This window comes from Streptomyces sp. TAA040 (assembly GCF_000424845.1).
On sequence record NZ_AUKR01000010.1, the window covers coordinates 114,103 to 170,872 of the forward strand.

Below are 56,770 nucleotides of genomic sequence, written 5' to 3' on the forward strand. Positions count from 1 at the left end.
AGGGCACCCCGGACGACGGCTACCCCACGGCCTCCCTCCCCGAGGACGCCGCGCACGGCGCCTGGCTCTACCGCGACAACGTCCGGGCCCGGCTGGCCCGTCCGCGCACCGACCCGTACGCCCACGCGCCGGTGCTGCTCGTCACCCCGCTGAACGACGCCTTCCTCCTCCCGGCCCTCTCGGAGGGGCTGGAGCAGTGGGTGCCGCGGCTCACCCGGCGCTCGCTGCCCGCCAAACACTGGGTACCGCGCACCCGGCCCACCCTGCTCGCCTCGTGGATCGCCGACTTCGTCCGCGCCCACGAGCCCACCGCGACCGACGGCGAACCGGCGGAACGCGGCGTCCTCGCCACCGGGCCGCGCGCGGAGCGGTTCGGCGGGCGGCTCGTCGTGGTGACCGGCGCGGCCGGTGGCATCGGCCGGGCGGTGGCGCTGGCGTTCGCCGCAGCGGGCGCCCGGGTGGTGGCCGTCGACCGAGATCCGGCCGGCGCCGCCCGGACGGCCGCACTTGCCAGGAGCCGCGGCGCGGCCCGGGCCCGCGCCGAGGCGGTGGACGTCACCGACGCCGGGGCGATGGAGCGTCTCGCCGAGCGGGTCGCCGCCAACGACGGCGTACCGGACGTGCTCGTCAACAACGCCGGTGTCGGCCTCGCCGGCCCCTTCCTGGAGACCACCACCGAGGACTGGCAGCGGGTGCTCGACGTCAACCTCTGGGGGGTGATCCACGGCTGCCGGCTGTTCGGACGGCAGATGGCCGACCGCGGCGAGGGCGGACACGTGGTGAACATCGCTTCCGCCGCCGCGTTCCAGCCCTCGCTCGCGCTTCCGGCCTACAGCACCTCCAAGGCCGCGGTGCTGATGCTGAGCGAGTGCCTGCGCGCCGAGTTCGCCGGTCACCGCGTCGGCGTCTCGGCGGTCTGCCCGGGGCCGGTGAACACCCGGATCACCTCCACCGCGCGGTTCGTCGGCGTCGACGCGGCCACCGAGCAGCGGCAGCGGCACCGGGTGGCGCGGCTCTACCGGCTGCGCAACTCCCGACCGGAGAGGGCGGCGGACTCGGTACTGCGGGCCGTCGTGCAGAACCGGGCCGTGGTGACAGTCACCCCGGAGGCCCGCGCCGTCCGGGTGCTGGGCCGCTGGGCACCCGGCCCCCTGCGGGCGCGCCTCGCCCGGATCAGGCCTCCCCTGGGGCAGGGGGCTGGTCCGGGAACCCGAGGACGGAGGGCACCGTGACGGCCGCGTACCGCATCGAGGACCTGGCACGCCTCAGCGGCACCACCGTCCGCACCATCCGCGCCTACCAGGACCGCGGGCTGCTGCCGAAGCCGACCCGGCGCGGCCGGGCCAACATCTACGACGAGACCCACCTGGTCCGTCTGCGGCAGACTGCCGACCTGCTGGAGCGCGGCTACGGCCTGGCGAGCATCGGGGAACTGCTGGACGCCTGGGACACCGGACGCGGCCTGAGCGGAGTGTTGGGCCTGGTGGCAGAGGTGGACGGACCGTGGACGGACGAGTCGCCGGAGCGGCTGACCCGTGCGGAACTGGACTCCCGCTTCGGCGGCCACCCGGACGACGACGCCGTCACCGAGGCCGTCGCACTGCACATCCTCGTCCCGGTGCCGGAGCACCCGGACACCTACCTGGTTCCGAGCCCGCAGGAACTGGCGGTGGTGGTGGAGTTGTACACCGCCGGCGTCCCGCTGGCGGCCCTCACCGCGCAGTTGCGCGAACTCCGCTCCAGAGTCGAGGAGATAGCGGGCAGCCTGCTGGACTTCACCACAGAGCACGTCTTCGCGCGGTACGGGGTCGACGATCCCTCCGACGCGGACCCGGACGAGGCCGCCGGGATGGTCCGCAAGCTCCGCCCGCTGACCCGGCACACCGTCGACGCCGAACTCGCCCGCGCGATGCGGCCCCTGGTCACCCGGCACCTGCGTCACCGGCTGCACACCACCATACCCGGAGGCCGGGCCCCGCACGGCAGTCCGTCCGCGGAAGCCCCGGCGCCGGGGCGCCACCCCGCGGACCCCGAGGCGGACGGCTCGGGTCGTGCGGGAAGCAGCCCCAGCACCGCCGGCAGGCCCGTACCAGAGCGGGGACCAAGAGCCGCTCCCGCATCGGGAGAGGGCACCGGGACACCGGTGACCCTCCCCGAGGAGACGGTGCGGGCGGTCCGTGGTCTGGTTGGAGCGGAGGCGACAGCCGCCTTCATCGCCGCGGCGGCCGAGCGCGAGGTACGGGCCCGCAGAATGGACCGGCTCACTCCGGAGGCCCGCTGACCGGGCTGACCGGGCCGACCGAGAGGAGAACACATGCCGGAGGAGCAACCCGTGGAAGCGTCCCGAGCCGAGGAGTCCCGATCCGCACCGGAGGGGCGGGCTGCGCAGGCGCCGTCTGCACAGCCGTCGCGAGGGCCCTCGACACCCGCGCAGATCAAGGCCGCCCATGTCGCCGGAGCGCCCCGGCTCAACGGTCGGGTGGAGCTGGCCGAGCCCGACCCCACCTGGCCCGAGTCCTACGCCCGGGAGGCACAGCGGATCGGACGGGCACTCGGGCCGGAACCGTTCGGGATCGAGCACGTGGGATCGACCTCCGTGCCGGGCCTGCCGGCCAAGCCCATCCTCGACATCCTGCTCACCGTGCCGGATCCTGCCGAGGAACCCCGGTACGTCCCCGCGCTGGGGAATGCCGGATACGCGCTCGTCATCCGCGAACCGCACTGGTACGAGCACCGAATGCTGCGCCGTCCCGGTGCCGCCCCGGCCGTGAACCTGCACGTCCTGCCGGCCGGGTCCGCGGAGGTCGCCCGCATGCGCGCGTTCCGCGACCGGCTGCGCTCCGACCCGGCGGACCGGGACCAGTACGCCCGTACCAAGCGCGTGCTGGCCCGGCGGAGATGGGCGTACCTGCAGAACTACGCCGACGCCAAGACCGAAGTCGTCGAGGAGATCCTGGCGCGGGCCGGAAGCCCTCGCCCTGAGGCCGGATCAGAGTAGTCCCGAAGATGCCGCCCGGGCCGCGGGGTGCCGGGCATTCGGGCCGGACAGCGGGTCGGGCGGGATTGCGCGGACGCCCTGCTGCCGTGATCATGGTGCGATGCAGGGCTATCTCGCGCTCCGCGGCGACCAGCGGCTCACCGAGGTCTCCCCGGGCGAAGTACTGGCCCGGATCGACGACCTCCCCGAGGGCTCCCTGGCGTGGCTGCACCTGCACGAACCCACCGCGGAAGAACTCGCGCCGGTGGCGCGAGCGCTGGACCTGCCACCGCTCGCCACTGAGGACGCCCTGCACGCGCACCAGCGGGCGAAGTACGAGCGCTACGGAGAGCTGATCTTCTTCGTGCTGCGCACCCTCCGCTACACCTCCCGCACCCGGGACGTCGAAAGCGGTGAGCTGCTGCTGTTCGTGCAGTCCCGCTGGCTGGTGACGGTGCAGCATGGGCCCAGCGATGCCACCGAGACGGCCTGTGCCCGGATGTCCGAGCAGCCGGGTCTGCTGACGTTCGGCTCCTACGGCCTCGGCTACGCGATCGCCGACGCCGTGGTCGACACCTACGGCCGGATCATCACCCAGGTCTCCGCCGACCTGGAGAAGCTGGAACGCGCCGTCTTCACCCCCGAGCGGGTCGACCACACCCGTGAGATCTACTCCTTCAAGCGGGAGATCCTGGAGTTCCGAAGCGCGGTGCTCCCCCTCGTACCGGTCGCGAAGGAACTGGTCTCCCCCCGGCCGCCCGCCCAGCTCCCCGAGGAGCTCGACGCCTACCTACGGGACGTCGCGGACCACGTGCTCCGCGTGGCCGGCGAGGTGCGCTCGGCCGAGGAGCTGACTGACTCGGTGCTCAACGCCCACAGCACCCAGGCCGGCATCTGGCAGAACGAGGACATGCGGAAGATCTCCGCCTGGGCGGCGATCATCGCCGCTCCCACCATGATCGCCGGGGTCTACGGCATGAACTTCGCTCACATGCCGGAACTGCACTGGACCTTCGGGTACCCGGTGGCCGTCGCGGTGATGGCCCTCGCCTGCCTGCTGCTGTACCGCGCCTTCCGCCGCAACGGCTGGCTCTGACCGCACAAGGAACCGGCGGCAGCGCGGCATCATGTCCGGATGGACGCCCACCGCACCGCCCGGAGTGCCGCGCCGGCCCCCGTGCGGGAACTGGACGAACCGCTGCTCGCCCAGCTGCTCCTGACCGCTGTGCGGGACACCGACCCGGCCGAGGTCATGCCGCCCGTGCCCGGTCCGCCCGGGCTGGACGCCGCAGCACCGGGAGGCGTTCCTGCGCTTCCACCGGGAGCGCTCGCTGTCGGATCGGCCGGTGGAGTGCACCTTCGCGGTGCTGGCGGCGGGCTCGGTGGCGGGAGTGGCACGGCTGGAGCCGCTCGCGAGCGAGGCGGGCACGGTGACGGTCGGGTGTGGCTGGGACGCTCCTTCCGCGGTCGGGGCCTCGGCGCGGAGGTGCTGGCGGCTCTGCTCGCTGCCGCACGGGCCCGGGGGCCCGGTGCTTGCTGGCCTCCACCACGCGCGGCAACCGGGGTGCGTGCCGACTGCTGGACGCGCTCGGCGCGGTGTGGGAGCGGACGGAAGGGGAAGAGGTCACCGCCCGGCTGCCCTCGGCCTCCGCTGACCCCGGTCCGCCACTCCCGCCGCCGGTCTGCCCTCGCCCGGCACGGGGACGGCCCGGCGGGCGCCCACGTACGGAGCGCCGGAGCCCTCGGCCGCCCTGCCCGGCTCAGAGCCGGCCCAGCTCCCGGGAGATCCGGCCGAGCTGGTCGAGCCGCTGCTCCAGGGTGGGGTGCGAGGACAGCAACCGTCCGAGGGAGGCCCGTCCCGAGAACGCGGGGGCGAAGAAGAAGGCGTTGAACGGCTCGGCCTGCCGCAGGTCCCGCGTCGGTATCCGGCCCATCTCGCCGGTGATCTTGGTCAGGGCGGCGGCGAGGTGGGACGGTTTGCCCGTCAGCAGCGCCGCGCCCCGGTCCGCCGAGAGCTCCCGGTAGCGGGAGAGCAAGCGGGTCAGCAGGTAGCTGAGGGCGTAGACGACGATACTGACCAGCGGCACCACGAGCGCGATGATCGCGGTGTTGCTGTTCCGGCCTCCCCCGCGCGTCATGCCGCTCCAGAGCGCCACCCGGGTGACGGTGCCCGCCAGCACTCCCAGGAACGACGCGAAGGTCATCACCGCCATGTCCCGGTGGGCCACGTGCGACAGCTCGTGCGCCAGCACGCCCTCCAGCTCCTTTGGGTCCAGTCGGCGGAGGAGCCCGGTGGTGGCGCAGACCAGCGCCTTCTTCTGGCTGCGCCCGGTGGCGAAGGCGTTGGGCACGTCGGTCTGAGCGACGGCCACCCGGGGTTTCGGCATGTCCGCGAGCGCGCACAGCCGGTCGATCGCGCCGTGGAGTTCGGGCGCCTCCTGCGGCGTGACCTCGCGGGCCCCCATGCTGTAGGCGGCGATGCGGTCGCTGAACCAGAACTGGGCGACGAACAGACCGCCGGTGAGCAGCAGGATGAGCGGCCAGGCACCCTCGAAGAGGGTGATCAGCACACCCATCAACGCGACGTAGAGCAGTCCGATCAGGAACATCGTGGTGACCATGCGACCGGTGAGGCCGCGGTCCGGTGCGTAGCGCGTGCGTGCCATCTCTCTCAGCCTCCTGACGTCCTGCGGGAGGACGGCGTCCTTTCCGTCCGCAGTCTCCGCTGCCGCCGTTCGGCGCGGTGACGCCCTCTGGTCCGGACTGTACGCCTTGTCCCGTTTGAGCGGCGTCAGTACGATCCCCGGATGACCAGCACGGAGTCCGTGGTCACGGCCGTCCGGGCCGTGGCCGCCGAATACGGCCACGAAGCGCGGGTGACGCACGACATCGGCGCCGACCAGGTGTCCCGGCGCACCGCCGCGCCGATGGGTACGGCCGTCGACCCGGACGGTTCCCTGCCACACGAGGCGTTCCTGGAGATCGGGACCGCCCCCCGCCTGGAGCTGACCGTGTACCCGGACGGTGACGCCGCAGCGGTCGTCGAGGGGGTGGAGTTCCCGGACCTGGCGGCCGAGGAGGTGCCCGCCTTCGTCCGGGCCCTCTACGAGGGCGGCGCCCACGTCCGCAGCCGTCGCTTCCCGCCCGGCCGGTGGCTCGTGGTGCCGGTGCCCGGGGGCCGGGAGCACCGCGAGCCGGTGCTCTTCCCGCTGCTGAGTCCCTGGCTGAGCAGCCGGGTCCGTTGAGCGCCGCGTAGGCGGCCCCGCCCGGCGGGCGCGGTGGGCCCGGCGCGGCGCGCACGGAGCCGTGCGCACGGAGGGAGCCGCACGCGGGTCACAGGCCGGGGGCGCCCCAGACGGGGAACCAGCGGCCGAGGTCCTCCTCGACGGGGAGGTCGCCGGCGAGGAGCCCGCGCATCCGCAGTTCCAGCGCAGTGTCCCGCTGCGGCCCGCCCGGGGCACCGGCACCCGGCGCTCCCGCACCCGAGGCGCCCGTCTTCGGCGCGAACGGGTAGAAGGTGCCGCGCTTGTACAGGTACACCAGTGCCAGCGCCTGCCCGCTGCCGTCCCGGAAGCCGACCAGCGAGCAGAGCAGTTGCGGACCGAATCCACCGTGCTTGAGCGAGGTGTTCACCGCGTGCAGGTCGTTCACGAGAGCGGCCAAGTCCTCGGGGGCGTGCCGGCAGACCACCCAGGTGTAGCCGAACGAGTCCTGGCTGAACTCGGCGTCACCCAGGAGCTGCCCGACCTCCTCCCGCAAGCGGTCGAAGGCACCGCCCTCGACGCCAGCGAAGCAGACCGAGCCGAGGCCGGTGGGGGCGAACCCGCCGCCCGCCTGGAGCGTGACGGCGGCGGAGGGCAGCGCGAACAACCGTTCGAGGTCGGGGCGGGCCGGCTTGCGTCGGCCGAACAGGGCGTCCAGGAAGCCCAAGTCAGATCCCCCGCCGCAGTTGCGAGACGCCGTCCGTCGCGATGGCCTCGAAGACCTTCGGATCCGCCTCGAAGGGGGTGCCGGGCAGCGGCCAGTGCAGCACCAGTTCGTCGATGCCGAGCACCTTGTGCGCCCCGGCGAAGTCCACGAAGGCGTCCACCGAGTCCATCAGCCGGTCCGGGGTGAAGCCGGTGAGCATCACCTTGGACAGTTCCGCCGGATCCCGCCCCTCCCGCTCGCAGGTCGCGGCCAGCCGGTCGAGCTGCTCCCGGACCGCGTTCCGGGCCTGCGCCTCGGTGCCCGCGCTGCCCGAGGCGGGGTCACCGATGGTCACCCACGCCTGACCGTGCCGGGCGGCCAGCCGCATCCCGCGCGGACCGGTGGCGGCCACCGCGAACGGCACCCGCGGGCGCTGCACGCAGCCGGGAATGTTGCGCACCTCGTGCGCCGCGTAGTGCGCGCCCTCGTACGTGGTGGCGTCCTCGGTCAGCAGGCGGTCCAGCAGCGGTACGAACTCGCCGAACCGGTCGGCGCGCTCCTTCGGCGTCCAGGGCCGCTCCTGGCTCCCGTGCAGCGCGGTGGCGTCGAACCCGCTGCCGCCTGCCCCGATGCCCAGCGTGACGCGCCCACCGGAGATGTCGTCCAGCGAGATCAGTTCCTTGGCCAGGGTGACCGGATGCCGGAAGTTCGGGGAGGTCACGAGCGTGCCCAAACGCATACTCTGCGTCACCGTCGCGGCGCCTGTGAGCGTCGGGATCGCGCCGAACCATGGCCCGTCGCGGAAGCTCCGCCAGGAGAGATGGTCGTAGGTGTAGGCGGCGTGGAAGCCGAGTTCTTCAGCCCGCCGCCAGATCTTCTGTCCCTCGCTCCACCGGTGGATGGGGAGGATCACGGTGCTCAGACGCATGGCCCCGACGATACGCGGGCTTCCCGCTGCCACGGATATGCCGGCGGCGCAGGTTCGGGAAGCTGTGCCAGTGTCGAGGCGGGGGTCGCTATCCTGACGTCGTGAGCACGTAGGGTAGGACCGATTGTGAGGCCATGATCGAAGAGGCGACGGTAGACGCCTACGGCGAGGACGAGCAGCGGACCGGTCTGTTCACCATGCTTGAGGAGCACCTCGATGTGCCCTTCACCACCGCAGTTCTCGGCGTCGAGGTGACCGTGCGCGGTGTCGGCCTCACGCCCGACGGCACGATCGTCGCCCTGTGCTCGCGTGGCCGTGTCCGGCAGCCGATCGACAACCTGGACCTGCCGTTGCCCAGCCCGGCACCCGAGGGAGCTGAGCGGGTCGAGGCATACCGCCACTGGGCCGGTTGAGGCCGGACACCTTTCACTTCACGCGGAACGGGTTCGTGCGAGAGGGCTGAACGTGGCTGAGGCAGTACAGGGCGCGCGTCAGGGTGCCGCGGAGCCGTCGCTGACCGATCTCACCGAGAGCAGTGCCGAGTTGACGGGTGAGCTGGTCGCCTTCGCTCAGAGTGCCCGCTTCGACCGCTGGTTGACGCCCCTCCTGCTGGAGGCGGCTGTGCCTGAGCGACTGCTGGACGAGGGTGAGGCGATCCGGATCACCGACCACTCCCCTTCACCCTGCAGTACCGCCTACCGGACGGTGATCCGGTCCTTCCATTCGATGGCGGCCGATCTCGTGGTCTGCTCCAACACCATCGTGGAAGTCATGCACGCTCGGGTGAACACGGTCCGGCTGAACTGGGGGTCAAGGTCGAAGCGGTCACCGAGCAAGCGGTCAGAACCGCCGCCGGGCTGCTGACAGAGGTCGGCCTGCACGGCCACAAGTACGCGGTCGATGCCACCGTCGCCGAGCTGGCGCTCCGCCAGCCGGGCCCGGTGGCGATGCTCACCTCGGACGTCGACGACATGGCCAAGCTGTGCGGTGGCCGCGTCCGACTCATCGCGCTCTGATCCGCTTCGGTCGGGACCAAGCGGTCCGATGTACGTGTTCGCAGATCAGGCCGCGATAGGCGAACGAGGCTTGACTGAGGTGACCAGCGTGCCCAGCCGCATCCCGGAGATGGCCGCCGCGGCGGCGGTCAGCGTCGGCACAGCCCCGAACCAGGGCCCCTCGCGGAAGGGGACCCGCCAGGAGAGGTGGTCGTGGGTGTAGCTGGTGTGGAACCCCAGCTCCTCGGCCCGGGTCCACCGCTCCCGGCCCCCGTCGTGCCGACGCTGGACGGGAAGGATCACGGTACTCGGACGCATGGGTCCGGCGATACGCGGCTTCCCCGCGGCCGCCGACCTGCCGCCGCGGCCCGCCCCGTCCGCCCGGAGCCGGGGGTGGCGAGGCCTCCCGGCGGCTCTGCGGGCCGGGGCCGATTGTCAGTGGCGGCTGAGACGGTAAGGGCACCGAGTCGGAACGAGGGGGAGCTGCCATGTCCGGTACGCAGAACTACATCAACCACGTCGCTCTCGTACTGGACGCCAGTTCGTCCATGTCACACCTGAGCCGCAAGGTCGTGGACGTCGCCGACCAGCAGATCGCCCATCTCGCCCGCCGGTCGAGAGAACTGGACCAGGAGACCCGCGTCACGGTGTACGTCTTCGCGGACCGGGTCGAGTGCGCCGTCTACGACAAGGACGTGCTGCGGATGCCCTCGCTGAAGCAGCTCTATCGTGCCGGGGGCATGACCTCTCTGCTGGCGGCCGCGTTGCAGTCCCAGCGGGAGCTGGCGCAGACCGCCCAGCTCTACGGCGACCACAGCTTCCTCACGTTCGTCCTCACCGACGGGCAGGAGAACGCGAGCCACCGCTGCCCGAACGCCCCCTCCACGGATCGGCGTGAGCTGGTCGAGGCCGTGAGCGCGATGTTCGAGACGCAGCAGGACAACTGGACGCTGGCTGTGCTCGTGCCCGACCAGTCGGGCACGAGCGAGGCCATGGTGTGCGGTTTCCCGAAGGACAACATCGCCATCTGGGACGCCACGAGCACCCAGGGCCTGGAGGAGGCCGGGCAGGTCATCCGGGAGGCCACCGAGAAGTTCATGGTGGGCCGCGCCCAGGGCATCCGCGGGTCGCGTGCGGTGTTCTCCGCAGGTGCGGAGGCGGTCAACAAGGACACTGTCAGGGCGGCCGGCCTCGCCTCGGTGAACACCTCGGACTACCAGCTCATACCGGTGGACCGGAACACGGCGATCCGTGAGTGGGTCGTCGCGTGCGGGCACACCTACCGAACCGGCGGCGCGTTCTACCAGCTGAGCAAGTCGGAGAAGATCCAGGCGCGGAAGCGGATCGCGGTACTGGAGAAGAAGACCGACCGGGTGTACACAGGCCCCGAGGCCCGAGCCCTGCTCCGCCTGCCGGACGACGACGTGCGTGTCAAGCCGGACCGGAACGACGAGTTCACGATCTTCGTGCAGAGCACCAGCGTGAACCGGAAGCTCGTCCCGAACACACGACTGCTCCTCATGCACTGATGCCGAGGAACCGCACGCGAGAAACCGAGGACCCCATGCGTACCCTCATCAGCACCGCCTTCCTCTCGCTCGACGGCGTGGTGGAGGCACCAGGCGGCGAGCCCGGATACCGCAACGCCGGATGGACCTTCCAAGACGTCGAGTTCCTCCCCGCGGCGTTCGCCCTCAAGGATCGTGAGCAGCGGGAAGCCACCGCGATGCTGATGGGCCGCACCAGCTACGAGGCCTTCAGCCCGGTGTGGCCCGGCATGGAGGACTTCGCCGGCTACCGGACGATGCCGAAGTACGTCGTCTCGACCACCCTCACCGAGGGCGGACTGGTGTCAAACTGGGGCGAGACGACGATCCTGCGCGCGCTCGACGACGTCGCCGCGCTCAAGGAGACCGAGGGCGGCCCGATCATCATCCACGGCAGTGCCTCACTGAACCGCTCCCTCTCGGACGCCGGCCTGATCGACCGCTACCACCTGCTCGTCTTCCCGCTCCTGCTCGGCGCGGGCAAGCGGCTCTTCAGCACCACGGACAGGGACACCCGGAAGCTGCGCCTCGTCGAGCACGAGGTCTACGCCAACGGCCTGCAGATGAACGTCCTCGACGTCGTCCGCTGACCGGGACGGCGCGTCCGCACCCGCCCGCCGCCACGGCCCGCGGCAAGGTCCCCGCACCGGGATGCCTGCCCGGCGGTTCCGGGCGGCTGCCGCGCTCCGGGTAGCTCATTCGGGCACCCTCCCGCACGCCTGTGCGCGCGGATGCGCAAGGATGGCGTCCGTGACTGACGCCCCCGCCCCCCGCCGCCGTCCGCGACTGATCGCCACCGACCTGGACGGGACGCTCCTCCACGACAACAAGACCGTCTCCGCGCGCACGGTCGCGGCGCTGGCCGCGGCCGAGGCGGCGGGCGTCGAGGTCTTCTTCGTCACCGGCCGCCCCGCGCGCTGGATGGACGTCGTCAGCGTCCACGTGCACGGGCACGGGCTGGCGATCTGCGCCAACGGCGCCGCCGTCGTGGACCTGCACCGCGGCGGTGAGATCGTCCGGGTGCGCGACCTGCCGAGGAGCGCCGCACTGTCCGTCGTCGCCGCCCTGCGGGAGGCGGCGGCAGGCGTCAGCTTCGCCGTGGAACGCACCGGCGGCATCCACTACGAGCCGGACTACCCGCCGTTCTTCGAGGACCCCGGGTCCGTCATCGCCCCGGTCGGCAAGCTGCTGGCCGGGGACTCGATCTTCGCCGACCAGCCGGTGCTCAAGCTGCTCGCCCAGCACGGCGCGCTCGACCCGGACCTCTTCCTCACGATGGCCCGGGAGGCCGCAGGCGACTCGGCCTCCTTCACCCGCTCCAGCCCGACGGCGCTGCTGGAGGTCAGCGGCGCCGGCGTGAGCAAGGCGAGCACCCTGGAGCTCTGCTGCGCCGAACGCGGTATCGCCGCGTCGGAGGTGGTTGCCTTCGGCGACATGCCCAACGACCTGGAGATGCTCACCTGGGCCGGCACCTCGTACGCGATGGCCAACGCCCACCCGGCCGTCCTCGCCGCCACCACCGACCGCACCGTCACCAACAACGAGGACGGGGTCGCGGTCGTCATCGAGCGGCTGCTCGCCGACCGGGACTGAGCCCCGGACGCGTCCGCCCGGCTTGCGACAGCCCCGGTGGGCCCGACCGCGGTGTCGCGCGGTCGGCCTCAGCGACCCCCCTCGGACGGCACAGCCGCGGTGGCGAGCGGGCGGACCTCGGGCGGGGGGAGGGCGCCGCAGGGGTCGGGTGCGGCGGGCCCGGAGGAGTCCAGGGCATCGGCCGCGCGTTCCCGCGCGACCATCTCCCGCAGCGGCCCGTCCTCGGCGGCGAGCCGGTGGAAGGGCCCGCGCTGGACCACCCGCCCCCCGTCCAGCACAAGCACCTCGTCCACCGCTTCCAGTCCGGCCATCCGGTGGGTGATCAGCAGCCCGGCGCGGCCCTCCGTCGCGGCCAGCAGGTCGGCGGTGAGCGCGTCGGCCGTGGCCAGGTCCAGGTGCTCGGCTGGTTCGTCCAGTACGAGCACCGGGAAGTCGGCGAGCAGCGCCCGGGCCAGTGCCAGCCGCTGCCGCTGCCCGCCGGAGAGCCGCGCACCGTGCTCGCCGATCGCGGTGTCCAGCCCTGCGGGCAGGGCCTCCGCCCAGTCCAGCAGTCGGGCGGCGGCCAGGGCGGAGCGCAGTTCCTCCTCGTCGGCCCCGGTCCGGGCGAGGCGCAGGTTCTCCCGCAGGGTGCTGTCGAAGAGGTGCGCGTCCTGGGCGCAAAGGCCCACGCTGCGGCGCACCGTGTCGCCGTCCAGTGCGCACGCGTCGGCGCCACCGAGGGTGTAGCCGCCGGACTCCGGATCGAGGAACCGCAGCAGGGCCAGTGCCAGGGTGGTCTTGCCCGAACCGGAGGGGCCGACGACCGCGACCCGGCGGCCCGCGTCGAGCCGCAGGTCGATCCCGGCGAGCGCGGGACGCCGCTGACCGGAGTGGCGCACCGTCAGCCCGGCGAGCCGGAGCGGAAAGGGGCTCTCCGGCACGGAGGCGGAACGCACCGGCTCCCGGACGGGATCGGGGGCGTCCAGCACCTCGTGGATACGCTCGGCGCTGCGCCCGACCCGCTGCCGGTGCTGCACGGCGAGTGGCAGGCCGAGCACCGACTCGAAAGCGGCCAGCGGGGTGAGCACCACCACGGCGAGCCAGACGCCGGGGAGTTGGCCCTCGTGCACGGCCCGCACCCCGAACAGGGCGGCGGCGGCCACCGTGAGCCCGGTGGCGAGCGCGGTCAGCCCGCCGGCGAGTGCGGTGACGGCCGCGGATCGGGCGGCGATCCCGGTGAGCGCGGAGTCGGCCGTACGCAGGGCGTGCAGTCTGCCGGGCAGCGCACCGGCGACCGTCAGCTCCCCTGTGCCGGTCAGCAGGTCCACCGTCCGCGTCGAGAGGACACCCCGGGCCGGGGCGAGCTGCCGCTCGGTGCGGCGGGAGAGGATCCCGGTGAGGAGGGGCACCCCGGCCCCGGCGGCCAGCAGTCCGAGAGCCAGTGCGGCGCCCGCGGCGGGTACCAGCCAGCCGGTGAAGGCGACCGAGGCGACGGCCACCAGCGCGGCGGAGCTGACTGGGAGCAACCACCGCAGGAAGTGGTCCTGGAGGGTGTCGACGTCTCCGACGAGCCGGGCCAGCAGGTCACCGCGGCGGGCCTGCCGCAGCCCCGCGGGCGTCAGTCGCTCCAGCCGCCGGAACACGGTGACCCGCAGTTCGCCCAGGACCCGCAACACGGCGTCGTGCGAGACCAGCCGCTCGGTGTACCGGAAGACGGCTCGGCCAATGCCGAAGGCCCTGGTGGCGGTGACCGCCACCATCAGATACAGGACCGGGGGCTGTTCGGAGGCCCGGGAAATCAACCAGCCGGAGACCGCGAGCAGTCCGACGGAACTGGCCGTGGCCAGGGCGCCCAGCACCGCGCCCAGCGCGAAGCGGCGGCGCAGCCCGTGCCCTGCGGCCCGGAGGCGGGCGGACGTGCCGCGGTCGACACCCTCCCCGCCGCCGGCCCGGTCCGCGGACACCACCGCGCTCCCGGCGTCCGGTCCGTCGGTTCCGGGCCCTCCGCGGGCGTCGGTACCGGTGTCGGTATCAGGGGCAGGGTCGGTACCGGTACCGGTACCGAAGTCGATGAACAGGTCGGCCCTCGCGGCGGGGCGGCCGTAGGCCGGCGGGGCCTGCGCGTGCGCCACGGAGAGTCCCGCGGCGCGCGGGGCCTGCCCCGGCAGCCCCGGACGGCTGCCGTCGGCAAGGTCGGCGGCGCCAGCGGGAACGGCGAGGTCGGCGAAGGCACCAGCGGGCGCGCTGAGGTGGGCGGGGGCGCCGGTGCGCCCGGGGCCCGGGAGGCGCACCACCCGGTCCGCGACGGCCAGCAGCGCGGGGCGGTGCACGGCCAGCAGGACGGTCCGGCCGCGGACGAGCCGGGCGACGGCCTCGACGACGGCCGCCTCGGTCGCGCCGTCCAGCGAGGCCGTCGGTTCGTCCAGCAGCAGCACCGGACGGTCGGCCAGGAAGGCCCGGGCCAGCGCGACGCGTCGGCGCTGGCCCGCCGACAGGCCGCCGCCGTCCTCGCCGAGCGGGGCCACCGGGTCGATGTCCGCGCCTCCGGCGTCCGCGAGCGCCCGCGCCACTCGGGCGTCGTCGGCGTCCGGACTGGTCAGCCGGACGTTGTCCGCGACAGTGCCGGCGAAGAGGTGCGGATGCTGCGGCACCCAGGCCACCTTCCGGTGCCACTCGTCCGGCGGGAGTGCGGCGAGGTCGGTCCCGTCCACCGTGATCCGGCCGCTCGTGGGCCGGCGGAACCCCAGCAGGGCGGCGAGCAGGGTGGACTTGCCGGCACCGGAGGGGCCGACGAGTGCCACCGTCTCGCCCGGGCTCAGGGCCAGCGTGGTGGAGGGCAGCGAGGGAGCGGTGCGCCCGGGGTGCCGTACGACCAGCTCCTCCACCCGAATCCCGGGCGCCGCGCTGCAGGCACGCTGCGCCCGGCCGTCCGGGGCGTCGCCCGCGGACGCGTCGGCCCGGCTCGCCGGTGGTCCCGCGCCCGGGGCCGCCGGGAGCGGGGTTTCGAGGACGGCGAAGACCTCCTCGGCGGCGGAGAGCCCTTCGGCGGCGGCGTGGTACTGGGCGCCGACCTGGCGGAGCGGGAGGTAGGCCTCGGGGGCCAGGATCAGCACCACCAGGCCGGTGCGGAGGTCGAGTTCGCCGTGTACCAGCCGCATGCCGACACCCACCGCGACCAGGGCCACGGAGATCGTGGCAAGCAGTTCGAGGGCGAACGAGGAGAGGAACGCCAGGCGCAGGGTGCGCAGGGTGGCCCGGCGGTAGTCGCCGGTCACCGCCCTGATGCTCTCGGCCTGCGCCTTGGCCCGTCCGAAGACCTTCAGCGTGGGCAGCCCGGCCACCACGTCCAGGAAATGGTGCGAGAGCCGGGACAGCTGGTGCCACTGCCGGTCCATGTGCGCCTGGGTGGCCAGGCCGATCAGGACCATGAACAGCGGGATGAGCGGCAGGGTGACAACGATCGTCAGTGCGGCGATCCAGTCCGAGAACACGATCCTGGCGAGGACGGCGAGCGGCACCATCGCCGCCAGGCCGAGTTGCGGCAGGTAGCGCGCGAAGTAGTCGTCGAGCGCGTCGATGCCGCGGGTGGCCAGCGCGGTCAGCTCCCCGGTGCGGCGCTCGGACAGCCAGGCCGGCCCGAGTGCCGTGGCGTGCGCCAGCAGGCGGGTGCGCAGCTGGGACTTCACGGCCGCGCTGGAGCGGTGCGCGGCCAGCTCGGTGAGCCAGGCGACGAGAGCCCGTCCCAGCGCGACCGCCACCAGCCACAGCAGTGACGTACGCAGTTCCGCCGCCGACGCGCCCTGCTGGAAGGCGCGCACCACGACCTCGGCGAGGAGCACGGCCTGGCCGATGACCAGGCCCGCCCCGGCGAGTCCGAGCGCGACGGCGGCGAGCAGGAAGAGCCGCGTCGTGCGGGCGTGGCGCAGCAGGCGCGGGTCGACGGGTCGCATACGGGCCTCCCGGAACGGTGGCGGTGGTGGTGGTTCCTGGCGGACTGTCGCGCAGGCGGTGCGGACGCGCGGGTCCGCGGCTCAGATGCCGGCGGAAGCGGGCGGGGCGGGGGCGGCCTCGGCGCCCTGGATGTGCTGGGTACCGATCCGCTTGCGGAAGACCCAGTACGTCCACCCCTGGTAGAGCAGCACCACCGGAGTGGCGAGCGCGGCGCACCAGGTCATGATCGTCAGCGTGTACGGGGTCGAGGCGGCGTTGCTGACCGTCAGGCTCCACTCCTCGTTCAGCGAGGAGGGCATGACGTCCGGGAAGAGCGCCAGGAACAGGGTCGCCACCGTGGCGGCGACGGCGACGCCGGAGTGGAGGAAGGCCCAGCCCTCGCGTCCGCGGGTGTTGGCCGCCAGCGCCACGAGCAGGGAGACCACCGCGACCAGCAGGGACGCCAGGCTCGCGGCGTCCCCTGTGGCGGCCTGGGTCCAGCCGAGGAAGGCCGCGGCGAGCACGGCTGTGAGCAGACCGAGCCGGCCCGCGAGCCGACGGGCCCTGGCCCTGATGTCACCGACCGTCTTCAGCGCGACGAAGACCGCGCCGTGGAAGGTGAACAGCGCCAGGGTGACGAGGCCGCCCAGCAGGGCGTGCGGCGCGAGCAGGTCCAGCAGGTTGCCCGCGTACTCCTTGTCCGGGCCGATTCGCACCCCGTGCACGATGTTGGCGAAGGCCACGCCCCAGAGGAAGGCCGGCAGCAGCGAGCACCAGAAGATGGCCCGCTCCCAGTTGTGCTGCCACTGTTCCTCGGGCCGCTTGGACCGGTACTCGAAGGCGAGTCCGCGCAGGATCAGGCACACGAGGATGAGCAGCAGCGGCAGGTAGAACCCGGAGAAGAGGGTGGCGTACCAGTCGGGGAAGGCGGCGAAGGTCGCACCGCCCGCGGTGAGCAGCCAGACCTCGTTCCCGTCCCAGACCGGGCCGATGGTGTTGACCAGGACCCGGCGCTCGGTGCGGTTCCGGGCGAGCAGTCTGGTCAGGACGCCGACGCCGAAGTCGAAGCCCTCCAGGAAGAAGTAGCCGGTCCACAGGACGCCGATGAGGACGAACCAGGCGGTGTGCAGTTCCATCATGCGCTCCTCAGCTGCTCAGTAGGAGAAGGCCATCGGTCGGTCGGGGTTGCTGCGGTCGCCGCCGACCCTGGTCGGCGGGTTCAGGTCGGCCTCGGTCAGTTCCGGTGGACCGGCCTTGACGTACTTCGCCAGCAGCTTGACCTCGACGACCGCGAGCGCCGCGTAGAGCAGGGTGAACACCGTCATCGAGGTGATGACCTCGAACTGCGAGACGCTCGGGGAGACCGCTGAGGCGGTGGGCAGCACTCCGTAGACGACCCAGGGCTGCCGCCCCATCTCGGTGAAGATCCAGCCCCAGCCGTTGGCGATCAGGGGGAAGGCCAGCGTCAGGACGGACAGTCGCCAGTACCAGCCGGTGAGCAGCGGGCCGAGCAGCCTGCCACGGGTGAGCACGAGGCGGGGGACGGCCCCCTCGTCGGCCGCGGCGGCACGGTGCTCCCCGCTCAGCCACAGCCGGCGCCGGGTGAGCCACAGCCCGACGGCACCGAGGGCGACCGAGGTCATGCCGAAGCCGATCATCCAGCGGAACGCCCAGTAGGTGACCGGGATGTTGGGGCGGTAGTCGTCGAGACCGAAGCGGTCGCCGTAGCGCTCCCGCAACTGCTCCTGGGTGTCGTTGATGCCGGGGACGGGCTCGGTGAAGTTGTCGTGGGCGAGGAAGGACAGCAGGCCGGGCACCTCGATCGCGACCTTGTTGTGCCCCTCGTCCACGTCGCCGTAGGCGAAGAGCGAGAACGGAGCGGGCCCCTCCGTCTCCCAGAGGGCCTCGGCCGCAGCCATCTTCATGGGCTGCTGCTCGTACATGATCTTGGCAAGCCGGTCGCCGCTGACCGCCGTCAGGAGCCCGGCGGTGACGAGGGTGATCAGGCCCAGCCGCAGCGAGCCACGCATGACCGGGACGTGCCGGCCGCGCCTCAGGTGCCAGGCGGAGACGCCGACCACGAAGGCGGCGCCGGTGAGGAAGGCGGCCGTGAGGGTGTGGAAGAACTGGGCGAGCGCAGTGTTCTGGGTGAGCACCTGGACGAAGTCGGTCAGTTCCGCGCGGCCCGCCTCCTCGTTGATGCGGTACCCGACCGGGTGCTGCATCCAGGAGTTGGCCGCCAGGATGAAGTACGCGGAGAGCACGGTGCCGATCGCGACCATCCAGATGCAGGCGAGGTGGATGCGCTGCGGCAGCTTGTCCCAGCCGAAGATCCACAGTCCGATGAAGGTGGATTCGAAGAAGAAGGCGATCAGCGCCTCGAAGGCCAGCGGGGCGCCGAAGACGTCACCGACGAACCGGGAGTAGTCGGACCAGTTCATCCCGAACTGGAACTCCTGGAGGATGCCGGTGACCACGCCCATGGCGATGTTGATCAGGAAGAGCTTGCCCCAGAACTTGGTCGCCCCGAGGTACTTCCGCTTCCCGGTCCGGACCCAGGCGGTCTGCAGGCCGGCGACGAGCGAGGCCAGCGAGATCGTCAGGGGTACGAAGAGGAAGTGGTAGACGGTGGTGATGCCGAACTGCCACCGCGCCAGGGTCTCCGGCGCCAGTGCGAGGTCTACGGAACCCACGTCGCTTCTCTCCTTCAGCTCGCCGTGGTGACTGCCGCGTCCGCCGTGCCCGCCGCCGGCTGACCGGCTGACCGGTCGGCGTTCGGCTCCCCGGACCGGCGGCAGCGACTCGGAGGACGGAAGCCGTCGGACCGTGCACGGCAGACATGCTCGTGATTACTTTCACAAGCTTTTGTGAAAGCGTTCACAAGCGATTCCATTATGCCCCACTCCCCGGCACCGGATACCCGGGGGTCCGATTTCCGGTTTGTCCGTCCGGCGCCGCATGCTTTCAGCCCCGTCCGTGCCGGGCCGCGTTCCGGCCCCTCCTGAACACGACGCGCGCCCCCGGCCCGGGGAGGTCGGGGGCGCGCGGCCGGACGAGTCTGCCGCTCAGAGTTCCTTGCGGAACTCCGCGGCAGTGCGCAGGAACAGGTCGTTGGCCGCGACCTCGCCGATCGTCACCCGGGTCCCCTCCTCGGGGAACGGCCGCACGACGACCCCGGCGCGCTCGGCGGCAGCCGCGAAGTCGCCGGTGCGCTCGCCGAGCCGCAGCCACACGAAGTTGGACTGCGAGACCGGCACCGGCCACCCCTGGGCGACCAGTTCACGCGAGACCCGGGCACGCTCCGCCACCAGCGCCTCCACCCGCTCCAGCAGGGCCTCCTCGCTCCGCAGCGAGGCCACCGCCGCGTCCTGGGCGAGCTGGCTCACCCCGAAGGGGACAGCCGTCTTGCGCAGCGCCGCCGCCACCGGCTCGTGCGCCACCGCGAAGCCCACCCGGAGCCCGGCAAGGCCGTAGGCCTTCGAGAAGGTGCGCAGCACGCAGACGTTCGGCCGGTCCCGGTAGAGATCCAGGCCGTCGGGGACGTCCTCGTCCCGGACGAACTCGCGGTAGGCCTCGTCGAGCACCACCAGGACGTCCCGGGGCACCCGGTCGAGGAAGCGTTCCAGTGCGGCCCGGCCGAGGGCGGCACCCGTCGGGTTGTTCGGATTGCAGACGAAAACGAGTCGGGTCCGCTCGGTGACGGCGTCCGCCATCGCGTCCAGGTCGTGCTCCTCCGACGCGGTGAGCGGCACCTCGACCGCGGTCGCCCCGGAGATGCGGGTGATGATCGGGTAGGCCTCGAACGAGCGCCAGGCGTAGACGACCTCGTCTCCCGGCCCGGCGGTCGCCTGAAGCAGTTGCTGCGCGACGCCCACCGACCCGGTGCCGGTGGCCAGGTGCGCGACCGGCACGCGGAAGCGGTCGGCCAGGGCGGCCACCAGACCGGTGCACGCCATGTCCGGGTACCGGTTGAAGGACGCGGCCGAGCCCACCACGGACTCCAGCACGCCCGGCAGCGGCGGGTAGGGGTTCTCGTTGGAAGACAGCTTGTAGGAGACGGCGCCGCCCTCTGCGGCGGGGCGTCCGGGCCGGTAGGCCGGTACGGCGTCGAGCGCCGCCCGCAGCCTCGGGGTCTCGTCGGTCATCGCTGTCCTCCTCGACAGACATCGGCCGGCACCGCGGCCTCCGCGCGCCGTTCACCCGCTCGGGCCACGGCCGATCAGCATCGCTGCTCACCTTAGAAGGAATCCGCCGCGGAGCGTACTGCCAGAGCCCGGGGGCGCGCGATGGGCTGCCCGCGCTGGTGGCGAACTCCCTGGCGCGCGTCACTCGTGCAGGTGAGTTGAGACCTCTTCGAAACATCAACCGAACCACGGGCGCAACCCGGGGTTCACCCGTAATGATCATGAATTCACCCGTCAACGCCCATGTCATCGAAGGCAATTAACGCTAAATGATCTTGCAGAATCGTGACTTCCGCACCTCTGCGGAACGGTCGTCGCGCCCCCTCCGCTCAGCCCTACTATCGGCTCGCCATGACAGCAGCAGGGAAGCACCAGGTGAGCCGGTCCACCGGCCGCCGGCTGGGACGAGCAGGCATCCGCGATGTCGCCGCCGCCGCCGGCGTCTCGATCACGACCGTGTCCGACGCACTCAATGGCAAGGGGAGGCTGCCGGACGCCACCCGACGCCACGTCCGAGAAGTCGCCGACCGGCTCGGCTACCGCCCCTCGGCAGCCGCCCGGACACTCCGCACCGGCAAATCCGGCCTGATCGGCCTCACCGTCACGACCTACGGCGAAGAACCGTTCACCTTCACCGAGTTCGCCTACTTCGCCGAGATGGTCCGCGCGGCCACCTCCGCCGCGCTCGCCCGCGGATACGCGCTGGTGATCCTGCCCGCCCCGGCCCGGCACAGCACCATCGACGCCTGGTCCAACGTCGCCCTCGACGGCACCGTGGTCATCGACCCGGCCGACCACGACCCCGTCGTCACCGAACTCGTCCGGCAGGGCATCCCCGTCGTCTCGGACGGCCGCCCGGCCGCCAGCCTTCCGGTCACTGCCTGGGTGGACAACGACCACGAGGCAGCGGTCACCGGGCTCCTGGACCACCTCGCCGAGTCCGGCGCCCGCCGGATCGGGCTACTCACCGGCACCAGCACGGACACGTACACCCGCCTGTCCACCACGGCCTACCTCACCTGGTGCGAGCGGGTCGGTCAGGAACCGATCTACGAGGCCTACCCGGCGCACGACCCGTGCGCCGGGGCCGTCGCCGCAGACCGGCTCCTTGCCCGCCCGGACCGCCCGGACGCCGTCTACGGCCTCTTCGACCCCAACGGCACCGACCTGCTCGCCGCCGCCCGGCGGTACGGCCTGCGGGTCCCCGAGGACCTCCTGCTCGTGTGCTGCAGCGAATCCACCGTCTACGCGGCCACCGAACCGCCCGTCACCACGCTCTCCCTCAAACCGAGGCGGATCGGGACGGCCGTTATCCAGTTGCTCATCGACGCCATCGAAGGGCTCGACAACGGCCGCATGATCCAGCAGGTGATGCCGACCGACCTGATCGTCCGCACCTCGTCCCAGCGACGCAACCCCCGGACCACCGTCAGCGCACCACGCGCACCCGCAACGGACTGACGTCGCACGGTGCCCCCGGCAGACCCGGAGAATTCAGCGGAAATTCACTCCGCACCGGACCCTCGCAGCAATTGCCACCCCCAGGTGCGTCACAAGCGTCGATCAGCGTTCCTATGATGGGCGAACGGCACCGGGCCCGGCGTGCGACCAGGGCATCGTCCGGCAGGTGCACAGGCGGCGCACAGTGGTGGAGGGGTCGATGACTCAGGGGGCCGGTCAGGGACCCGGTATGGGGCAGAGCACAGAGAGGGCAGGTGCACCGCGCGTGCCCGATCCCGGCCCGCCCCATCCCGACGACGCGTACACCCCGACCCAGCGTGACCTCCCGGTGATCGGCCGGGAGACGCCCGTCGCGGTGGCCGACCCGGCCACCGTGACGGATGCGCCCACCGGACCGCTGTACGTCGTCGGGGACGTCCACGGCTACCTTGACGAGCTGCGCGCCGCACTGCGCGAGACCGGCCTCATCGACGCCGAGGACCACTGGATCGCCGGCACCGCCCGGCTCTGGTTCCTCGGTGATTTCACCGACCGCGGCCCCGACGGCATCGGCGTCATCGACCTCGTCATGCAGCTCTCCGCCGAGGCGGCCGCCGCAGGGGGATACTGCAAGGCCCTGATGGGTAACCACGAGCTGCTGCTGATCGGCGCGAAGCGCTTCGCCGACACCCCCATCAGCTCCGGGGCCGGAACCGCCTCCTTCCAGGCCGCCTGGCTGCTCAACGGCGGCCAGCGCACCGACATGGAGCGCCTCCAGGAGCACCACCTGCGGTGGATGACGCGGCTGGACGCCATGACCCTCGCCGACGACCACCTCCTGGTGCACTCCGACACCACCGCCTACCTCGACTACGGCACCAGCATCGCCGCCGTGAACGACGCGATCACCGAAGCGCTGGAGCGCCGGGACGCGGACGAGACCTGGGAGCTGTTCCGGAAGTTCACCAAACGCTTCGCCTTCCGCGACGAGGGCGGCAGCCGGACGGCCGCGGAACTGCTGGACACCTACGGCGGCGGCCGCATCGTGCACGGCCACAGTCCCATCCCGTACCTGCTCGGCGAGGCCCCGACCGGCGACGAGAGCGGCACGGACGGCGCCAGCGCCGTCCAGGTGAGCGGCCCCCACCTCTACGCCGACGGACTCGCCGTGGGCATGGACGGCGGCGTGACGATGGCCGGCCGGCTGCTCGTCGCCCGGCTCCCACTCCCCGACTGATCGCCCCGCGCCGGGGCGGGGCGCCCGCCCCCGCACGGCGCCGCCCGCCCCGCCGGAGCGGACCCGCCCGGCATCGTCGCCCGCCCCGGGCCACCGGTGGCCCGGGGCGGGCGACGATGCGACACGCCCGGGACCACCGCCCCCGCCGCAATGGCTTGATCATGTCGTCCGCGGCACCGGAAACCGACCCGCGGAGCCGCCGCACCGCCGCCACCTGTGCACCTGCGCGAGCAATTTCCTCAAACACCCTGTCACCGCACGCCGCGGGCGCTCTACCATCGGTCCTGCCGCAAGCGAGCCTCTCCTCCCTACCGACCTCTCAGCCGCCCGGCCCCCATCCCCGCAGGAGGGACTCCGCCCAGGCCCCACCGATCGTCGGCACTCGGCCGGCGCGCCTCGGCCCGAAGGAGCATCGGGGGATGTACATGAACAGCGCTCCGCATCTGCGCATCGAGGACCGACCCGAGTTCGAGCGGGTCCTCGACGAAGCACTGCGCACCGCGTCCCGACGTCCGGAGCTGGCCGCGCTGGGGAGACGCCTCAGCAACGAGCAGTTGCGCGACATGGCCATCAGCGCCTCGAACGCGATCAGCGCCTGCGCCGCGGTCGAGTACCAGCACTTCGTCGCGCTGCGCGAGCGGCTGCGTCGGCCGGAGCAGAACGGCACCTCCGCCGCGAGCGGCGGCGGGGGCCTCGCCGGCGGAATCACCGAACCCGGCGGCGCCGGTCTCTTCGCCGTTCTGACGGTCCTGGCGCCGGTGCTGGCCGGCACCGCGGCAGTGATCTTCCTGGCCGTCGGTTACGGCCTCGGCGTCGTCTCGCCCGAGCCGTCCCTCGCGGCGCCGATGCGGAGCGTCGGCTGGGTCTTCGCCGCGCTCACCGCCGGGGGCCTGCTGCTCGCCAGTGGCGGCCTCCTCGTCACCGCCCTGCGCAACTCCTCCAGTTCCATCCGCCCGGGAGCCGCGGGCCTCGCCCCAGACGCCCGCACCGAGGAGATGTGCCACGCCCGGGAGGCCTGGCGGGAGGCCCTGCTGGAACGCGGCATCGTGCCGTTCCTGCGCGACTCCCTGGACGCCTCACCCGAACCGGAACCCACCTCGTCCGCGGGGGTCCGCACCTCCGAGGAGGACCGCGAGGGACGGACGCCGCGGCTGGGCTACTCGCACCCCGGCTTCTCCAGTCCGGCAGGGGAGGACCCCGACCACCACGGTCCCCGGCCGAGGTACTCCAGCCCGGACTTCTCCAGCCCCGACTACGGCGGCCCCGAGCACCCGTCCCACTAACGGCGCCGCCCCGACCGCCGACCGGCCGGTCGGGGCGCCCGGCCGCGGTACCCGGCACGCCCCGACCTGCGGCTCAGTCCGCCAGCGGCAGGTAGACGCGGTTGCCCGCCTCCGCGAACTCCCGCGACTTCTCCAGCATCCCGGCCTCGATCTCCTTCGGGGTGGCGTCCGCCTCTCCGCCGAACTCGTCCATGATGCTTCTACTGATCTTCATCGAGCAGAACTTGGGACCGCACATGGAGCAGAAGTGCGCGGTCTTGGCGGGTTCGGCCGGGAGGGTCTCGTCGTGGAACTCCCGGGCGGTGTCCGGGTCCAGCGCCAGGTTGAACTGGTCCTCCCAACGGAACTCGAAGCGGGCGTCGGAGAGCGCGTCGTCCCATTCCTGGGCGCCGGGATGGCCCTTCGCCAGGTCGGCGGCGTGCGCGGCGATCTTGTAGGTGATCACTCCGGTCTTGACGTCGTCGCGGTTCGGCAGCCCCAGGTGCTCCTTCGGGGTGACGTAGCACAGCATCGCGGTGCCCCACCAGGCGATCATCGCCGCACCGATGCCTGAGGTGATGTGGTCGTACGCGGGCGCGATGTCGGTGGTCAGCGGCCCGAGGGTGTAGAACGGCGCCTCCTCGCAGATCTCCTGCTGGCGGTCGACGTTCTCCTTGATCTTGTGCATCGGAACGTGTCCCGGGCCCTCGACCATGGTCTGCACGTCGTGCGCCTTGGCGATTCGGTTGAGCTCGCCCAGGGTCTCCAGTTCGGCGAACTGGGCCTCGTCGTTGGCGTCGGCGATCGACCCGGGGCGCAGGCCGTCACCGAGCGAGAAGGTGATGTCGTAGGAGGCGAGGATCTCGCAGAGCTCCTCGAAGTGGGTGTAGAGGAAGCTCTCCCGGTGGTGGGCCAGGCACCAGGCGGCCATGATCGAGCCGCCGCGGGAGACGATGCCGGTCTTCCGGCGGGCCGTCAGCGGGACGTACCGCAGCAGGACCCCCGCGTGCACCGTCATGTAGTCGACGCCCTGCTCGGCCTGCTCGACGACGGTGTCCCGGTAGACCTCCCAGCTCAGCTCCTCCGCTCGGCCCTCCACCTTCTCCAACGCCTGGTAGAGCGGCACGGTGCCGATCGGCACGGGCGAGTTGCGCAGCACCCACTCGCGGGTGGTGTGGATGTTGCGGCCGGTGGAGAGGTCCATGACGGTGTCGGCGCCCCAACGGGTCGCCCAGGTCATCTTGTCCACCTCCTCCTCGATGGAGGAGGTCACGGCGGAGTTGCCGATGTTGGCGTTCACCTTCACCAGGAAGTTCTTGCCGATGATCATCGGCTCGGTCTCCGGGTGGTTGACGTTCGCGGGCAGCACCGCGCGCCCGGCGGCGATCTCGTCCCGGACGAACTCCGGCGCCCGGTTCTCGCGGATGCCGACGTACTCCATCTCCGGGGTGATCTCGCCCCGCTTGGCGCGAGCGAGTTGCGAGACGGCGGTGCCGCCGCGTCCGCGCCGCGGCACCCGGGGCCGGCCGGGGAAGACTGCGTCGAGGTTGTGCAACCCGCCGCGCGGCGAGGTGTGCTTGATCCCGTCGTCCTCCGGCCGCGGGGCGCGGCCCGCGTACTCCTCGGTGTCCCCCCTGCTGATGATCCAGTTCTTCCGCAGCGGAGCCAGTCCGCGGCGCACGTCGTTGTCGATCTCGGGGTCGGTGTACGGGCCGGACGTGTCGTACAGCGTCACGTCGCGGCCGTTGGTGAGGTGCACCCGGCGGACGGCGACCCGGATGTCCGGTCGCGACCCGCTCACGTATCCCTTGTGCCAGCCGAGCATGTCCGGCTCGGCCCCTTCGGGCATGCGTGCATCCTGCATGGTCATGAGACCCACTCCCTACGCCGGCATTACCCGGTACCAGGTTCGGCGGTCGACGCAGCCCTCTCCGTGATCGATACGGAGGTCAGCGCCCTCTCAGCCCCGTGCTCGGAGCTCCCGCGATGTGCAAAACCACCGCCACGCTAGCGGTTCGTCGCTGGGCAGCGCCAGGGGGCCTTGCGATGATCGGACCGTGGACCCCTATGCGAGCAGTGAACGAAGTGACCGGCCGGACGGCTCCGAGCCCAGCCGGACGAGTGGTCACGGCCATCAGCACAGCCACCACCACGGGCCTGCGGCACCGGTGTCGCAGCACCTGCGCAGAGTCATCGGCGGGGTGCTGGTCCCCTTCGCCGCCGCGGTGGTGGCTGGGCTCATCCTGCTCTGGCCGGGCGGCGCTCCCGGCCACGAGCGGGGCGAGACCGGCGTGGGGTTCGACCGGCAGTTGGAGCAGGCCCGGGTGACCGGGATCAGCGAGGTCGACTGCGGGGATGTCAACGCCGAGCAGCAGGGCGACGGCGCCTCGGCCGGGCGGAGTTGCCTCCGCGCGACGATCGAGGTGACGAGCGGCCCGCACACCGGGCGCACGTTCACCGAGATCGTCACGCCGGACGCCACCCGGCGGCTGGCGGCCGGTCAGGAGGTCGTCGTCGCCTTCGCTCCGGACGCTCCCGAGGAACTCCAGTACAGCGTCGTGGACGTGGAACGCAGCTTCCCCATGGTGCTGCTGGCGCTGTTCTTCGCTCTGGTGGTGGTGGCGGTCGGCCGGATGCGGGGGCTGCTGGCACTGGCCGGACTGGCGATCACGTTCGCCGTGCTGACCCTGTTCATTCTCCCCGCGATACTCCAGGGCTCGAACCCGCTGCTGGTGGCGGTGGTCGGCGGCAGCGCCATCATGCTCGTGACGCTGTACCTGTGCCACGGGTTCAGCGCCCGCACCTCGGTCGCGGTGGTGGGGACTCTGGTGTCCCTGGTCCTGATCGGGGTACTGGGCTCGGTGTTCATCGACTGGGCCGAGCTCTCGGGGAACACCGACGACCAGACCGCGCTGGTGCACAGCCTCTACCCGGACATCGAGATCCGCGGCCTGCTGCTCGCCGGGGTGCTGATCGGCTCGCTCGGCGTGCTGGACGACGTGACGGTGACCCAGACCTCGGCCGTGTGGGAGCTGAAGCAGGCCGATCCCACGGTGAGTCGGCGGCGTCTGTACTCGTCGGCGATGCGGATCGGTCGGGACCACATCGCCTCGGTGGTCAACACCCTGGTGCTGGCGTACGCCGGAGCGGCGCTCCCGCTGCTGCTGCTGTTCTCGATCGCCCGCGCCGGAGTGGGCTCGGTCGCCACCAGCGAGTTGGTGGCGGAGGAGATCATCCGGACCCTCGTCGGATCGATCGGTCTCGTGGTGTCGGTTCCGGTGACCACCGGTCTGGCAGCCCTGGTGGTCTCCGCCGGCCTGGTCGGGGACGAACCGGCGAAGGCCGCGCCCGGACGCGGACGCCGCCGGCGGGCCAAGAACTGACGGCCCCCGCAGGGCGGCGGGAACGGCAGCACGGGGCAGGACGGGTCCGGTTGCGGGACGGGTGGGTGGGCGGGTCCCGGCGGGTGCGGGCGCCGGGCGGGTACGCGGCCGGACAGGCCCTCAGGGGGTCTGGCTGGCCAGGATCTTGTCCAGCTCGGCGTCGATACGCTCCGCCGAGGGCTCCTGGCCCAGCGGCACGATCCGGTCCGTCCGGTCGAGGAAGGCGACCAGCGGGGGCGCGCTCGCCCGGAACAGTGCCTGCTCCGGGCCGACCTGCAGGCGGATGTACAGATCGCCGAGGTACTCGGAGCCGACCGGGCCGATGCGGACGTCACCCTCGCCGGAGAGCCGGCTGACCCCGTCGATCAGCAGCTCCCGACCGAAGACCCAGGTCACCGGGGCGTCGCCGGGGAGAGTGAAGGTGAAACGGACCGCGTACGGGTCCCGGGCCTCGTAGACGAGTTCCACCGGGATGCGGAAGGAGAGCTCCTCCGAGGCCAGAAAGCTCATCATGACGTGCGCCTGGACCCTGTCGCTCATGTAGCTGCCCCCGGCTCTCGTAATCGACCTTGATCGGCTGCTGTGAACTGCTGAGGGAATCGTCCATCACGCCCTCACAGACCACAATGCCGGTGGGTTCAAAGTCACCCGATTGACGACGGAGGATGGTGCAACCGGTGGCTTCCGCCGGGTCGTTCCGCCGTCCGCGGAACCGGCGGGCTGCGCCGTCCGTGATCGTGTCGGCCCCGGACGGCGGTGTCCGCCACCGCCGGCGGGGCGGCGGACCGTGCCGGACACCGGACGCTCACTCGCGAAGGGCGGTCATCACTTGCTGCCGGTCGAGGCCGGCAGGAACTTGCGGACGAGATAGATCACCGCCGCGACGATCGCCGCGAACAGCAGCACGTTGAAGAGCAGCGACACCACGGTCGCGAGCACCCAGGTGACCACCTTGAAGACCAGCAGCGCGACGACGATGATGCCGACCCACTGGATCCAGGACGGCAGTGCGGCGCAGCTTTCCTTGGCTCCCATGATCATTCCCTGCTTCCGTATCGATGCGACTCGGTTTCTCCGGCGTTCCGCCTTCGATGCTAGGCGCAGCGCCGAGGCGGGGGGAGGGCCGTCGTCCCCGGTCCTCCCCTGACCGGACCCCTACGGGGGCGCCGCCGGCCCCCTCAGCTCTCCGGGGGAGAGAAGACCACCATGACCCGCAGGTCCTCCGTGATGTGGTGGAAGCGGTGCAGCACGCCCGCCGGTACGTACACCACGCTGCCCCGGGCCACGTGGGTCGTCTCCTCGCCCACGGTCAGCGAGCCCCGGCCGCTGACGACGAAGTAGACCTCGTCCTGCCGGTGCGGCGACTGGGGGTCGGTGGCACCGCGATCGAGCGCGTACAGCCCGACCGACATGTTCCGCTCCCGCAGGAACTGCAGGTACGCGCCGTTGTTCGCGGCACGTTCAGCCTCCAGCTCGTCCAGCCGGAACGACTTCATCCGTGTTGCCCCTCTGCCCCTGCGCCGCAGTTCTCTGCGACGATCCCCGTCATGAAGAATTTCCTTGTCACGACCGTTGCCAACGCCCTCGCCCTCGCGGTGGCCGTGTGGCTGCTGAACGACATCACGCTCACCAGCGCCGAGACCGGCGGCAAGACCCTCACCGTGGCTCTGGTCGCCCTGCTCTTCGGCCTGGTGAACCTGGTCGTCAAGCCGTTCGCAAAACTCGTCTCCCTCCCACTGCTGATCCTCACCCTCGGGTTGTTCGCCCTGGTGATCAACGCACTGATGCTGCTGCTCACCTCCTGGCTCGCGGACAAGCTCGACGTGGGCTTCCACGTCGAGGGCTTCGGCACCGCACTGCTGGGCGGACTGATCATCGCCATCGTCTCCTGGGCGGTGAACATGATTCTGCCCGACGAGCGCTGAGCCGGAGAGGGTTCCCGGACACCGCCCGTGGCGGGACGGCGGGGCCCGGGTGCGACCCGCCACCGGGACCTCGCGGACAATGGGGGCATGACCTCGTCCGACGCCGCTTCCCCCGCCACCTCGCCCGAGCGGGGTGACGCCGCCCCGGACGTCCGCGCACGCGCCGGGTCGCACACGCCCGCGGACCCCCGTGAGCCGTACCGGGTCTGCTTCGTCTGCACGGGCAACATCTGCCGGTCGCCGATCGCCGAGGCCGTCTGCCGGGCCCGGCTCGTCGAAGCGGGGCTCGACGACCGGGTGGCCGTGGACAGCGCCGGAACCGGCGGATGGCACACCGGGGACGGCGCGGACCCGCGGGCCTGCGCGACACTGGCCGTGGCCGGCTACCCCGAAGCGCACCGGGCCCGGCAGTTCCGGCCCGACTGGTTCGGACGCCGAGACCTGGTGGTCGCCCTGGACCGCGGCCACCTGGACGCCTTGCGCCGCATGGCGCAGGGCCCGCAGGACGCCGCGAAGGTGCGGCTGCTGCGCTCCTTCGACCCGGCCGCCGGGTCCGACCCGGACGTGCCGGACCCCTACTACGGAAGCCCGGACGGGTTCGAGGACGTGCTGGCGATGGTGGAGGCAGCGATGCCGGGACTCCTCGCCGCGGTCCGTGAGGAAGTGGAGGACCGTTGACCACCGACGGAACCAGAGCAGTGCACGCCGGACTCCCCGCAGGCGAGCCGGGCGCCCCGCCGATGCCCGGGCCGGTGTTCGCCGCCCACTACCACCTGCCCGGCGACCCGGCCGCCGCGGAGTACGCCTACGGCAGGGACGGCAACCCCACCTGGACCGCGCTGGAGAGCGCCGTCGCGGAGCTGGAGGACCCGCACGGCGCCGCGATGGCCGTGTCCTTCGCCTCCGGCATGGCCGCGATCTCCGCGGTGCTGCTCTCCCGCACCGCGCCCGGCGACCTCGTCGTTCTGCCGGACGACGGCTACAACCTGTTGAAGCCGCTCCAGGAACGCCTGGAGGGCTTCGGCGCCCGGGTGCGGACCGTCGCCACCGGCAGCCGCGCCCAGATCGACGCCGTCCGCGGTGCCTCGCTGGTGTGGCTGGAGACGCCCTCCAACCCGGGGCTGAACGTCTGCGACATCCGGGAACTGGCCGAAGCCGCCCACCGGGAGGGCGCCCTGGTCGCCGTCGACAACACGCTCGCCACCCCGCTAGGCCAGCGCCCGCTGGAGCTGGGTGCCGACTTCAGCGTCAGCAGCGGCACCAAGGCGCTGAGCGGGCACGGCGACCTGCTGCTGGGGCACGTCATCTGCCGCGACGCGGAGCTGGGCGGTGCCGTTCGGCACTGGCGGAAGATCATCGGCGCGGTGCCGGGCCCGATGGAGGCCTGGCTCGCCCATCGCAGCCTCGCGACCCTGGAGTTGCGGGTGGAGCGGCAGGCGACGAACGCGCGGGCGGTCGCCGGGGCGCTGCGGGCCCGGCCGGAGGTGACCGGCCTGCGGCACCCCGGCCTCGACGACGACCCCGCACACCCGGTCGCCGTCCGGCAGATGCGCCGCTTCGGCTGCGTCGTCTCCTTCGTGCTGCCCGACCGGGAGCACGCCGAGCGCTTTCTGGACGCCACGGAGGTGGTGCACCAGGCGACGAGCTTCGGCGGGGTGCGCAGCACAGCCGAACGCCGCGGCCGCTGGGGCGGTGACGATGTCCCCGAAGGCTTCGTCCGCCTGTCGGTCGGCGTCGAGGACGGCGCGGACCTGGTGGCCGACCTGCTCCGGGCGCTGGATCACGCGTCGGCGGCGTAGCGCCTTCCGCTCCCGCCGCGGGGGTCTCCGCGACGGGGCACAGGTTTCGGGCCGCGGCCGCCGCGGCAGATCTCTGGCATGGCCGATGAACGATCCGTGGTCAAGCGCACCGCCCGGGCGATCCTGCTCGACGGCGACGAGATGATCCTGATCAAACGCACCAAGCCGGGCCGGGAGCCGTACTGGATCACGCCGGGGGGCGGTGTGGAACCCACCGACGAGTCGGTGGTCGCCGCGCTGCACCGGGAGGTGGACGAAGAGCTCGGCGGCAAGATCGCCGACGTCGTCCCGGCCTTCGTGGACACCGTGGAGCACCCCACGGGGGCCGGGGGCCACGGTGACACCGGGGCCCCTGCGGCGGAGGCCGGGGACGTGCCGGACGGCGTCAAGGTGCAGCACTTCTTCGTCTGTCGGCTGGAGTCAATGGACGTCTCGCGGCGGCACGGGCCGGAGATGGACGAGCCCTGCGGGGAGTACGAGATCGTCCGGATCCCGTTCAGCCGCGCCGGTGTCCGCTCGGTGGAGGTGGTGCCGCCCTCCCTGCAGGACTACCTGGCCGCCAACATCGAGGGCGTACGGACCCTGCTCGCCGACGACCTGGGGTGACGCCCCGGCCGCTTCGAACCTCCCGCGCGAGGGGTGCGTGCGGTGCGTCGGCGCCTCCGGTGGTCCGTGTCTCCGGTGCTCTGCGGCTGAAGCCTCGGGGCGGGTGCCGGGGGCCGGGCCTCCCGGGCCCGCCCGCCCCGCGCGGCGCGGCAGCGCGGCTCTCAGCCGAACCAGCCGCCGAAGGGCGGTTCTTCCGTACCTCTGCTCCGCGCCTCCGCCTCGGCGAGCACCCGCTCCGCCTCCGCCCGCCAGGCCAACGGGGAGGGCTGCTCGGGCGCGGCCGGCAGCGACGGGGGCGGGGAGGTCCGGACGGGGGCCATCGGCGGGACGGCCACGGGCGCCCGCACCTCGGCGGGTTCCCGCCGGGCCGGGGGCCCGCTCCCGTCGGCGGCGTCACAGCCGGACGAGGAGAGTCCGCCGTGCGGCGCCGCCGCCCCGGTCGGGGAGGAGGCCGCGGTTTCCTCCTCCGCCCGCTCGCGGCGCCGGTCCCTGGCGACGGCGAAGAAGTCGCCGCCCTTCCGCTTGTAGTCGTCCGTCCCCCAGTCGCGCGCCGGACGCTTCGGGGCGAACTGCAGATGCGGAATGTGCTTCGCGCAGTGGATGTAGGCCTCTTCGACGGCCACCCTGACCCACAGTGCGGGCCGCCGCCCCGGCACCGGGTCGACCGCCAGGCCCGGATACTCCTCGCGCAGCACGGAGTCCTCCAGGAGCTCCGCCCGGCCGTTGATGTGCAGACCGATCCGGGCCCGGGTGAAGTCGAGGAGCATGATGCCCAGGTGCGGGTTCTCCCGCATGTTGCCCACGCTCGCGTGCACGCCGTTGCCGCGGTACTCCGGGTAGACGACCGTCTTCTCGTCGACCACCTGGAGGAAGCCGGGCGGACCGGCGCGGAAGCTGCTGTCACACTCCCCGCGCAGGTCGGACGTCGCCAGGAAGAACATCTCCTGCCGCTGGACGAACTCCTGCATCCGCACGTTGAGATGCCCCAGCATCTGTTCGCCGTAGAAGCGGTCCGCGCGGACGCTGGTGCCCAGTTGCTCCTGGACGAGGTGCTCACCGTCACTCCCGGGCCGGCCCGACGGGCCGCCGCCGTGGTGTTCCACTTCCGTCACGTTCAGTCTCCTGCTGCAACCAGCTCTTCTAGGGAATCGTGCCGTATGCGGTCCTGCGAGATGCCGGCACCCCGCAGGGCGTCGACCCCGCTGCGGATCATTGCGGGCGGACCGGACACGTATCCGTCGTACGCGCTCCAGCGACCGGCCTGCCGCACGGCGTCCGGCAGGCGCCCGGACAGACCGGTCGCGCGGATCGGGCAGCCGTCGGCCACGACCGGGCGCACCGAGAGCCAGGGGTGGCGCTCGCCGAGGCGGATCATGGTCTCCAGGTCGTAGAGGTCCCGGTCGCTCTGCGCTCCGTAGAAGACCTCCACGGGACGCGCCCTGCCGTGCTCGGCGACGTCTTCGACCATGGCCTTGATCGGGGCGATGCCGGTCCCGCCGCCCAGGCAGAGCAGGCCGTTGTCCGTGCGGTGGTCGACGGTCATCGCACCGGCCGGGGGCCCCAGCCGTACGACGTCCCCGGGGCGGGCCCGATTGACCAGGGCGCCGGAGACCCAGCCTGCCGGCACCGCCTTGACGTGGAGAGTGAGCAGCCCGTCGGAACGCGGCGCGCTGGCGAAGGAGTAGTGCCGCCACACCCGCGGCCACCAGGGCGTCTCCAACGAGGTGTACTGCCCGGCGAGGAAGGGGTACGGCTGGTCGGGCCGGACGGTCACGACAGCGATGTCGCGCGTGCGGCGCTCGTGCCCCACGATCTCCGCCTGCCACCACGCCGGCGCCACGTGCTCGTCCTCGGCGGCCGCGTCGATCATGATCTGCGAAATCGCGGTGTAGGCGCGCGCCCAGGCGGCCTCGGCCTGCGGGGACCACGACTCGGGGGCGTACCGGGTCAGCGCCCCGATGAGGGACTCGCCGACGGCCGGGTAGTGCTCGGGCCGGGTGCCGTACTTGCGGTGGCCGCGGCCGAGCCCGCTGAGGTACTCGGTGAGCACCGGCCCGTTGTCCACGTGCTGGGCGGCGGTGAGCAGGGCCTTGAAGAGCCGGTCGCGCTGGTGGTCCATAGAGGTGGGGAACAGGTCCCGCAGGTCCGGGTGGCGGACGAAGAGCATCGCGTAGAAGTAGCCGGTGGCGGTGTCGGCCACCGCCTCCAGTTCGGCCATCGTGCGCCGGATCAGCGTGGCGTCGGAGGAGGCCGGTTCGGGAGCCGGCCTCGATGCCGGAGCGGGCGGCTGCTGCCCGGCGGCGGGGGGCGGCTGCGACTCGCGGGCGGAGGGCGGCTCGGCCGGGCGGGCGTCCGGCTCGGGTCCGCGCGGTTCCGGCTCCGGACGCCGTCCGGGCGGGGGGTTCCGCCGGGGCGGCACCCGGTAGCCGCGAGGCGGCTGCCGGCTGCGCGTCGGCTGTCCGGGCGGCGGCTGGAAGGCGGGACGGGGTCCCGGCACGGAACGGGCCGCGCCCCCTCCGGGAGGGCCGGAGGCGGGCGGCTGCTGCCCGGCGGTGTGCGACTCGGGGGCGCCGGACGCCTCGCGCGCCAAGGGGCGACCAGGTTCGGTCGGCCGGGAGACGGACGTGGAGTCCGACTCGTCGCGGGGGGCCGGTGGCTGAGGATCCGGCTGGAACCAGCTCCAGTCACCACTGCTGCCGGTTTCCCCGCCGGGTATGCCGTTTCCGGCCGACGTGGTGGTCATGGTCTGCCTCGCCTTGTGCGTCTTCTGGTCGGTTGTGCACTTCCCGAGTCGAGATGTGGTCACATTCTCTTCGGTCGTGTCACGGTGTTGTCCGCCACATTCAACTGACCGGGAGGATTGCCCCGCAGCACGGCGCCGTGGCTCGTACGTGACGCGGAGTAGACCATACCGTTATCACAACCCGGCACAAGCCCCGATCGACGACCCGGGGAATTCCTCCGCACCGCCCACCCGAGGGCAATTACCCGGAGTAACCCATTCCGCCGCGCCTTCTGTTCGCGCCCGCGGTTTGATTGTCCGTACCGCCGCCGACCAGACCTCGGCGAACACACCAACCGCTCCCGACCGCGGGGAGCGAGAGGGGCCTACGACCGACGCAATCGAAAAGAACAGCGGAGCGACCTCCGCGACGCTCGGAGCGGGCAATAGTTGCACACACCTCATACGGGTAAACGCGCCATACTTCGAAACTGCTCTACGCGGGGAGCGCCGGACCGGAGTACGGCACCCGCACCGTGAACGGGCGCCCCGCGGCGGGTCCGCCACCGGCCGCGGGGCGGAACCGCCCGGCCGGCTGAACGGCGACCCCACTGCACCACCCGAGGAGCGCGGATGACCCGACCCCGGCCCGGCCCGGCCCGCGCCCAGGGCTGGGGACGCGCTGTCGACGCTGCACGGGCGCCTGGAGGCCCGCGTGGAGCGCGCGCTCCATGCCTCCCACCAACGTCAGCGTGCGCGAGTTCTCGGTGCTCAACGTGCTCAGCGAGCAGCACGGCGACGAGGGGGCCACTTCCGGATGAACCAGCTCGCCTACGCCGTGGTGCTCAGCCAGAGTGCCACCACCCGGCTGGTGAACCGTCTGGAGGAGCGCGGGCTGCTGACCCGCTCCCTCTGCCCGACCGACCGGCGAGGGATCTACGCCGGGGTCTCCGAGGCCGGGCTGGCCCGCCTCGCCGAGGCCCGGCCGACCCACGACGCCGCCCTCGGCGCGGCGCTCGACGCCGCCGCCCGCCGCCCGGAACTGGCATCGCTGGAGGCCGCCGTGCGCGCCAGGGGGCCTGACGGCACCTCGGGCCCAGCGTGACCGGGAGCGGTCCGGCACCGGGGCCGGAGCGGGTCGGCCACCGGGGCCGGGAGAGCGAGGCCCGGGCACGCAGGGCGGAGGCGCGGCGGGGCCCGTCTCCGGCCGACCGCCCTCCGGGGCGGGAGCCGAGAAACTGACGGGCTCATGCCCACCTAGAGTGGAGGGCATGAGCGACCTCACCATCCGGCCCGCCACGGCCGAGGGCCTCCCCGCCCTCGTCGCCATGCTGGCCGACGACCCGCTGGGGGCGACGCGCGAGAGCCCGAACCGGCTGGCGTCCTACCGCGCCGCGTTCGACCGGATCGACTCCGATCCACAGCAGCACCTCGTCGTCGCCGACCGGGCGGGCCGCCAGGTCGGAACCCTGCAACTGACGGTCGTCCCCGGCCTCTCCCGCCAGGGCGCGAGCCGCGCGCTGATCGAAGCCGTCCGGGTGCACACGGACGAGCGCGGCAGCGGTCTGGGCACCGAGCTCCTCACCTGGGCGGTCGAGGAGGCGCGCCGGCTCGGCTGCGCCCTGGTGCAGCTCACCACCGACGCCACCCGCATCGACGCGCACCGCTTCTACGAGCGGCTCGGCTTCGAGGCCTCGCACCTCGGCTTCAAGATGCCGCTCTGAGACCCCGCCGCCAACGCTGCCGGGCATCGCTGCGGCCCGCTCACCATCGGTCCGCACCGCCGGGAACCGGCGCCGCGGGATCGTACGGCTGCCGGGTGAAGACGAAGGTCCCCAGGTCGAGGTGGCCGACCTCTCCGTCCTCCCCGCGCACCGCCCGCAGCGTCTCCCCGGCGAAGTAGCCGTCCAGACCGCGCCAGTCGCCGCTGCCGTCCGGCGCGAAACGGGACGCCCGTCCCGCCCCGGAGAGCGGACCCAGCTCCAGTCGCCCGCCTCCCCGCAACCGCACGGCGTACGGCGCGGCCCCCCAGTACCAGGGGCCGGTGAGGTCGAGCAGCCGCCCGTCGACCGCTCCGGACGGCCGCCAGGGCTCCGGGAGCCGCGGCTCACGCTCCGCCACCAGCGACAGCAGTTCGGCCGCCAGCACCGGTGCCGACAGGCCGTTGGTCGCGTTGGCCAGCACCGCGCTGCCCAGCCCCTCCACCGCGTCCACCCAGAGGCAGGCGACGAACCCCGGCATCGAACCGGTGTGGCCCGCCAGTTCGCGTCCACCGGTGCGCAGCAGTTGCAGGCCGAGCCCGTAACCCCCGTCCCAGGAACCGGATTCGGGTGCGACCGCGGGGGTGCGCATCTCGGCGACCCCGTCCGCGCCGAGCACCCGCTCGTCACCCGCCGCCAGGAAGCCCGCGAACCGGGCCAGATCTGCGGTGGTGGACCACAGTTGCCCGGCCGGAGCCATCCGGCCCGTGTCCGCCAGCGGTTCGGGCTGCACCACGTCCGCCCACGGGTGCACCGCCCAGCCGGCCGCGTGCGGCGGCTGCGGGTGCAGCCCCGTCCGGTCCATGCCGAGCGGCTCCCACACCTCGCGGCGCAGGACCTCTCCCCACGGGGCCCCGCGCAGCTTCTCCACGAGGGCGCCCAGCAGCGCGTAGCCGGTGTTCGAGTAGTGGTGCCGGCGGCCGGCCGGGTGCCGCTGCGGCCGCTCCCCGAACAGGTCGGCGAGCTCCGGCCGCAACTCGCCGGACGTCCGCTCCCACCAGGGCCCGCGCGGTTCTGCGGCCAGGCCCGAGGTGTGGCTGAGTAGTTGGGCGACGGTTGCCCCGCCGCCGTGAGGGACGTCCAGGTGCCTGCCGAGCGGGTCCTGGAGGTCGAGGCGGCCCTCGTTCCGCAGCCGCAGCACCGCGACGGCGACGAAGCTCTTGGTGAGCGATCCGATCCGGTACTGGGTGTCCGGGTGCGGCGTCCGGCCGTCCACCTCGCCGCGTCCGGCCGACCAGACCGGCCGCCCGTCCCGCATCACGACCGCCGCGGCCGAGGGCACCCGCCCCTCGGACTGTGCGGTGGCGAGCCGGTGCAGCAGCACCCGCCGGGTCTCCGGCAGCAGTTCCTCGGGGCCCTCGGGCGGGCCGGCGGCCGGCGGAGCCCCGGGAGCCGAGGCAGGCGCGGACGGTCGAGGGCCCGGCGCCGGAGCTGCGGGGGCGAAGGACGCGTCGGCAGCGGGTGCGTCCGCGGAGGTGGGCTCGTCGGGCGGGTTGCTCATCCGCCTACTCCTACCCGGTACCGCGGGGGGACGCCACCCGGTTTCCGGTGGCGGGGCATCGTCCCGGGGAGGCGGCGGGAACGCGGAGAGCCGGGCACCACCCGCTGGGGTGCCCGGCTCTCCGCGATGCTCGACAGGGGCGGGGTCAGTCGGCTCCGCTCACCGACTGGCCCCGTCCGAAGAGAGTGCCTCCGTTGTTCTGCTCCTCGCCGTCATCGTCGCCGCCGCCACCGTTCTGGCCCTGATTGCCACCACTCTGGCCCTGGTCCTGGCCGTCGGACTCGCCGCCGGTCTGACCGTCCGTCTCACCGGGCTCACCCGTCTCACCACCGGACTGACCCTCGTTCTCGCCGCCGTCCTCGCAGGTGATGTCCCAGGGGCGGCAGGTCTCGTCCGGTGTCTCGCTGGGTTCCTCGGGCTCCGTGGGCTCCTCGGTCTCCTCCGGCTCCTCGGTCTCCTCGGTCTCCTCCGGCTCCTCCGGCTCCTCGGACGGGGTCGGGGTCGGGCTGGGCACCGACTCGGAATTCACCTTGTTGGTGATCGGCTCGGCCTTGGGGAAGTTCTCCTTCTTCTCCCCCTCCAGCGCGCCCCGCATGTACTCGGTCCACACCTCGGTGGGCAACTGGCCACCGGCGATGGCGTCCTTGCCACCCACGCCGTACATCGACAGCGGCGTTCCGTCGTCCGGGTCGGAGCGGAACATCGTGACCGAGGTGGACAGTTGCGGGGTGTACCCCACCCACCAGGCCGATTCGTTGTCGTCGGTGGTGCCGGTCTTGCCGGCCGCGGGGCGGCCCAGCTTCCTGGCCTCGGCACCGGAGCCCTGCGGGCCCTCGATGACGTTCTGCAGCACGTCGGTCACGTTGTTCGCCACCTGAGCGTCCATCGCCGTCACCCGCTTGGGCTTCTCGAAGCCCTCCAGGTCGTTGCCCTCCTTGGTCACCTTGGTGACGACGTAGGGCTCCACCTGGGTGCCGGAGGCGGCGAAGGTGGCGTACGCGTCAGCCATCCGGATCGCGCTCGGTGTCGAGGTGCCCAGCGCGAAGGAGGGGTTGAGGTTCTTGTCGATGCTCTCCTCCAGGACACCCGTCCTGATCGCGGTGTCCCGGACGACGTCCATCCCGACGTCCATGCCCAGTTGCACGAACGGGGTGTTGGCGGAGACCTCCATCGCCTTGCGCAGCGTGAGGGGGCCCCAGTCCATGTCGTTCATGTTGACCTGGCGGAACGGCTCGTTCTCGCTGTCCAGGTAGTCCGAGCCGTCCTGCTTCTTGATGACGATCTTGTTGTCGCCGTCGTACTTGCTCAGCGGGGAGATGCCCTGGCCTTCGCTGCGGTAGGTGCCGTGCTCCATCGCGGCGGCCAGCACGAAGGGCTTCCAGGTCGAACCGACCGGCACGCCGGAGGTGTTGGCGTTGTTGTTGAAGTGCCCCTGGTCGAAGCCCTCGCCGCCGTAGATCGCGACGATCTCCCCGGTGCCCGGGCGGACCGAGGCGGAGCCGAACTGGACGAAGTTGTCCACCTCGCGCTTCTCCGGGTCGAGGTTCGCCTTGCGCACTTTCTCGACCGCGGCCTCCATCTTCTCGACCTTGTCCTCCTCCAGGGTCGTGTGAATCTGGTAGCCACCCCGGTCGAACTGCTGCTTGTCCAGGGAGGTCTTGCGCAGGACCTCGTTCCGGGCAAGCGAGACCAGGTAGCCGGTCTGGCCGGTCTTGCTGGTCTGGTCGCTGCGGTCGGCCGGCATCGGGAACTCCTTGTACGTGTCCCGCTCGGACTGCGGCATCATCCCGACCTCGACCTGCCGGTCGAGCACCCAGGACCAGCGCTCCTCCGCGCGCTTCCGGTTCTCCTTGGGGGAACTGTTCGGCCCCTCGCCGCCGGCCGGGTCGTAGAGGTCCGCGCCCTTGAGGACGGTGGTGAGCAGCGCGCACTCGTCCGGGTCCAGCTCCTCGGCGTCCTTGCCGTAGTACGCCTGGGCGGCGGCCTGGATGCCGTAGGCACCCCGCCCGTAATAGCTGGTGTTCAGGTAGCCCTGCAGGATCGCGGGCTTGTCCATCTTGGAACCGACCTTGATCGAGATGAACAGTTCCTTGGCCTTGCGCGTGATCGTCTGATCCTGCGAGAGGTAAGTGTTCTTCACGTACTGCTGGGTGATCGTCGAACCACCCTGGGTCTCCCTCCCCATGGCCATGTTGACCACGGCACGGCCGATGCCCATCGGGTCGATGCCGCTGTCCTCGCGGAAGCTCTCGTTCTCGGCCGCGATGACCGCGTCCTGCATGGCCTTCGGGATCTTGCCGATGTCCACGTTCTGCCGGTTGGTCTGGCCGTCCTTGGCCATCACCGAACCGTCTTTCCAGTAGTAGACGTTGTTCTGCGCCTTGGCCGCGTCGTGCTCGTTCGGCACCTCGACCCACGCGTAGGCGACACCGGCGAGACCGAGCATCATGCCGAAGAAGGCGACGCACAGGCCGGTGACCTGCTTCCAGGACGGCATCCAGCGACGGAAGCCCTGCTTGCCCCCGCGCGGGTAGTCGATCATCCGCTTCTTGCCGGGCGGTTCCGCACGGCGCCCGCGGCCGCCCGGCGGCGGACCCTCGTCTCCGTGTCCCCCGGTGCCGTAGCCGCCGCGGCCCCTGTCGCCGCCTCCGGCGCCGCCTCCGGCGCCCTCGGCCGCGCCCGGCGATCCACTGCCGGCCGCGCGACGCCGACCGGAGCGCTGGGCCGCTCGTCGGGCCTCCGCCCGACCCCCGGGTGGCGACCCGGACGGCATGTCGTAGGAACTCGTGGCGCCTTCCGGCGGCGCGGCGCGACGGCCGGTGGCCGGCGGCTGCGCCGCACGGCGACCGCGCGACGGCGTCTGCTTGCGACGGTGCTCGCTCATGGGAACAGCTACTCCTCGGTCAGGCACCCACGCCTGAAGGCGGCAGTGTACTTCCGGTCCCCCGATGTGCGCCCTGTTCGCACATGAGAGCGCACTGCATCCAGGACACTGACGCCTACGAGCGCCACATGGTTCCCGGTGGTCTTCTGCACACACGACAGACTACGCAGTTCCGAAACCTCCCCTGACAGACATTCACGAGAAAGCAGGCAAGTTGACCACGGCGATTTCCAGATGTGAGCCCGTTCACTCCATCGCCCCGCGGGCCGCCTCTTGCCCGCGGGGGATCCGCGTTCTATCGTCTGGATGTATCGATTCGATACATCGTCTCGACACAACGGACGGATCGGCAGCGCGTCCCGGCAGAAGGAAGGGGTGAGGAACGCCATGAGCAGACGTTCCGGAATCCTGGAGTTCGCCGTTCTCGGGCTGCTGAGAGAAGCCCCCATGCACGGGTACGAGCTGCGCAAACGGCTCAACACCTCGCTGGGGGTCTTCCGCGCGTTCAGCTACGGCTCGCTCTACCCCTGCCTCAAGGGGCTGGTTCAGCAGGGGTGGATTGCCGAGGAACAGAGCGGATCGAGCGAGGAGACCCTCGCCCCGCTGTCCGGCCGCCGAGCGCGCATCGTCTACCGGCTGACCGCGGACGGCAAGGAGCACTTCGAGGAGCTGCTCGACCGCACCGGGCCGGAGTCCTGGGAGGACGAGCACTTCGGCGTCCGGTTCGCGTTCTTCGGTCAGACCTCGCGCGACGTACGGATGCGGGTGCTGGAGGGACGACGCAGTCGGCTGGAGGAACGGCTGGACAAGATGCGTGCCTCCCTCGCCCGCACCCGCGAACGACTGGACGACTACACCCTCGAACTTCAGCGCCACGGCATGGAATCCGTGGAGCGGGAGGTCCGCTGGCTCAACGAGCTCATCGAGAGCGAGCGGGCCGGACAGGACCGGCGCGTGGCCCGCGAGGAGCAGGACACCGCGGACCGTGCACCGGAACCACGTCACCAGCAAGATCAGGACGGTCGGCCCCGGGATTCCTCCCGGCCGGATCCGTCCGATGAGACCACCTGAGGAATCCGCGCTTGCGGGCCTCTTCGAGAACACAGGGAGCAACCGGAATGGGTTCGGTTCGCGTAGCCATCGTCGGCGTGGGCAACTGCGCCGCCTCGCTGGTGCAGGGCGTCGAGTACTACAAGGACGCTGACCCGGACAGCCGGGTCCCGGGTCTGATGCACGTGCAGTTCGGCGACTACCACATCTCGGACATCGAGTTCGTGGCCGCCTTCGACGTCGACACCAAGAAGGTCGGCCTCGATCTCGCGGACGCCATCGGCGCCAGCGAGAACAACACCATCAAGATCTGCGATGTGCCGAACACCGGAGTGTCGGTCCAGCGCGGTCACACCTACGACGGTCTGGGCAAGTACTACCGCGAGACCATCGAGGAGTCGCCCGACGCTCCGGTCGACATGGTGAAGGCGCTCAAGGACACCCAGGCCGATGTCCTCGTCTGCTACCTCCCGGTGGGTTCCCAGACTGCGGTGGAGTTCTACGCGCAGGTCGCGATCGACGCGGGGGTCGCCTTCGTCAACGCGCTACCGGTCTTCATCGCCGGCACCAAGGAGTGGGCGGACAAGTTCACCGAGGCCGGGGTCCCGATCGTCGGTGACGACATCAAGTCCCAGGTGGGCGCGACCATCACGCACCGGGTGATGGCGAAGCTGTTCGAGGACCGCGGTGTCATCCTGGACCGCACCATGCAGCTGAACGTCGGCGGCAACATGGACTTCAAGAACATGCTGGAGCGGGACCGGCTGGAGTCCAAGAAGATCTCCAAGACGCAGGCGGTCACCTCGCAGATCCGCGACCGTGACATGGGCGCCGACAACGTGCACATCGGCCCGTCCGACTACGTGGCCTGGCTCGACGACCGCAAGTGGGCCTACGTCCGCCTGGAGGGCCGCGCGTTCGGCGACGTGCCGCTGAACCTGGAGTACAAACTGGAGGTGTGGGACTCCCCCAACTCCGCGGGTGTCATCATCGACGCCCTCCGCGCGGCCAAGATCGCCAAGGACCGGGGCATCGGGGGCCCGATCCTCTCGGCGTCCTCGTACTTCATGAAGTCCCCGCCGGTGCAGTACTTCGACGACGAGGCGCACCTCAACGTCGAGAAGTTCATCCGCGGCGAGCTGGACGGCTGAGTCGGCAAGCTCAGCGGAGGGGGTCGTGTTTCACGTGAAACACGACCCCCTCCGCTGGGACCGTGGCCGGCCCGAGTCAGCCGACCCGAGCCCGGAGCCGCGGCTGGTCGGGCTCAGCGGTCGAGCATCCGGTCGACCTGGGTGGTGGTGTGCCTCAGTTGCGCCACCAGTTCGTCCCCCACCTGAGGCTCCGGGGCCTCCTCGGGCACGAAGAGGATGGAGACCTGCATGTGCGGCGGCTCCGCAAACCACCGCTGCTTGCCGCCCCACATGAACGGCGACAGGTTCCGGTTGACGGTCGCCAGCCCGGCTCGCGCCACCCCCTTGGCCCGGGACGTCATCCCGTGCAGCGCCTTGGGCGCCTCCAGACCGACGCCGTGCGAAGTGCCGCCCGCCACGACGGCCAGCCAGCCGTCGCCGGCCACCTTCTGCTGGCGATAGCCGAAACGGTCTCCCCGCTCCACGCGGGTCACGTCCAGCACGGCACCGCGGTACTCGGTGGCCTTGTGGTCACCGAGCCAGAGGTGCGTCCCGATGCGCGCCCGGAAGCGGGTCTGCGGAAACTGCTGCTGCAACCGTGCGAACTCGTCCGCCTGGAGATGGCTGACGAACATGGTGTCCAGCGGCAGCCGCGCCGCGCGCAGCCGGTCCATCCATGCGATGACCTCGTCCACCGCGTCCGAACCGTCCGTGCGGTCCAACGGCAGGTGGATCGCGAAGCCCTCCAGACGCACGTCGGCGATCGCCGCCGGCAACCGCCGAAGGTCCTCCTCGGTGACACCGTGCCGCTTCATGCTGCTCATCACCTCAATGACCACACGAGCTCCCACGAGGGCCTCCACCCCGTCCACCGAGGAGACCGAGCGAATCGCCCGGTCCGGCAGCGGCACCGGCTCCTCGCCCCGGCGGAAAGGCGTCAGCACCAGGAGGTCGCCACTGAAGTAGTCCTTCATCCGGGCTGCTTCGTACGTCGTCCCCACAGCCACGATGTCGGAGTCGAAGCGGGTGACCTCCTCGGCCAGGCGCTGGTGACCGAAGCCGTACCCGTTGCCCTTGCAGACCGGGACGAGACCGGGAAATTGCTTGATCACCGACTGCTGGTGCGCCCGCCAGCGATCGGTGTCGACGTAGAGGGAGAGCGCCATGGCCGGTTGGGAACCTTTCTCGTGGTGCGGGCCCGAAGGGGGCAGTTCATGTCAGGGAAGGTAGTGGCAGGAGCGGCATTCCCGTGCCGCAACCGCCGTACCGGACCAGGAGGGGCCGGGCCCCGGGAGCAGCGCCGGAGTCGGGCGTGACAGGACGCGGAGCCCCGTGGCCGGAGCACCCCGTCGGCCCGCTCAGCGACGGGACATATACATGTCGAGCGCCTTGTGGAGCAGTTTGTTCAGCGGGAAGTCCCACTCGCCGATGTACTCGGCGGCCTCGCCCCCAGTACCCACCTTGAACTGGATCAGGCCGAACAGATGGTCGCTGTCGTCCAGCGAGTCCGAGATGCCCCGGAGGTCGTACACGCTCGCGCCGAGCGCGTAGGCGTCCTGGAGCATCCGCCACTGCATGGCGTTCGACGGCCGCACCTCGCGCTTGTGGTTCGCCGAGGCGCCGTAGGAGTACCAGACGTGGCCACCGACGATCAACATCGTCGCCGCCGCGACCGCCTCGCCCTCGTGGCGGGCGAAGTACAACCGCATCCGGTTGGGGTCCTCGGCGTTCAGCGCTTTCCACATCCGCTCGAAGTAACCCTGCGGACGCGGACGGAAGTGGTCGCGCTCAGCCGTGATCTCGTACAGGCGCTGCCACTCGGCCAGGTCGTCGTAGCCGCCCTGCACGACCTCGACCCCCGCCTTCTCGGCCTTCTTGATGTTGCGCCGCCAGAGCTGGTTGAACCCCTTGTGGACCTCGTCCAGCGACCGGCCCTCCAGTGGCACCTGGAAGACGAAGCGGGGCTGGACGTCGCCGAAACCGGCCCCGCCGTCCTCGCCCTGCTGCCATCCCATCCGGCGCAGCCGGTCGGCGACCTCAAAGGCCCGGGGCTCGATGACGCTGGCCTCCACGTCGCGGAGACGCTTCACCTCCGGATCCTGGATGCCCTTCTTGATCGCGGCAGCGTTCCAGCGCCGGATGACGACCGGCGGGCCCATCTTCACCGAGAACGCGCCCTGCGCCTTCACGTGCGCGAGCATCGGGCGCAGCCAGTCCTCCAGATTCGGCGAGTGCCAGTTGATGACCGGGCCCTCGGGCAGGTAGGCCAGGTACCGCTTGACCTTCGGGAGCTGCCGGTAGAGAACCAGCCCGGCTCCGACGATCTCCCCGCTGGCGTCGTCGAACCAGCCGAGGTTCTCCGATCGCCACTCGGCCTTCACGTCCGACCACGCCGGCACCTGGCAGTGGCTCGCCGACGGCAGGCTCTGGATATACGCCAGATGCTGCTCGCGGCTGATGGTCCTCAGGGTCAGGCTCATGCGGGGCGCTCCTCCGGCGTACTTCGCAAGGGTCTGCGCGAAGCCTACTGGGCCGTCGGGCCACCCCCGGTGGCGCCGTACCCCGGTGACCCGCCGCACCTGCCGGGCCGGACGGACGCAACGCTGTTCCGGCCCGCCGATCCCGCCCGGGGCGGAGTCCGCTCGCGGCGGAGGCGCTCGACGGGTCCGAGCGGTCAGCCGATCAGTCCGCCGAAGAGGCCGCCCCGGGCCATGCCGAGGTAGAAACCGATCCCCGCCGCGCCCAGACCGACCACGAGCAGGAAGCGCTCCGCCGTCGTCTCGGAGATCATCTGGCCCCACAGTCCGGCGGCGAGGCCGAGCAGCCCGGTCCAGGAGGCCACCAGATGGAGGCCGGGGAAGAAACCGCAGACCAGAGCCGCCAGCCCCAGCAGCACGGCGGCACCAGCGAGGCCGTTCTGCAACGGATGGGCCCGCCCGTCCGTGTTGAGCAGGGAGAGCAAGCCGTCCTGCCGGGCGGTTCGTACGGTCCGTGCCATGGAGCACCTCCTGTCGGAGGCGGCGCGAGGGCGCCGCCACTCACACCCGATGTGTCCAGATTGCGCCGTTTCACGGCTGGATTTCAAGCGGAAGGGTCAGTACGGGTAGTCTGTACGGTCTGCACCGGTGTCTGTCCTGCCCCTGACCGGCGAAGCCGACCGATTGTCAGTGGTGACGGATACCGTTGTTCACGCATCACAACCCTCCTGCCACGGATCGACCGTGGCCGCTGAGTCCAAAGGAGGTGGGTTCCACATGCGTCATTACGAGGTCATGGTCATCCTCGACCCCGATGTCGAGGAGCGCGCTGTCTCCCCGCTGATCGAGAACTTCCTCGCTGTTGTCCGTGAGGGCAAGGGCAAGGTCGAGAAGGTCGACACCTGGGGCCGCCGTCGCCTCTCCTACGAGATCAACAAGAAGCCCGAGGGCATCTACTCGGTCATCGACCTGCAGGCGGAGCCTGCGGTCGTCAAGGAGCTCGACCGCCAGATGAACCTGAACGAGTCGGTCCTCCGGACCAAGGTCCTCCGTCCTTCCACCCACTGAGCCGCACCGGTTCGGCAGTGAAGGACCCGAGTAGCAGCACCACCGCGCACCAGCACACCCGCCGAGAGGTACACCCATGGCAGGCGAGACCGTCATCACGGTAGTCGGCAATCTGGTCGACGACCCCGAGCTGCGCTTCACCCCCTCCGGTGCGGCGGTCGCGAAGTTCCGCGTCGCGTCCACTCCCCGTATGTTCGACCGGCAGACCAACGAGTGGAAGGACGGCGAGAGCCTGTTCCTGACCTGCTCGGTCTGGCGCCAGGCTGCGGAGAACGTCGCCGAGTCCCTCACCCGGGGAACCCGCGTCGTCGTGCAGGGCCGCCTCAAGCAGCGGTCGTACGAGGACCGCGAGGGCATCAAGCGCACGGTCTACGAGCTGGACGTCGACGAGGTCGGCGCCAGCCTGCGCAACGCCACGGCCAAGGTCACCAAGACCACCGGTCGCGGCGGCGGCCAGCAGGGTGGTGGCAACTGGGGCGGCGGCTCCAGCGGCGGCCAGCAGGGCGGTGGCGGTGCTCCCGCAGCCGACCCGTGGGCCACCGGCGCTCCCGCCGGTGGCGGCGGCCAGCAGGGTGGTGGCGGCTGGGGCGGAAGCTCCGGCGGCGCCGGCGGCTACTCGGACGAGCCGCCCTTCTGAGGGACGCGCTCGGCACACACTTGATCACGTCAACGGAGAGAGACAATGGCGAAGCCGCCTGCTCGCAAGCCCAAGAAGAAGGTTTGCGTGTTCTGCAAGGAGAAGATCTCCTATGTGGACTACAAGGACACGAACCTCCTGCGGAAGTTCATTTCCGACCGCGGGAAGATCCGTGCCCGCCGGGTCACCGGCAACTGCACCCAGCACCAGCGGGACGTCGCCACGGCCGTGAAGAACAGCCGCGAGGTCGCCCTGCTGCCCTACACGTCCACCGCGCGATAAGGGAGGGGTGACCGAACCATGAAGATCATCCTGACCAATGAGGTCTCCGGCCTCGGCATCGCCGGCGACGTCGTCGAGGTCCGTGACGGGTACGCCCGCAACTACCTGCTGCCCCGCGGTTTCGCGATCCGCTGGACCAAGGGCGGCGAGAAGGACGTGGCGCAGATCCGCCGCGGCCGCAAGATCCGTGAGATCGCGACCATCGAGCAGGCCAACGACATCAAGGGCCAGCTCGAAGGCACCAAGGTGCGGCTCAAGGTCCGCGCCGGAGAAGGCGGCCGGCTCTTCGGCTCCGTCACCCCCGCCGACATCGCCGGTGCGGTGAAGTCGGCCGGTGGTCCGGACGTGGACAAGCGCCGCATCGAGCTCGGCAAGCCGATCAAGTCCCTCGGCGCGCACGAGGTCTCGGTCCGGCTGCACTCCGAGGTCACCGCCAAGGTCGGCATCGAGGTCCAGCCGGGCGGCTGAGCCCCACCGCCTGCCGCGGCACGGCACACACGGCAGGGGCCGCATCCCGCCCGGGGTGCGGCCCCTGCTGCTGCCTCCCCCGGGCACGTCACTCACGGGCCCGCTCCCGCCCGCTCCGGGCGCCGCATCCGCTTGCGCCCGGGCGACCGCGCGACGGCTCCGGGCGCGGTTCAGCCGCGCACCACGCCGGTCACGATCCACCGGCCGGAGGCCGCCCGCCACCAGAGCGTGGCCAGACGCGCGCTCATCATCACCCCGGCGATCGTCAGCCAGAGCGCCGTCAGGCCGCCGCCCAGTGCCGGCACCGCCAGTGCGGCGGGCGCGAAAACGGCCAGTACCGCCAGCATGGCCCAGGCCAGGTACCGACCGTCCCCTGCGCCCATCAGCACCCCGTCGAGGACGAAGACCACTCCGGCGATCGGCTGGGTCACCGCGACCACCAGCAGTGCGGAGAACAGCCGCTCGTGCACGGCGGGGTCGCTGGAGAAGAGCGGCAGGACCAGCGGTCGCGAGGCGACCAGGCCCAGGCCCAGCACCACCCCCGAGGCCACTCCCCACTGCACCATCCGTCGGCAGGCCGCCCTGGCGCCCGCTTCGTCACCGGCGCCCAGATAGCGGCCGATGATGGCCTGCCCGGCGATGGCGATCGCGTCCAGGGCGAAGGCCAGCAGCGACCAGAGGGTCAGGGTGATCTGGTGGGCGGCGATCTCCGCGTCGCCCAGCCGGGCCGCGACGGCGGTGGCGATCAGCAGCACGGCGCGCAGCGACAGGGTGCGGATCAGCAGCGGCGCCCCGGCCTGTGCGCAGGCGCGGATGCCCGCCGCGTCCGGCCGCAGCGTGGCACCGTGCCGCCGGGCCCCGCGCACCACGACCACCAGGTAGACCCCTGCCATGCCGCACTGGGCGAGGACCGTGCCGAGCGCGGAGCCGGCGATGCCCAGGCCGAAGCCGTAGACCAGGACCACGTTCAGGGCGGCGTTCGCGGTGAACCCCCCGACGGCCACGTACAGCGGGGTCCTGGTGTCCTGCAGGCCCCGCAGCACCCCGGTCGCGGCGAGGACGACGAGCATGGCCGGGATGCCGAGTGCGCTGATGCGCAGATACGTCACCGCGTGGGGCGCCGCCGTCGCGGAGGTGCCGAAGGCGTCGATCAGCGGCGGGGCCAGCGGCAGCACCACCGCGACGACGCCGGCGCCGAGCAGCAGGGCGAGCCAGATGCCGTCCATGCCCTGCCGGATCGCGCCGGCCAGGTCTCCGGCACCGGTCCGGCGGGCCACCGCCGCGGTGGTCGCGTAGGCGAGGAAGACGAAGATGTTGACGCCAGTGGTCAGCAGCGCCGCGGCCACGCCCAGTCCGGCGAGCTGCGGGGTGCCGAGATGCCCGACGATGGCGCTGTCGGCCAGGAGGAACAGCGGCTCGGCCACCAGGGCGCCGAAGGCGGGCAGCGCGAGCGCGATGATCTCCCGGTCGCGGGCACGCACGGCAGCTCGGGGGGAGGGAGGAGGTGCCGAGCTCATGCGTCGATCAAAACATCCACAAGTAAGAATCACAATGCTCAAGTGACCATTACAACAGTGCGGTCCACACCCGTTCGCCGGGCCGTTGTCCCCAGATGTGGCCGTCTTGAGCAGGGTTTTTCTCCTGCACAGCCGGTGGATGATAGATCAGCAGGTCAGCGCATGTACCAGCGACACGCCCAGCACTTCTCCACAGCTTCGTCCCCCGACTCGTACACAGGAAGAGGGGAGTTCTCCACAGGTTGGACCCTCTCACCCACAGGGACCTGTGGATAACCAGATTGGCTGATGCCCCTCCCGGCCATACCGTTGACCGTCGCACGCCTCCCGTTGGCCTCCGCTTCGCCGCGGACTCGACGCGCCGTAACCGGAGTCGGAGGCCTGATTCGTCAGCGCAGTGCCGTAAGAAAGAGGCACTGCGACACGCTACGGGAGGAGGAGGCGGGGTGACTCAGCCCGAGCATCTGGAGGACCCCTGGGCGGGGGAGGTCGCCGGACCCGTCGAGCGGCTCCCGATGTCCCGGCAGCGCCGCGGCGGAGACACCGGTGGCGACCAGCACGACCGCGGACCGGACGGGTTCTCCGGCAACGCCTTCGAGCGCGTGCCCCCGCAGGACCTGGACGCCGAGCAGTCGGTGCTGGGCGGCATGCTGCTCTCCAAGGACGCCATCGCCGACGTGGTCGAGGTCCTGCAGGGCCACGACTTCTACCGTCCCGCACACGAGACCATTTATCAGGCGGTTCTCGACCTCTACGCCAAGGGCGAGCCCGCCGACCCCATCACCGTCTCCGCCGAACTCACCCGCCGCGGCGAGATCGCCAAGGTCGGTGGCAACGGCTACCTGCACTCGCTCGTGCAGACGGTCCCCACCGCCGCAAACGCCGAGTACTACGCGGAGATCGTCCATGAGCGGGCGGTGCTGCGCCGACTCGTCGAGGCGGGCACCCGGATCACCCAGATGGGATACGCCGCGGACGGCGACGTCGACGAGATCGTCAACTCCGCCCAGGCCGAGATCTACGCCGTCACCGAGCAGCGCACCTCGGAGGACTACCTCCCGCTGAGCGAGATCATGGAGGGCGCGCTCGACGAGATCGAGGCGATCGGCTCCCGGAGCGGCCAGATGTCGGGGGTGCCGACGGGCTTCACCGACCTGGACTCCCTCACGAACGGGCTGCACCCGGGGCAGATGATCGTCATCGCCGCGCGCCCCGCGATGGGCAAGTCGACACTCGCACTGGACTTCGCTCGGGCGTGCTCGATCAAGAACAACCTGCCCAGCGTGATCTTCTCGCTGGAGATGGGCCGCAACGAGATCGCGATGCGTCTGCTCTCCGCCGAGGCCAGGGTCGCCCTGCACCACATGCGGTCGGGCAGCATGACCGACGAGGACTGGAACCGGTTGGCCCGGCAGATGCCACAGGTCACCGAGGCGCCGCTGTATATCGACGACTCGCCCAACCTGTCCATGATGGAGATCCGGGCCAAGTGCCGGCGGCTCAAGCAGCGCAGCGACCTGAACCTGGTGATCATCGACTACCTGCAACTGATGCAGTCGGGCGGCTCCCGACGTCCCGAGTCGCGGCAGCAGGAGGTCTCCGACATGTCCCGGAACCTCAAGCTCCTGGCCAAGGAGCTGGAGGTGCCCGTGATCGCGCTCTCGCAGTTGAACCGTGGCCCGGAACAGCGCACCGACAAGAAGCCCATGGTCTCCGATCTGCGCGAGTCCGGCTCGATCGAGCAGGACGCGGACATGGTCATCCTGCTGCACCGCGAGGACGCCTACGAGAAGGAGTCACCGCGCGCGGGCGAGGCGGACATGATCGTCGCCAAGCATCGGAACGGCCCCACTGCCACCATCACCGTCGCCTTCCAGGGACACTACTCGCGCTTCGTCGACATGGCCCAGACCTGACGCTCGTCCGAGAACGCCAGAACCCCGTTTGGCACGCTGCCCCGGCCCCCCAACCGTGAGAGAACCGGAAACACCCAGGTCACGCCAACGGACAGCCGGTGAGGCCGTCGAATAATCCCGTGCCGTGCCACCGGTGGACGCGCAGACTCGCCCCATGGCGGGTATGAGGGCGTTCCAGGATGCGGTCACCATTTGGGCCACAGGGGGTCTCGACGGGCCAGCAGCACGGGATCTGGCGGAACGCCTGGGAGTAAGGACCGCGGTGCTCCTGGAAGGGCTGAGCGATCTCGCGGCCGTCAAGGCGCTGGCCGCTCGGCGTGGCCGGGACCTTGCCGCCGAGGAAGTGTGTGTCGTGTCGATGGGTGGGGCGATGAACGTCGGCCGCTATGCCGGGCTCCTCGGGGCCGCCCGGCCTCGGTCTGCGCCTGACAGGATGGTGCGACGAGGGTGAAAAGGGGTTCTGTGAGCGCGGTCTGACGCGGTCACAGGCACCGCTCCAGGACATCTACGGAGGCACCGCAGATCTGGAGGACGAACTCATCCGCATGCTCGGCACGGCAGGAGCCAAGGTGATCTTCCGCGCTGAGGGTGACTTCCGTGCCTGGCAGTCCTTCCAGCGTCAGCCCGCACAGCACGGCCGGCCCCGGCATCAGCAGGTGCGGCGCTTCCTCGGCACGAAGAAGCGCCGCAAGATCCGCTACGGCCGCCTCCTTGTCGAGGTTCTCACACCGGACCGGACACCACCCCCACGCGACGGCCTCCTCGCGAGCCTGTGAGGGCGTGGACGGCCGCTTCGAACGTGCTCGACAGCGGGCGAGCGCGGACGTTGATCAGTTGACCGGGTGGCACCGGCTGGGCAGGCTCCAGCACGAGCCGCCTGCCTCTACCGGGAGACCTACGGGTGACTGCTCGCCTGCACGCGCTCTGTTTCGATGCACACAACCCTCTCCGTCTTGCGCGCTTCTGGGCGGACTTTCCCCGCGAGGAGACAGCCGAGGACTCCTCCGACGACATCACGCTGCTGGGACCGCCTGAGCTGCGCCTCCGTGTGCGTCAGGGGAGGGACCTCGGCGTTCGCCAGGGCTGCCGGCCCGGTTCCGCGCCGCTATGGTGAACCCATGGCGGCGATCAGAGAGTTCCAGGTCACCTTCGACTGCGCCGAGCCCGAGCGCGTGGCCCGTTTCTGGTGCGAGGTGCTGGGTTACGCCCTTCCGCCGCCACCGCCGGGTTTTGCCACATGGGACGTTTTCGCTCGCTCGCTGCCGCCCGAGAAGCAGGGTTCGGCGTTCGCCTGCGTTGATCCCTCCGGGACGGGTCCGCGACTGTTCTTCCAACGGGTTCCCGAAGGCAAGGTCGCCAAGAACCGGCTCCATCTCGACGTGCGGGTCGGCAGCGGGCTGGTGGGTGAGGAGCGGCTGGCCGCGCTGGAGGCCGAATGCGCACGCCTGATCGCGCTCGGCGCCACACGTGTGCGGCTGCTGACCGCCGATGGCGACAACGAGTCGTGCCTCGTGATGCAGGACGTCGAGGGCAACGAGTTCTGTCTCGACTGAACAGGCCTCTCGACCCGGTCCTGCACCGGTCTTTTCCGGCATCGCCCACCCACAGCCGCTGCGAGCCCGCAGCCCTCGCCTGCTCCGTCGACCGCTCCCGGCTCTTCTGCGGCACGAGCCTCGGACCGCCTTCCCGCGCAAGTCGCGTCCCCCCGCGAGGTCACACGTTACCGCCGGTGCTCGGCAGCGCGACAGCCGTTGACCAACGCGAGCGGAGGGGCGCCGTTGCGCTGCTGCCTGCGGCGCAGCAGCGCGGAGGAACGGCTCGTCCTCCTCTCCTATGCCCCGCTGCGCCGGTGGGCCGTCAAGACACGAGCCGAGCCGGGTCCGTACGAGGAGTACGGGACGATCTTCGTCCACGCCGCGGAGTGCGGTGACCCGGCCGCTGTCGAGGGATACCCGGTGGAGTTGCACGGGGCCCGCCGGATGTTGCGTGCGTACGATGCCCGAGGGCACATTCGGAACAGCTCTGCGAAGTCGACAGGATCGCGCGGGAGGTGCTCGCCGAGCCCGCCGTTGCCGTGGTGCAGCATCGTGCGGTGGAGTTCGGGTGCTTCCTGGCTGACATCCGGAGGGGCTGACGGCGGCGCGCCCCGTGGCGGTCGGCCGTTCGGCGGGTGCCGAGGGCGACCTGCTCGACCGTGCGGAGCCCGGCGTCCGAGGTAAGGCAGGATGACAGCATGAGCAGCCCCCGTGACGAGAACCCCGTTCCGCCCACCGTCCGGGACGAGATCGCCGCCAGGGGCAGCGAGGTGATCGGTGGGCCGCTCGGGACACGGGCCGCGACGGGCGGTACGTGGTGGTCTCCGGTACGCGTCGTCGTCCTGGTGGCGCTGGGCATGTTCGCCCTGGGGATGGTGCAGAAGCTCCCCTGCTACAACGGCGCTTGGTTCTTCGGGCAGGGCAGTCAGTACATCCATGCCTGCTACTCGGACATCCCTCACCTCTACACCGGGCGCGGGTTCGCCGACGGCCTGATCCCCTACTTCGACAACATCAGCGTCCAGTCCGGCGGCATGGAGTACCTCGAGTACCCCGTACTGACCGGGCTCTTCATGCAGGTGGCCGCCTGGCTCGCACCGGGGTCCGACGACATGGTCCGGGAGCAGCAGCTCTACTGGCTGGCCAATGCGGGGATGCTGATGGCCTGTGCCGCGGTGATCGTCGTCTGCGTCGCCCGCACGCATCACCGACGCCCCTGGGACGCGCTGCCGCTAGCCTTGGCACCGGCGTTCGCACTGACCGCGACCATCAACTGGGACCTTCTCGCCATCGCCCTGACCGCAGCGGCGATGCTGATGTGGGCGCGCAGCCGACCTTTGACTTTCGGACTGCTGCTGGGCCTGGCCACCGCTGCCAAGCTCTATCCGCTGCTGCTCCTCGGACCGCTGCTCGTCCTCTGCTGGCGCGCCGGACTCTGGCGGGAGTTCCGCTCCGCGCTGGGCGGCGCCCTCGCCTCCTGGCTCGTGGTGAATCTCCCGGTCATGGTGCTGGCCCCCGACGGCTGGGCCAAGTTCTACACTTTCAGCCAGGAACGACCGGTGGACTTCGGGTCCTTCTGGCTGATCATCTCGCAACGCAGCGGCAGCCCGATGGACGAGGCCAACAGCTACGCCACCCTGCTGATGCTGCTCGGTTGCGCCGCCATCGCCGCGCTCGCCCTCGCAGCCCCCCGGCGCCCCCGCTTCGCACAGTTGGCCTTCCTGGTAGTTGCGCTCTTCATCCTCACCAACAAGGTCTACTCGCCGCAGTACGTTCTGTGGTTGGTGCCGCTGGCCGCGCTGGCACGCCCTCGGTGGCGCGACTTCCTGATCTGGCAGGCCTGCGAGGTCGCCTACTACCTGGGCATCTGGATGTACCTCGCTTACACCAGCAGCGGCGACGAGAATCGCGGATTGCCTCCCGAGGGATACCAACTGGCCATCGCAGTCCACCTCGTCGGCACCGGCTATCTCTGCTTCATGGTCGTCCGTGACGCGCTGCACCCGGAGCACGACCCGGTGCGCGGCGACGGCTCGGACGACCCGAGCGGTGGCCCCCTGGACCGCGCACCCGACGTCTTCACCCTCAGCCAGCAGACCCGCCCCTATCAGGACGCCACGATCCACGAGGAAACGTCGCCCCCCGTGCGCTGGGGTTCGTCCACCGGCTGATGTTTCACGTGAAACATGACAGCAAGGAGGAGCGACCGACTCTCCAGGAGGAAGGAAACCCCCGTGGCGCAGGCCGCACTGTGGCAGGACGGGCGCGTCCTGCTGCGCTACCCGAACTTCCGCCGCCTGCTGAGCGTGCGGCTGCTCTCCCAGCTCGCCGACGGTGTTTGCCAGGTGGCGCTCGCCACCTACGTGGTCTTCTCACCGCAGAGCGAAGCCACACCCGGTGCCATCGCGGCCGCCATGGCCGTCTTGCTCCTCCCGTACTCCCTTCTCGGCCCCTTCGTCGGAGTACTGCTCGACCGCTGGCGCCGACGGCAGGTCCTGCTCTACGGGAACCTGCTACGCACCGTGCTCGCCTCCAGTACGGCTGTGCTGATACTGAGCGGGGTGCCCGACGCCTTCTTCTATCTCTCGGCCCTGTCGGTGACAGCGGTGAACAGGTTCATCCTGGCAGGCCTGTCGGCCTCGCTTCCTCGGGTGGTCGACAGCGAGCGCCTGGTGATGGCGAACTCGGTCTCGCCCACTGCGGGGACTCTTGCGGCCACCCTCGGTGGTGGGGCGGCGCTGGGACTGCGCGGGCTTCTCCCCGTCGGCTTCGCCGACGCAGGAGTGGTCCTGGCCGCCGCGTCCCTCTACCTGCTGAGCGGGCTCGCCGCGCTCGGCATGGCCCGGGACCTGCTCGGCCCCGAACCGTCTCGCGTCCAACCTCGGGTCCTCGCTGCGATCGCCGGCACGGTTCGAGGTCTGGCCGCTGGATTGGGCCACCTGGGGGAGCGCCGACGTGCCGCCGGATCCTTGGCAGCTATGGCCCTGATGCGCTTCTGCTACGGCGCCTTGACCGTCATGCTGCTCATGCTGTGCCGATACGCGTGGTCGGCAGAGGAGGCCGCAGCGGGTGCCACGCTGCTCGGTCTCGCCGTAGGAGTGTCCGGGCTGGGCTTCTTCGTGGCGGCGGTACTGACGCCGTGGGCCACGCGTCGCTTCGGGCGATTGGGCTGGATGACGCGGTGCGCCACGACAGCCGCCGTACTCGTCCCGCTCCTCGTCCTCTCCTTCACGCCGGTGCCCACACTGGCAGCGGCCTTCGTGGTGGGAGTGGCGACACAGGGAGCCAAGATCGCCACCGACACCGTGGTTCAGTCCTCGGTGGACGACGCCTTTAGAGGCCGGGTGTTCGCTCTCTACGACATGCTGTTCAACGTCGCCTTTGTGGGCGCCGCAGCGCTGGCGGCTCTCGTGCTCCCGGTCGACGGCCGTTCGGAGCCCTTGGTCCTCGGAGTGGCCGCGCTCTATGCCCTTATTGCTGCCACTATCCGGATATTCCGGCGCCCCGAGTGTCACACAAAAGCCACAACTCGACTCTGACCTGGGGCTTCACTGGCCTTTATCGCTACCTTATGGAGGTCACATCGAACGTGATGACCCATTCCGGTCATCTCGCCAAGGGGGAAAACCATGTCCACTCCGCCGCCCCAGGGGCAGAACCCGCACGATCAGCAGCCCCCGTCGGGGAACCCGTACGGACAGCAGTCCGGCAGCCCCCACGGCCAGCAGCAGGGCCAGCCCGGCCCGCCGCCCGGTCAGGGCGCCACTCCTTTCGGTCTACCCGGCACGCCTCCGGTCGGCGGGATGCACGATGGCTCTCCGGGAGTCCCGGCGTCGCAGGGCAGCAAGGCGAAGAAGCTGCTGCGTTTCGGTATTCCGGTGATGGTGCTCGCCATCGCCCTGGGTTCCTACCTCTTCGGCGGCAGTGACGCGGAGAAGGTGAACGCCGGCGACTGCATCGCAGTGGAGGGCTTCAGCGAGGTCGAGGTGAAGCAGGTGGACTGCGGCAGCTCGGACGCCACCCACAAGGTACTGAAGAAGGTCGAGGACGACACCTCGCAGGCAGCATGCGAGGGAGTCGAAGGCCTGAGCGAGCAGATCTACACCAAGGAGAGCAGCAAGGACTTCTC

At 71.2% G+C, this 56,770-nt stretch carries 49 protein-coding genes and 4 pseudogenes (2 of these 53 running past the window's edge); 33 read left to right on the forward strand and 20 right to left on the reverse strand.

Annotation, left to right across the window (positions count from 1 at the left end; translation table 11 throughout):
• The 4 genes from H300_RS26220 to H300_RS26225 form a co-directional block, all read left to right on the forward strand.
• Positions 1-1,232 carry the 3' portion of an SDR family oxidoreductase gene (locus tag H300_RS26220; RefSeq protein WP_078515889.1) on the forward strand. It extends 679 nt beyond the left edge of the window, so 1,232 of the gene's 1,911 nt are visible here — the last part of the coding sequence; its start codon lies off the left edge, out of view; it ends in the stop codon at positions 1,230-1,232.
• Positions 1,229-2,281: a MerR family transcriptional regulator gene (locus tag H300_RS0110695; protein WP_028427422.1), complete on the forward strand. Its 1,053-nt coding sequence runs from the start codon at positions 1,229-1,231 to the stop codon at positions 2,279-2,281. Before H300_RS26220 ends, H300_RS0110695 begins: the two co-directional genes overlap by 4 nt.
• A 51-nt stretch (positions 2,282-2,332) precedes the next feature.
• A complete protein-coding gene (locus tag H300_RS0110700) occupies positions 2,333-2,998 on the forward strand; it encodes a GrpB family protein (RefSeq protein WP_486583696.1) in 666 nt (221 codons plus the stop codon).
• A 100-nt stretch (positions 2,999-3,098) separates the two neighbouring features.
• Positions 3,099-4,073, forward strand: coding sequence for a magnesium and cobalt transport protein CorA (locus H300_RS26225; protein ID WP_051269913.1), 975 nt, complete (start codon positions 3,099-3,101; stop codon positions 4,071-4,073).
• A gap of 664 nt (positions 4,074-4,737) precedes the next feature.
• Here H300_RS26225 and htpX read toward each other — a convergent pair.
• On the reverse strand, positions 4,738-5,643 hold the full coding sequence (gene htpX / locus H300_RS0110710) for a zinc metalloprotease HtpX (protein WP_028427424.1): 906 nt from the start codon (positions 5,641-5,643) through the stop codon (positions 4,738-4,740).
• Between the two features lie 141 nt (positions 5,644-5,784).
• Between htpX and H300_RS0110715 the strand changes: the two genes are divergently transcribed.
• Complete coding sequence (locus H300_RS0110715) at positions 5,785-6,222, forward strand: hypothetical protein (RefSeq protein WP_028427425.1); 438 nt, start codon at positions 5,785-5,787, stop codon at positions 6,220-6,222.
• 88 nt (positions 6,223-6,310) lie between these two features.
• Here H300_RS0110715 and pspAB read toward each other — a convergent pair whose 3' ends face one another.
• Positions 6,311-6,907, reverse strand: coding sequence for a PspA-associated protein PspAB (gene pspAB, locus H300_RS0110720; RefSeq protein WP_028427426.1), 597 nt, complete (start codon positions 6,905-6,907; stop codon positions 6,311-6,313).
• A 1-nt stretch (position 6,908) separates the two neighbouring features.
• The gene (locus tag H300_RS0110725; RefSeq protein WP_028427427.1) at positions 6,909-7,814 is read right to left on the reverse strand and encodes an LLM class flavin-dependent oxidoreductase; all 906 of its coding nucleotides are present in this window, start codon (positions 7,812-7,814) and stop codon (positions 6,909-6,911) included.
• Positions 7,815-7,948: 134 nt separating this feature from the next.
• On the opposite strand from H300_RS0110725, the gene H300_RS0110730 reads away from it, so the two are divergent.
• Both H300_RS0110730 and H300_RS30045 read left to right on the forward strand, forming a co-directional pair.
• Positions 7,949-8,227: a calcium-binding protein gene (locus tag H300_RS0110730; protein WP_028427428.1), complete on the forward strand. Its 279-nt coding sequence runs from the start codon at positions 7,949-7,951 to the stop codon at positions 8,225-8,227.
• Positions 8,228-8,474: 247 nt separating this feature from the next.
• Positions 8,475-8,830: pseudogene (locus tag H300_RS30045) on the forward strand (DNA-binding protein).
• Between the two features lie 54 nt (positions 8,831-8,884).
• Here H300_RS30045 and H300_RS26230 read toward each other — a convergent pair.
• Positions 8,885-9,127 (reverse strand): annotated as a pseudogene (locus H300_RS26230) (LLM class flavin-dependent oxidoreductase); the annotation flags it as partial.
• 170 nt (positions 9,128-9,297) lie between these two features.
• Here H300_RS26230 and H300_RS0110750 point away from each other — a divergent pair.
• The 3 genes from H300_RS0110750 to H300_RS0110760 all read left to right on the forward strand — a co-directional run bounded on the left by H300_RS0110750 (position 9,298) and on the right by H300_RS0110760 (position 11,949).
• A complete protein-coding gene (locus H300_RS0110750; protein ID WP_028427431.1) occupies positions 9,298-10,338 on the forward strand; it encodes a vWA domain-containing protein in 1,041 nt (346 codons plus the stop codon).
• A gap of 35 nt (positions 10,339-10,373) precedes the next feature.
• Positions 10,374-10,946 (forward strand): dihydrofolate reductase family protein, encoded by a 573-nt coding sequence (locus tag H300_RS0110755; RefSeq protein ID WP_028427432.1) that lies wholly within the window; start codon positions 10,374-10,376, stop codon positions 10,944-10,946.
• A gap of 151 nt (positions 10,947-11,097) precedes the next feature.
• The gene (locus H300_RS0110760) at positions 11,098-11,949 is read left to right on the forward strand and encodes a Cof-type HAD-IIB family hydrolase (protein ID WP_037979881.1); all 852 of its coding nucleotides are present in this window, start codon (positions 11,098-11,100) and stop codon (positions 11,947-11,949) included.
• Between the two features lie 68 nt (positions 11,950-12,017).
• On the opposite strand, the gene cydD is transcribed toward H300_RS0110760, so the two are convergent.
• The 4 genes from cydD to hisC form a co-directional block, all read right to left on the reverse strand.
• On the reverse strand, positions 12,018-15,878 hold the full coding sequence (gene cydD / locus H300_RS26235) for a thiol reductant ABC exporter subunit CydD (RefSeq protein ID WP_078515891.1): 3,861 nt from the start codon (positions 15,876-15,878) through the stop codon (positions 12,018-12,020).
• A gap of 81 nt (positions 15,879-15,959) precedes the next feature.
• Positions 15,960-16,994: a cytochrome d ubiquinol oxidase subunit II gene (gene cydB / locus H300_RS0110770; RefSeq protein WP_028427434.1), complete on the reverse strand. Its 1,035-nt coding sequence runs from the start codon at positions 16,992-16,994 to the stop codon at positions 15,960-15,962.
• A gap of 18 nt (positions 16,995-17,012) precedes the next feature.
• Complete coding sequence (locus tag H300_RS0110775) at positions 17,013-18,551, reverse strand: cytochrome ubiquinol oxidase subunit I (protein ID WP_037979882.1); 1,539 nt, start codon at positions 18,549-18,551, stop codon at positions 17,013-17,015.
• Positions 18,552-18,923: 372 nt separating this feature from the next.
• Positions 18,924-20,003 carry a histidinol-phosphate transaminase gene (hisC, locus tag H300_RS0110780; RefSeq protein ID WP_028427436.1) on the reverse strand — a complete coding sequence of 360 codons (1,080 nt, stop codon included), beginning with the start codon at positions 20,001-20,003 and terminating at the stop codon, positions 18,924-18,926.
• A 390-nt stretch (positions 20,004-20,393) separates the two neighbouring features.
• Here hisC and H300_RS0110785 point away from each other — a divergent pair, with 390 nt between their 5' ends.
• The 3 genes from H300_RS0110785 (at position 20,394) to H300_RS0110795 (ending at position 24,002) form a co-directional block, all read left to right on the forward strand.
• Positions 20,394-21,503 (forward strand): LacI family DNA-binding transcriptional regulator, encoded by a 1,110-nt coding sequence (locus tag H300_RS0110785; protein WP_028427437.1) that lies wholly within the window; start codon positions 20,394-20,396, stop codon positions 21,501-21,503.
• Positions 21,504-21,687: 184 nt separating this feature from the next.
• Positions 21,688-22,719: a metallophosphoesterase family protein gene (locus tag H300_RS0110790; RefSeq protein ID WP_078515892.1), complete on the forward strand. Its 1,032-nt coding sequence runs from the start codon at positions 21,688-21,690 to the stop codon at positions 22,717-22,719.
• 419 nt (positions 22,720-23,138) lie between these two features.
• Positions 23,139-24,002: a hypothetical protein gene (locus H300_RS0110795; protein ID WP_028427439.1), complete on the forward strand. Its 864-nt coding sequence runs from the start codon at positions 23,139-23,141 to the stop codon at positions 24,000-24,002.
• A 73-nt stretch (positions 24,003-24,075) separates the two neighbouring features.
• Here the strand turns inward: H300_RS0110795 and thiC are convergent, their stop codons facing one another.
• Positions 24,076-25,851 (reverse strand): phosphomethylpyrimidine synthase ThiC, encoded by a 1,776-nt coding sequence (gene thiC, locus H300_RS0110800; RefSeq protein ID WP_028427440.1) that lies wholly within the window; start codon positions 25,849-25,851, stop codon positions 24,076-24,078.
• 187 nt (positions 25,852-26,038) lie between these two features.
• Between thiC and H300_RS0110805 the strand changes: the two genes are divergently transcribed.
• Positions 26,039-27,364, forward strand: coding sequence for a YibE/F family protein (locus H300_RS0110805; protein ID WP_106966799.1), 1,326 nt, complete (start codon positions 26,039-26,041; stop codon positions 27,362-27,364).
• Between the two features lie 120 nt (positions 27,365-27,484).
• Here H300_RS0110805 and H300_RS0110810 read toward each other — a convergent pair whose 3' ends face one another.
• From H300_RS0110810 to H300_RS0110820, 3 genes are all read right to left on the reverse strand, one after another.
• Positions 27,485-27,904 (reverse strand): SsgA family sporulation/cell division regulator, encoded by a 420-nt coding sequence (locus tag H300_RS0110810; protein ID WP_028427442.1) that lies wholly within the window; start codon positions 27,902-27,904, stop codon positions 27,485-27,487.
• A 285-nt stretch (positions 27,905-28,189) separates the two neighbouring features.
• Entirely contained in the window at positions 28,190-28,399 is a 210-nt protein-coding gene (locus tag H300_RS0110815) for a DUF5326 family protein (RefSeq protein WP_028427443.1), read from the reverse strand.
• A 143-nt stretch (positions 28,400-28,542) separates the two neighbouring features.
• On the reverse strand, positions 28,543-28,860 hold the full coding sequence (locus H300_RS0110820; RefSeq protein WP_028427444.1) for a cupin domain-containing protein: 318 nt from the start codon (positions 28,858-28,860) through the stop codon (positions 28,543-28,545).
• A gap of 51 nt (positions 28,861-28,911) precedes the next feature.
• Here H300_RS0110820 and H300_RS0110825 point away from each other — a divergent pair, with 51 nt between their 5' ends.
• The 4 genes from H300_RS0110825 to H300_RS0110840 all read left to right on the forward strand — a co-directional run bounded on the left by H300_RS0110825 (position 28,912) and on the right by H300_RS0110840 (position 31,694).
• The gene (locus H300_RS0110825; protein WP_028427445.1) at positions 28,912-29,289 is read left to right on the forward strand and encodes a phage holin family protein; all 378 of its coding nucleotides are present in this window, start codon (positions 28,912-28,914) and stop codon (positions 29,287-29,289) included.
• An 87-nt stretch (positions 29,290-29,376) separates the two neighbouring features.
• Positions 29,377-29,967: a low molecular weight protein-tyrosine-phosphatase gene (locus tag H300_RS26240; RefSeq protein ID WP_078515894.1), complete on the forward strand. Its 591-nt coding sequence runs from the start codon at positions 29,377-29,379 to the stop codon at positions 29,965-29,967.
• Complete coding sequence (locus H300_RS0110835) at positions 29,964-31,088, forward strand: cystathionine gamma-lyase (protein WP_028427446.1); 1,125 nt, start codon at positions 29,964-29,966, stop codon at positions 31,086-31,088. Before H300_RS26240 ends, H300_RS0110835 begins: the two co-directional genes overlap by 4 nt.
• Positions 31,089-31,166: 78 nt before the next feature.
• Positions 31,167-31,694 carry an NUDIX hydrolase gene (locus H300_RS0110840; RefSeq protein ID WP_037979885.1) on the forward strand — a complete coding sequence of 176 codons (528 nt, stop codon included), beginning with the start codon at positions 31,167-31,169 and terminating at the stop codon, positions 31,692-31,694.
• A 161-nt stretch (positions 31,695-31,855) separates the two neighbouring features.
• On the opposite strand, the gene H300_RS0110845 is transcribed toward H300_RS0110840, so the two are convergent.
• Positions 31,856-32,806, reverse strand: a complete 951-nt coding sequence (locus tag H300_RS0110845) for a pyridoxamine 5'-phosphate oxidase family protein (RefSeq protein WP_051269915.1) — start codon at positions 32,804-32,806, stop codon at positions 31,856-31,858.
• Between the two features lie 2 nt (positions 32,807-32,808).
• Positions 32,809-34,437 (reverse strand): globin domain-containing protein, encoded by a 1,629-nt coding sequence (locus tag H300_RS0110850; protein WP_028427449.1) that lies wholly within the window; start codon positions 34,435-34,437, stop codon positions 32,809-32,811.
• 612 nt (positions 34,438-35,049) lie between these two features.
• Between H300_RS0110850 and H300_RS26245 the strand changes: the two are divergent.
• Both H300_RS26245 and H300_RS0110860 read left to right on the forward strand, forming a co-directional pair.
• A pseudogene (locus tag H300_RS26245) lies at positions 35,050-35,521 on the forward strand (MarR family winged helix-turn-helix transcriptional regulator).
• Positions 35,522-35,687: 166 nt separating this feature from the next.
• On the forward strand, positions 35,688-36,140 hold the full coding sequence (locus tag H300_RS0110860) for a GNAT family N-acetyltransferase (RefSeq protein WP_028427450.1): 453 nt from the start codon (positions 35,688-35,690) through the stop codon (positions 36,138-36,140).
• Between the two features lie 40 nt (positions 36,141-36,180).
• On the opposite strand, the gene H300_RS0110865 is transcribed toward H300_RS0110860, so the two are convergent.
• Entirely contained in the window at positions 36,181-37,677 is a 1,497-nt protein-coding gene (locus H300_RS0110865; protein ID WP_106966801.1) for a serine hydrolase domain-containing protein, read from the reverse strand.
• A gap of 145 nt (positions 37,678-37,822) precedes the next feature.
• On the reverse strand, positions 37,823-40,561 hold the full coding sequence (locus H300_RS26250) for a transglycosylase domain-containing protein (RefSeq protein ID WP_078515895.1): 2,739 nt from the start codon (positions 40,559-40,561) through the stop codon (positions 37,823-37,825).
• 387 nt (positions 40,562-40,948) lie between these two features.
• Here H300_RS26250 and H300_RS0110875 point away from each other — a divergent pair, with 387 nt between their 5' ends.
• Positions 40,949-41,632, forward strand: coding sequence for a PadR family transcriptional regulator (locus H300_RS0110875; protein WP_028427452.1), 684 nt, complete (start codon positions 40,949-40,951; stop codon positions 41,630-41,632).
• Between the two features lie 47 nt (positions 41,633-41,679).
• Positions 41,680-42,762, forward strand: a complete 1,083-nt coding sequence (locus tag H300_RS0110880; protein WP_028427453.1) for an inositol-3-phosphate synthase — start codon at positions 41,680-41,682, stop codon at positions 42,760-42,762.
• 113 nt (positions 42,763-42,875) lie between these two features.
• Here H300_RS0110880 and H300_RS0110885 read toward each other — a convergent pair whose 3' ends face one another.
• The 3 genes from H300_RS0110885 to H300_RS0110895 all read right to left on the reverse strand — a co-directional run bounded on the left by H300_RS0110885 (position 42,876) and on the right by H300_RS0110895 (position 45,739).
• Positions 42,876-43,907 (reverse strand): alanine racemase, encoded by a 1,032-nt coding sequence (locus H300_RS0110885; RefSeq protein ID WP_028427454.1) that lies wholly within the window; start codon positions 43,905-43,907, stop codon positions 42,876-42,878.
• 192 nt (positions 43,908-44,099) lie between these two features.
• Complete coding sequence (locus tag H300_RS0110890) at positions 44,100-45,221, reverse strand: peptidoglycan bridge formation glycyltransferase FemA/FemB family protein (RefSeq protein ID WP_028427455.1); 1,122 nt, start codon at positions 45,219-45,221, stop codon at positions 44,100-44,102.
• 194 nt (positions 45,222-45,415) lie between these two features.
• Positions 45,416-45,739, reverse strand: a complete 324-nt coding sequence (locus tag H300_RS0110895; protein WP_028427456.1) for a hypothetical protein — start codon at positions 45,737-45,739, stop codon at positions 45,416-45,418.
• Between the two features lie 256 nt (positions 45,740-45,995).
• On the opposite strand from H300_RS0110895, the gene rpsF reads away from it, so the two are divergent.
• The 4 genes from rpsF (at position 45,996) to rplI (ending at position 47,673) form a co-directional block, all read left to right on the forward strand.
• A complete protein-coding gene (gene rpsF / locus H300_RS0110900) occupies positions 45,996-46,286 on the forward strand; it encodes a 30S ribosomal protein S6 (RefSeq protein ID WP_028427457.1) in 291 nt (96 codons plus the stop codon).
• A gap of 76 nt (positions 46,287-46,362) precedes the next feature.
• Entirely contained in the window at positions 46,363-46,923 is a 561-nt protein-coding gene (locus tag H300_RS0110905; protein ID WP_028427458.1) for a single-stranded DNA-binding protein, read from the forward strand.
• A 45-nt stretch (positions 46,924-46,968) separates the two neighbouring features.
• A complete protein-coding gene (gene rpsR / locus H300_RS0110910) occupies positions 46,969-47,205 on the forward strand; it encodes a 30S ribosomal protein S18 (RefSeq protein WP_028427459.1) in 237 nt (78 codons plus the stop codon).
• 18 nt (positions 47,206-47,223) lie between these two features.
• On the forward strand, positions 47,224-47,673 hold the full coding sequence (gene rplI, locus H300_RS0110915) for a 50S ribosomal protein L9 (RefSeq protein ID WP_028427460.1): 450 nt from the start codon (positions 47,224-47,226) through the stop codon (positions 47,671-47,673).
• 170 nt (positions 47,674-47,843) lie between these two features.
• On the opposite strand, the gene H300_RS0110920 is transcribed toward rplI, so the two are convergent.
• Positions 47,844-49,190 carry an MATE family efflux transporter gene (locus H300_RS0110920; protein WP_028427461.1) on the reverse strand — a complete coding sequence of 449 codons (1,347 nt, stop codon included), beginning with the start codon at positions 49,188-49,190 and terminating at the stop codon, positions 47,844-47,846.
• Between the two features lie 446 nt (positions 49,191-49,636).
• Here H300_RS0110920 and dnaB point away from each other — a divergent pair, with 446 nt between their 5' ends.
• From dnaB to H300_RS0110955, 7 genes and pseudogenes are all read left to right on the forward strand, one after another.
• Positions 49,637-51,106, forward strand: coding sequence for a replicative DNA helicase (gene dnaB, locus H300_RS0110925; protein WP_028427462.1), 1,470 nt, complete (start codon positions 49,637-49,639; stop codon positions 51,104-51,106).
• A 154-nt stretch (positions 51,107-51,260) separates the two neighbouring features.
• A pseudogene (locus tag H300_RS26255) lies at positions 51,261-51,882 on the forward strand (TOPRIM nucleotidyl transferase/hydrolase domain-containing protein).
• A gap of 342 nt (positions 51,883-52,224) precedes the next feature.
• Positions 52,225-52,659: a VOC family protein gene (locus H300_RS0110935; protein WP_028427463.1), complete on the forward strand. Its 435-nt coding sequence runs from the start codon at positions 52,225-52,227 to the stop codon at positions 52,657-52,659.
• Between the two features lie 225 nt (positions 52,660-52,884).
• Positions 52,885-53,325, forward strand: a complete 441-nt coding sequence (locus tag H300_RS30055; RefSeq protein ID WP_486583699.1) for a DUF1203 domain-containing protein — start codon at positions 52,885-52,887, stop codon at positions 53,323-53,325.
• A 14-nt stretch (positions 53,326-53,339) separates the two neighbouring features.
• Positions 53,340-54,812 carry a glycosyltransferase 87 family protein gene (locus tag H300_RS0110945; RefSeq protein WP_028427464.1) on the forward strand — a complete coding sequence of 491 codons (1,473 nt, stop codon included), beginning with the start codon at positions 53,340-53,342 and terminating at the stop codon, positions 54,810-54,812.
• A 63-nt stretch (positions 54,813-54,875) separates the two neighbouring features.
• On the forward strand, positions 54,876-56,180 hold the full coding sequence (locus H300_RS26260; protein ID WP_037979893.1) for an MFS transporter: 1,305 nt from the start codon (positions 54,876-54,878) through the stop codon (positions 56,178-56,180).
• A gap of 90 nt (positions 56,181-56,270) precedes the next feature.
• Positions 56,271-56,770: the 5' portion of an LppU/SCO3897 family protein gene (locus H300_RS0110955; protein WP_158678349.1), read on the forward strand. Its footprint extends 22 nt past the window's final position; only the first 500 of its 522 coding nucleotides appear in the window; the start codon lies at positions 56,271-56,273; its stop codon lies off the right edge, out of view.

Coding starts and splice junctions, on each gene's coding strand:
- cydD (WP_078515891.1), bottom strand. CDS start 15,878: ATGCGACCCGTCGACCCGCGCCTGCTGCGCCACGCCCGCACGACGCGG.
- H300_RS0110760 (WP_037979881.1), top strand. CDS start 11,098: ATGGCGTCCGTGACTGACGCCCCCGCCCCCCGCCGCCGTCCGCGACTG.
- H300_RS0110850 (WP_028427449.1), bottom strand. CDS start 34,437: ATGACCACCACGTCGGCCGGAAACGGCATACCCGGCGGGGAAACCGGC.
- H300_RS0110825 (WP_028427445.1), top strand. CDS start 28,912: ATGAAGAATTTCCTTGTCACGACCGTTGCCAACGCCCTCGCCCTCGCG.
- H300_RS0110725 (WP_028427427.1), bottom strand. CDS start 7,814: ATGCGTCTGAGCACCGTGATCCTCCCCATCCACCGGTGGAGCGAGGGA.
- htpX (WP_028427424.1), bottom strand. CDS start 5,643: ATGGCACGCACGCGCTACGCACCGGACCGCGGCCTCACCGGTCGCATG.
- H300_RS26225 (WP_051269913.1), top strand. CDS start 3,099: ATGCAGGGCTATCTCGCGCTCCGCGGCGACCAGCGGCTCACCGAGGTC.
- H300_RS0110840 (WP_037979885.1), top strand. CDS start 31,167: ATGGCCGATGAACGATCCGTGGTCAAGCGCACCGCCCGGGCGATCCTG.
- H300_RS0110715 (WP_028427425.1), top strand. CDS start 5,785: ATGACCAGCACGGAGTCCGTGGTCACGGCCGTCCGGGCCGTGGCCGCC.
- H300_RS0110880 (WP_028427453.1), top strand. CDS start 41,680: ATGGGTTCGGTTCGCGTAGCCATCGTCGGCGTGGGCAACTGCGCCGCC.
- hisC (WP_028427436.1), bottom strand. CDS start 20,003: ATGACCGACGAGACCCCGAGGCTGCGGGCGGCGCTCGACGCCGTACCG.
- H300_RS0110795 (WP_028427439.1), top strand. CDS start 23,139: ATGTACATGAACAGCGCTCCGCATCTGCGCATCGAGGACCGACCCGAG.
- H300_RS0110920 (WP_028427461.1), bottom strand. CDS start 49,190: ATGAGCTCGGCACCTCCTCCCTCCCCCCGAGCTGCCGTGCGTGCCCGC.
- H300_RS0110905 (WP_028427458.1), top strand. CDS start 46,363: ATGGCAGGCGAGACCGTCATCACGGTAGTCGGCAATCTGGTCGACGAC.
- rpsR (WP_028427459.1), top strand. CDS start 46,969: ATGGCGAAGCCGCCTGCTCGCAAGCCCAAGAAGAAGGTTTGCGTGTTC.
- H300_RS0110815 (WP_028427443.1), bottom strand. CDS start 28,399: ATGGGAGCCAAGGAAAGCTGCGCCGCACTGCCGTCCTGGATCCAGTGG.
- H300_RS0110785 (WP_028427437.1), top strand. CDS start 20,394: ATGACAGCAGCAGGGAAGCACCAGGTGAGCCGGTCCACCGGCCGCCGG.
- thiC (WP_028427440.1), bottom strand. CDS start 25,851: ATGACCATGCAGGATGCACGCATGCCCGAAGGGGCCGAGCCGGACATG.
- rpsF (WP_028427457.1), top strand. CDS start 45,996: ATGCGTCATTACGAGGTCATGGTCATCCTCGACCCCGATGTCGAGGAG.
- H300_RS0110810 (WP_028427442.1), bottom strand. CDS start 27,904: ATGAGCGACAGGGTCCAGGCGCACGTCATGATGAGCTTTCTGGCCTCG.
- H300_RS0110750 (WP_028427431.1), top strand. CDS start 9,298: ATGTCCGGTACGCAGAACTACATCAACCACGTCGCTCTCGTACTGGAC.
- cydB (WP_028427434.1), bottom strand. CDS start 16,994: ATGGAACTGCACACCGCCTGGTTCGTCCTCATCGGCGTCCTGTGGACC.
- H300_RS0110935 (WP_028427463.1), top strand. CDS start 52,225: ATGGCGGCGATCAGAGAGTTCCAGGTCACCTTCGACTGCGCCGAGCCC.
- H300_RS0110755 (WP_028427432.1), top strand. CDS start 10,374: ATGCGTACCCTCATCAGCACCGCCTTCCTCTCGCTCGACGGCGTGGTG.
- H300_RS0110730 (WP_028427428.1), top strand. CDS start 7,949: ATGATCGAAGAGGCGACGGTAGACGCCTACGGCGAGGACGAGCAGCGG.
- H300_RS0110890 (WP_028427455.1), bottom strand. CDS start 45,221: ATGAGCCTGACCCTGAGGACCATCAGCCGCGAGCAGCATCTGGCGTAT.
- H300_RS0110875 (WP_028427452.1), top strand. CDS start 40,949: ATGAGCAGACGTTCCGGAATCCTGGAGTTCGCCGTTCTCGGGCTGCTG.
- rplI (WP_028427460.1), top strand. CDS start 47,224: ATGAAGATCATCCTGACCAATGAGGTCTCCGGCCTCGGCATCGCCGGC.
- H300_RS0110885 (WP_028427454.1), bottom strand. CDS start 43,907: ATGGCGCTCTCCCTCTACGTCGACACCGATCGCTGGCGGGCGCACCAG.
- H300_RS0110895 (WP_028427456.1), bottom strand. CDS start 45,739: ATGGCACGGACCGTACGAACCGCCCGGCAGGACGGCTTGCTCTCCCTG.
- H300_RS0110865 (WP_106966801.1), bottom strand. CDS start 37,677: ATGAGCAACCCGCCCGACGAGCCCACCTCCGCGGACGCACCCGCTGCC.
- H300_RS26250 (WP_078515895.1), bottom strand. CDS start 40,561: ATGAGCGAGCACCGTCGCAAGCAGACGCCGTCGCGCGGTCGCCGTGCG.
- H300_RS0110945 (WP_028427464.1), top strand. CDS start 53,340: ATGAGCAGCCCCCGTGACGAGAACCCCGTTCCGCCCACCGTCCGGGAC.
- H300_RS26240 (WP_078515894.1), top strand. CDS start 29,377: ATGACCTCGTCCGACGCCGCTTCCCCCGCCACCTCGCCCGAGCGGGGT.
- H300_RS0110860 (WP_028427450.1), top strand. CDS start 35,688: ATGAGCGACCTCACCATCCGGCCCGCCACGGCCGAGGGCCTCCCCGCC.
- H300_RS0110820 (WP_028427444.1), bottom strand. CDS start 28,860: ATGAAGTCGTTCCGGCTGGACGAGCTGGAGGCTGAACGTGCCGCGAAC.